Genomic DNA, 56432 nt, shown 5'->3' with positions numbered 1-56432 from the left:
CAGGCGCCACAGATCCTCGGGCGAGGCCACCCCGCCCGGATAGCGGCAGGCCATACCCACGATCACGATCGGATCGTCCGCCACGGCCGCCGTGCCGCTCTGCACGAGCTGCATGTCGGCTTCGGTGCCGAGGAGTTCGTCCAGGATGAAGCCGACCAGGACCTCGACGGTCGGGTAGTCGAACACCATCGTGGCGGGCAGGCGCAGTCCGGTGACCGTGTTCAGGCGGTTGCGCAGTTCGACCGAGGTGAGCGAGTCGAAGCCGAGGTCCCGGAAGGCGCGCGTGGGGTGGACGGCCGTGGCGTCGGCGTGGCCGAGCACCAGGGCGACCTGGCCGCGGACGAGGTCCACGAGCACTTCCCGGCGTTCGACCGCGTCCAGGGCGGCCAGCCGGTCGCGCAGACCGGTCGCCGTCGCCGAGCCCGCGACCGCCGCACGACGCGAGCGGCCCCGGATCAACGAACGGAGCAGCGGCGGCACATCGCCCTGACCGCGCAGGGCGGGCAGGTCGAGCCGGACGGGTACGAGCGCGGCGTCATCGGTGGACAGGGCGGCATCGAAGAGGGTCAGACCCTGCTCGACGGCGAGCGGGGGCACTCCGGAGGCCTCGAGCCGCTTGAGCTCCGCGTCGGAGAGTGTGCCGGTCATGCCGCCGGTGCCGGTCTGCTCCCAGGGGCCCCAGGCCAGCGACAGACCCGGCAGGCCGGCCGCACGACGGTGCTCCATCAGGGCGTCCAAGAAGGCGTTGCCCGCCGCGTAGTTGGCCTGACCCGCATTGCCGAAGACACCGGCGACCGACGAGAACACCACGAACGCGTCCAGATCCAGACCACGCGTCGCCTCATGCAGATTCCACGCCGCGTCCACCTTCGGACGCAGCACGGCGGACAGCCGCTCCGCAGTAAGAGATGCGACCATGCCGTCGTCCAGCACACCCGCCGAATGCACCACCGCCGACACCGGATGCGCGGCCACCAACTCGGCCACCGCCCCACGATCCGTCACATCACACGCCACCACCGTCGCCCGCGCACCCGACTCCGCCAACTCCGCCACCAGCTCGGCCGCACCCACGGCCTCACCACCACGACGACTGACCAGAACCAGCTCACGCACACCATGCACGGCCACCAGATGACGCGCCAGCACCGCACCCAGACCACCAGTACCACCCGTCACCAACACCGCACCCTCCCCACCGAACACCCGAACGGCCTCGGCAGTGGAAGCGGGACGACGGACCAGACGGGCGGCACGGAGCTCGTCGTCCTGGAGGCGGAGCTGAGGTTCGTCGCCCAGGAGGGCGGCGAGCGGGAGCGGACGGGTGGTCTCGGGGTCGAGGTCGATCAGACCGAAGCAGCCCGGGTTCTCGGACTGGGCGGAGCGCACCAGGCCCCAGACCGCGGCGGCGGCCGGGTCGTGGCCGGTGGTCGCGCCCCGGGTCACGAAGACGAATCTCGTGGCGGAGTGACGCTCGTCCTCCAGGCGGGTCCGCACCAGCTCCAGCACGTGCCGGGTGAGGGCATGGGTGACGGCCGGGGTGTCGGCCCCCGCCTCGTGCTCTTGGGCGGCGACGGGCAGCAGCACCAGTTCGGGCAACTCGGCGTCGTCCGTCAGGGAGGCGCGCCGGCCGATCTCGGTGCCGGCCGCCCGCAGGCTCTCGACGAGCCCGAAGGGATCCTCGCCGACGATCTCCGCCGTCGGCTCCGCGGTCGCGGCCGGGGTGGCCTCGGTCCCCGTGACCGGGGTCCAGTCGAGGCGGAACAGGGAGTCGCGGACGAGTGCCGCGGCGGAGCTGAGCGCCTCCGCGGACACGGCGCGCATGGTGAGCGCCCGGACGGCGGCCACGGGGGCGCCGGTGGTGTCGGCGACGGCCAGCGTCAACGTGCCGTCGGTGTCGCGGCCGAGCCGGACGCGGACGGAGGAGGCGCCGGAGGCGAGCAGCGAGACGCCGTTCCAGGAGAACGGCACGCTGCCGGTCGTGCCGTCACCGGCCGGGGCCGCGAGCCAGGCGGCGTGCAGGCCGGCGTCGAGCAGTGCCGGGTGGAGGCCGAAGCTCTCGGCTTCCTTCTGTGTGCCGTCCGGCAGCGCGATCTCCGCGAACACCTCGTCGCCGCGGCGCCAGGCGGCCCGCAGACCCTGGAAGGCGGGACCGTAGGCGAAGCCGTCGGCCTCGCGCGCCTCGTAGAAGCCGGTCAGGTCGACGGGCTCGGCGTCCACCGGCGGCCACACCGTGGCGTCGAACGGCGCGGCGGCCGTCGGGAGCCCGGTGGCGAGGACACCGGTGGCGTGCTGGGTCCAGGGGGCGTCGGTGGACTGCTCCGGGCGTGAGTGGACCGTGACGGTACGGCGTCCGGCGGCGTCCGCGACGCCCATCCGCACCTGAGTGCGGACCCCGCCCTGCGCGGAGAGGACCAGCGGGGCGGCCAGGGTCAGTTCCACGACGTGGTCGCAGCCGACCTCGTCGCCCGCGCGGACCGCCATCTCCAGCAGGGCCGTGCCCGGCAGCAGGACGGTGCCGTGGACGGCGTGGTCGGCCAGCCACGGGTGCGAGTGCAGTGACAGGCGCCCGGTGAAGACCAGGTCCTCGCCCTCGGCGAGTTCGACGACCGCGTTGAGCAGCGGGTGGGCTGCCGAGCTGATGCCGACGGAGTTGACGTCCGTGGCGTCGCGCTTGCCGGCGGGCCAGAAGGGCCGGTGCTGGAAGGCGTAGGTCGGCAGTTCGAGGGCGCGGGCGCCGGTGAGGGCCAGGAACCCGGCCCAGTCGACGCGGGTGCCGGTGGCGTGCAGCCGCCCGAGGGCGGCCAGGGCCGTGCGCTCCTCGGCCGCGTTCTTGCGCAGCAGCGGGACGGTGACGGTGTCGTCGCCGGTCAGCGACTCCTGGGCCATCGCGGACAGGACCCCGTCCGGACCCAGCTCCAGGAACGTGGTCACACCCTGCTCCTCGAGCGTGGCCACCCCGTCGGCGAAGCGGACCGCCTCACGGACGTGGCGCACCCAGTACTCGGGCGAGCACAGCTCCTCGGCCGCGGCCAGGGAACCCGTCAGGTTCGACACCACCGGAATCACCGGCGCCGCGAACGCCAACTCCTCGGCCACCGCCCGGAACTCGTCCAGCATCGGATCCATCAACGGCGAGTGGAACGCGTGCGACACCCGCAGCCGGGTGGTCTTGCGGCCCTCCGCCTCGAACCGCGCGGCCAGCTCCAGTACGGCACCCTCGACGCCCGACACCACTACGGACGTCGGTCCGTTGAGTGCGGCGATCGACACCTGGTCGGTGAGGTACGGGGTGACCTCGTCCTCGGTGGCCTGGACGGCGGCCATCGCGCCACCGGCCGGCAACGCCTGCATCAGACGACCACGAGCCGCCACCAAGCGGGCCGCGTCCTCCAGCGAGAACACCCCGGCCACATGCGCGGCAGCGATCTCACCGATCGAGTGACCAGCCACGAAGTCCGGCGTGACTCCGAAGGACTCCACCAGCCGGTAGAGGGCGACTTCGACAGCGAACAGCGCGGGCTGGGTCCACCCGGTCTCATTCAGCAGACCGGCGTCCTCACCCCACATCACCTCCCGCAGCGAACCACCCAACTCACCATCCAGAACGGCGAGAACGGCATCCAAGGCCTCGGCGAACACCGGGAACCGGCCATACACCTCACGACCCATCCCCAACCGCTGCGAACCCTGACCCGTGAACAGTGCCGCACAACGGCCCGACGTGGGGCTGCCGGTGGCGACGGAGGGGTGGGGCTCGCCGGACACGAGGGCGGCCAGGGCGTGCACCGCCTCCTCGTGCTCGGTGGCCAGCACCACGCCACGGTGGGCGAACAGGGAACGCTGGGTCACGAGGGAAAGTGCCACGTCGGCGGGGCGCAGTCCGGGCGTCAGACGGACGTGCGTGAGCAGGCGGGCGGCCTGGTCGCGCAGCGCCTCAGGCGACTTGCCGGACAGCACCCACGGCACCACCGCGGGCTCGACCACGTCCGCCTCCGGCACCGCAGCGGCAACCACCGTGCCCTGAACCACCCTTGCCGGCTGTTCCAGGATCACGTGGGCGTTGGTACCGCTGATACCGAAGGAGGAGACACCGGCGCGGCGCACCCGGTCCGTCTCGGGCCACTCCGTCTGCTCGGTGAGCAGCTCGACGGCACCGGCACTCCAGTCGACGTGCGAGGACGGCTCGGTGATGTTGAGGGTGCGGGGCAGTACACCGTGGCGCATCGCCATGATCATCTTGATGACACCGGCGGCACCGGCCGCGGCCTGCGTGTGCCCCAGGTTGGACTTCACGGAGCCGAGCAGCAGGGGACGGTCCTCCGGGCGGTTCTGGCCGTAGGTGGCGATCAGGGCCTGGGCCTCGATCGGGTCACCCAGCGTCGTACCCGTTCCGTGCGCCTCGACGACGTCCACGTCGCCGGTCGAGAGTCCACCGCTGGCAAGCGCCTGGCGGATCACCCGCTGCTGGGACGGACCGTTGGGAGCCGTCAGGCCGTTGGAGGCACCGTCCTGGTTGACGGCGGAACCACGAACCACGGCGAGAACACGGTGGCCGTTGCGGATCGCGTCGGACTGGCGCTCCAGCAGGAGCATGCCCACGCCCTCGGACCAGCCGACACCGTCCGCCGAGTCCGAGAACGCCTTGCACCGGCCGTCGGGCGACAGACCCCGCTGGCGGGAGAACTCGACGAAGGCGGTGGGCGTCGACATGACGGTCACGCCGCCGGCCAGGGCGAGCGAGCACTCGCCCGACCGCAGGGCCTGGGCGGCCCAGTGCAGGGCGACCAGGGAGGACGAGCAGGCGGTGTCGACCGTGACGGCCGGACCCTCGAAGCCGAAGGTGTACGACACACGGCCGGAGGCCACGCTGCCCGCGCTGCCCTGGCCCTGGAAGCCCTCGAACTCCTTGCCGCTCAACAGGCTGCCGTAGTCGTGGTACATGACGCCGGCGAACACACCGGTCGTGCTGCCGCGCAGGCTCTGCGGGTCGATACCGGCTCGCTCAATGGCCTCCCAGGAGGTCTCCAGCAGCAGACGCTGCTGCGAGTCCGTCGCCAGCGCCTCACGCGGGCTCATCCCGAAGAAGTCGGCGTCGAACTCCGCGGCGTCGTGCAGGAATCCGCCGGAGCGGGTGTACGAGGTGCCGGTGTGGGCCGGGTCAGGGTCGTACAGGGAGTCGACGTCCCAGCCGCGGTTGGCCGGGAAGTCGGAGATGGCATCCGTGCCCTCGCTGACCAGGCGCCACAGATCCTCGGGTGAGGCGACGTCACCGGGGAAGCGGCAGGCCATGCCGACGATCACGATCGGGTCGTCCTCCGTCGACGGCAACAGCGTGACGGGGGTCAGTGTCTCGGCCTCGGCGCCGAACAACTCGGTGAGCAGATGGTCGGCGAGCACGGACAGCGTGGGATGGTCGAAAATCGCCGTGGCCGACAGGCGCAGACCCGTGGCAGTGCGCAGGCGGTTGCGGAGTTCGACCGCGGTGAGGGAGTCGAAGCCGAGGTCACGGAAGGCACGGTCGGCGTCGATATCGGATCCGGCGGCATGGCCGAGAACCAGTGCGGCACTCGCACGGACCAGGTCGAGCAGGACCTCGTGGCGCTGCTCGCGGTCGAGCCGGGCGAGTCGCTGGACGAGTCCGGCGTCGGCGCCGTCGGCAGCCCCGGTCGCGGCGGCGCGGCGCACGGGGGTACGGATCAGTCCGCGCAGAAGAGCCGGGATCTCCGACCGACCCCGGAAGGCGGCGAGGTCCATGCGGCTGGTGACGAGAGTGGCCTCACCGGTGGTGAGGGCCGCATCGAAGAGGGCAAGGCCCTGCTCGATGGTGATGAGCGGCATTCCGGACTCGGCGGCCCGGCGGACATCACGCTCGTCGAGCCCGGCCGTCATGCCCGCACCCTGCTGCCAGGGACCCCAGGCGAGGGAAGTGGCGGGCAGGCCGAGGGTCTGGCGGTGAGCGGCGAGAGCATCCAAGAAGGCGTTGCCGGTCGCGTAGTTGGCCTGGCCCGCGCCGCCGAACACACCAGCAACCGACGAGAAGACCACGAACGCGTCCAGATCCAGGTGACGCGTCGCCTCGTGCAGGTTCCAGGCGCCGTCCACCTTGGGCCGCAGCACGAAGTCGAGACGGTCGGGGGTGAGAGAGGCGAAGATGCCGTCGTCGAGAACACCGGCCGTGTGCACTACCGCAGCAAGCGGGTGCTCCGCCGGAATCTCCGCGACCAGCGCGTCCACCGCATCCCGGTCGGCGACATCACACGCCGCCACCGAGACCTCGGCACCCAGCCCCTCCAGCTCCGCCACCAACTCGCCAGCGCCTGCGGCAGCCAGACCGGAACGGCTGGTCAGCAGCAGACGCCGCACCCCCCGCTCGGCCACCAGATGACGGGCCACCAGACCACCCAGACCACCCGTACCGCCCGTCACCAGCACCGTCCCCTCCGACGACCAGGCAACCTGGGCGGCGGAGTCGGCGGCGGCACGGGTCAGACGAGCGACATGAGCACGACCACCACGCAGCGCGAGCTGCGGCTCGTCCAGGGCGAGGGCACGGGTGAGAACGGAGTCGGAGACACCGTCGGCGTCGAGGTCGACCAACCCGAAGGCACCCGGGTTCTCCGTCTGCGCGGAACGGACCAGACCCAACACCGCAGCAGCGGCAAGGTCGGTCACCGGGGCGTCGTCAGTGACGACGGCACCGCGAGTGACGAGGACCAGACGGGAACCACTGAACCGGTCCTCCGCCAACCACTCCTGAAGAAGACCCAACGCCGCGGCGGCCCGGCTGCGCACGGAGCCCGGCGTGTCATCAACATCGGCACCGGCCGTCAGCGGAACCAGTACAACACCGGGAACGGGCGCATCGGCCGCCAGTAGATCGGCGAGGGTCGCATACCGGACAGCGTCAACGCCCACGGCATCAGCGAGGTCGTCCGTGTCCGGACCCAGCAGGGCAACACCCGCGGAACCGGTGCCCTCCGGCAGCGGGACCGGCGTCCACTCCAGCCGGAACAACGCATCACGCAGGTGTCCGGCGTCGCTGGACACCTGGTGGGCGTCGACCGGGCGCGCGAGCAACCGGTCGATGGAGACCACGGGCCGGCCGGCGGGGTCGACGGCGGTCACGGACATCCCGTTCGCACCCGCCGGGGCGAGGCGGACACGCAGCGCGGTGGCGCCGGAGGCGTGCAGGCTGACGCCCTCCCACGAGAACGGAAGACCACCGTCATCATCGGTGAGCAACGCCGGGTGCAGGGCCGCGTCGAGCAGTGCGGGATGCACGGCGAAACCGGCCGCGTCCTCGGTGCCCTCCTCGGGCAGCGAGACCTCGGCATACAGGGCCTCACCGGCCCTCCAGGCCGCCGTAAGGCCCTGGAAGAGCGGACCGTAGACGAAGCCACGAGCGGCGAAACGCTCGTAGCAGCCCTCAGCGTCAACGGTCTCCGCACCGACAGGCGGCCACACACTGCTGTCGAAGCCGGCTTCGGCAGCGCTGCCGCCTGTCGCCAACGTGCCAGTGACGTGCAGCGTCCAGGCACCGTCCGTAGCTTCCTCAGGGCGCGAGTGCACGGTGACAGAGCGCCGACCACCATCATCGGCGCCACTCACACGGACCTGGAGCAGGACTGCGCCGTCCTGCGGAAGCACCAGCGGCGCGGCAAGGGTGAGTTCCTCGACCCGATCGCAGCCGACTTCGTCACCCGCGCGGATCGCGAGATCCAGGAAAGCGGTGCCCGGCAGCAGGACGGTGCCCATGACGGCGTGGTCGGCGAGCCAGGGGTGCGACTGAAGAGAAAGACGACCGGTGAAGAGCACGCCTTCGCCCTCAGCGAGTTCCACCGAGCCGTTGAGCAGCGGGTGTCCGGCGTAGGTGAGGCTGACGACCGCGGCGGCGGAGTGCGTGCCGCTGGGCCAGTAGGTGGTGTGCTGGAACGCGTAGGTCGGCAGGTCGACGCGGGTGGCGCCGGTGCCGGCGAAGAATGCGTTCCAGTCGAGCCGCAGGCCCGCCGTGTGCAGGGCGGCGAGGGCGGTCAGGGCAGCGGCCTCCTCGTCGCGGTTCTTCCGCAGGACCGGGACGGTGACGGTGTCGTCGCCGGTCAGCGACTCCTGGGCCATCGCGGAGAGGACTCCGTCCGGACCCAGCTCCAGGAAGGTGGTCACCCCTTGCTCTTCGAGCGTGGCCACGCCGTCGGCGAAGCGGACCGCCTCACGGACGTGGCGCACCCAGTACTCGGGCGAGCACAGCTCCTCGGCCGCGGCCAGGGAACCCGTCAGGTTCGACACCACCGGAATCACCGGGGCGGCGTACGACAACTCCTCGGCCACCGCCCGGAACTCGTCCAGCATCGGATCCATCAACGGCGAGTGGAACGCGTGCGACACCCGCAGCATCGTCGCCTTGCGGCCCTCCGGCTCGAACCGCGCCGCGACCTCCAGCACGGCACCTTCCTCACCCGAAACGACCACCGACGTAGGCCCGTTGACGGCAGCGACCGACACCTGGTCGGTGAGGTACGGGATGACCTCGTCCTCGGTGGCCTGGACGGCGACCATCGCGCCACCGGCCGGCAGCGCCTGCATCAGACGACCACGGGCAGCCACCATGCGAGCGGCGTCCTCCAGCGAGAACACCCCAGCCACGTGCGCGGCAGCGATCTCACCGATCGAGTGACCAGCCACGAAGTCCGGCCTCACACCCCACGACTCCACCAGCCGATAAAGCGCCACCTCAACGGCGAACAGAGCGGGCTGAGTCCACCCCGTCTCATGCAGCAGACCGGCGTCCTCACCCCACATCACCTCCCGCAGCGAACCACCCAACTCACCATCCAGGAAAGCCAGTACGGCATCCAGAGCCTCAGCGAACACCGGGAACCGGCCATACAGCTCACGGCCCATCCCCAGCCGCTGCGAACCCTGACCCGAGAACAGCACCGCACGGCGTCCGGTGCGGGTACGACCGGTGACGGCAGCGGAATCCGCCTCGCCGTCGGCGAGGGCGGTCAGGGCGCGGAGGGCGTCCTCCCGGCCGGTGGCCAGGACGACGGCGCGGTGGTCGAACGCGGAACGGCTGGTCGCCAGCGAGTAGCCGAGGTCGAGCGGGCGCAGCGCCCTGCGCTCGCGGACCGTGTCGAGGAGGCGGGCGGCCTGGTCGCGCAGCGCGTCGGGCGACTTGCCGGAGAGGACCAGCGGGACGACAGCGGGTTCGCCGCCGCCGGCACCGGTCGTTTCCGGTGCCGGTGCGGCGACCGGCTGTTCCAGGATGACGTGGGCGTTGGTACCGCTGATACCGAAGGAGGAGACACCGGCGCGGCGCACTCGGTCCGTCTCGGGCCACTCCGTCTGCTCGGTGAGCAGCTCGACGGTGCCTTCGGTCCAGTCGACGTGGGACGACGGGGCGTCCACGTGCAGGGTGCGCGGCAGCACGCCGTGGCGCATCGCCATGACCATCTTGATGACACCGGCGACACCGGCCGCGGCCTGCGTGTGTCCGATGTTGGACTTCAGCGAGCCGAGCCACAGGGGCTGCTCGTCGGTGCGGTTCTGGCCGTAGGTGGCGAGCAGGGCCTGGGCCTCGATCGGGTCACCCAGCGTCGTACCCGTTCCGTGCGCCTCGACGACGTCCACGTCGCCGGTCGAGAGTCCACCGCTGGCGAGGGCCTGGCGGATCACCCGCTGCTGGGACGGACCGTTGGGAGCCGTCAGGCCGTTGGAGGCACCGTCCTGGTTGACGGCGGAGCCGCGGACGACCGCGAGGATCTCGTGACCGTTGCGCATCGCGTCGGACTGGCGCTCCAGCAGGAGCATGCCGACGCCCTCGGACCAGCCGACACCGTCCGCCGACTCGGCGAACGCCTTGGAGCGGCCGTCGGGAGCGAGACCCCGCTGGCGGGAGAACTCGATGAACGTGCTGGGCGTCGACATGACGGTCACACCGCCGGCCAGGGCGAGCGAGCACTCGCCCGACCGCAGGGCCTGGGCGGCCCAGTGCAGGGCGACCAGGGAGGACGAGCAGGCGGTGTCGACCGTGACGGCCGGACCCTCGAAGCCGAAGGTGTACGACACACGGCCGGAGGCCACGCTGCCCGCGCTGCCCTGGCCCTGGAAGCCCTCGAACTCCTTGCCGCTCAACAGGCTGCCGTAGTCGTGGTACATGACGCCGGCGAAGACGCCGGTGCGGCTGTCACGGAGGCTGTGCGGGTCGATACCGGCCCGCTCGATGGCCTCCCAGGAGGTTTCCAGCAGCAGACGCTGCTGGGAGTCCGTCGCCAGCGCCTCACGCGGGCTCATCCCGAAGAAGCCGGGGTCGAAGTCGCCCGCGTCGTGCAGGAATCCGCCGGAGCGGGTGTACGAGGTGCCGGTGTGCTCGGGGTCCGGGTGGTACAGGTTCTCCACGTTCCAGCCGCGGTTGGCCGGGAAGTCGGAGATGGCGTCGGTGCCCTCGCTGACCAGGCGCCACAGATCCTCGGGCGAGGCGACCTCGCCCGGGAAGCGGCAGGCCATGCCGACGATCACGATCGGGTCGTCCTCCGTCGACGGCAACAGCGTGACGGGGGTCAGTGTCTCGGCCTCGGCGCCGAACAACTCGGTGTGCAGGTGGTCGGCCAGCGCGGACAGCGTGGGATGGTCGAAGACCATGGTGGCCGACAGGCGCAGACCCGTGGCAGTGCGCAGACGGTTGCGGAGTTCGACCGCGGTGAGGGAGTCGAAGCCGAGGTCACGGAAGGCACGGTCGGCGTCGATATCGGATCCGGCGGCATGGCCGAGAACCAGCGCGGCGCTCGCACGGACCAGGTCGAGCAGGACCTCGTGGCGCTGCTCGCGGTCGAGCCGGGCGAGTCGCTGGACGAGTCCGGCGTCGGCGCCCTCGGCAGCCCCGGTCGCGGCGGCGCGGCGCACGGGGGTACGGATCAGTCCGCGCAGAAGAGCCGGGATCTCCGACCGACCCCGGAAGGCGGCGAGGTCCATGCGGCTGGTGACGAGAGCGGCCTCACCGGTGGTGAGGGCCGCATCGAAGAGGGCAAGGCCCTGCTCGATGGTGATGAGCGGCATTCCGGACTCGGCGGCCCGGCGGACATCACGCTCATCGAGCCCGGCCGTCATGCCCGCACCCTGCTGCCAGGGACCCCAGGCGAGGGAAGTGGCGGGCAGACCGAGGGTCTGGCGGTGAGCGGCGAAAGCATCCAAGAAGGCGTTGCCGGCCGCGTAGTTGGCCTGGCCCGCACCACCGAACACACCAGCAACCGACGAGAAGACCACGAACGCGTCCAGATCCAGGTGACGCGTCGCCTCATGCAGGTTCCAGGCGCCGTCCACCTTGGGCCGCAGCACGGTGGCAAGCCGCTCGCCGGTCAGCGAGCCGAGCACACCGTCATCGAGAACACCCGCCGTGTGCACGACCGCCGTGAGCGGGTGCTCCGCGACCAGCGCGTCCACCGCATCCCGGTCGGCGACATCACACGCCGCCACCGAGACCTCGGCACCCAGCCCCTCCAGCTCCGCCACCAACTCGCCAGCGCCTGCGGCAGCCAGACCGGAACGGCTGGTCAGCAGCAGACGCCGCACCCCCCGCTCCGTGACAAGGTGACGGGCCACCAGACCACCCAGACCACCCGTTCCACCCGTCACCAGCACCGTTCCCTCCGACGACCACACGGCCTCGGCAGCGGGATCGGCGGCGGCACGGGTCAGACGAGCGACAAGAGCACGACCGCCACGCAGCGCGAGCTGCGGCTCGTCCAGGGCCAGCGCGCGCTCAAGGACGGAGTCAGAGGCACCGTCGAGGTCGACCAACCCGAAGGCACCCGGGTTCTCGGTCTGCGCGGAGCGGACCAGACCCAGCACCGCAGCGGCAGTAAGGTCAGTCGCCGGGGCGTCGTCAGTGGCGACGGCACCGCGAGTGACGAGGACCAGACGGGAACCACTGAACCGGTCCTCCGCCAACCACTCCTGAAGAAGACCCAACGCCGCGGCGGCCCGGCTGTGCACGGAGCCCGGCGTGTCATCAACATCGGCACCGGCCGTCAGCGGAACCAGTACCGCACCGGGTACCGGCACATCGGCCGCGAGCAGGTCGGCGAGGGTCGCATACCGGACAGCGCCGTCGCCGAGGGCTTCGGCCAGGTCGTCGGTGTCCGGGCCGAGCAGGGCGAGGCTCGCAGAGCCCGTGCCCTCCGGCAGCGGAAGCGGAGTCCACTCCAGCCGGAAGAGCGCGTCGCGCAGGTGTCCGGCGTCGTTCGTCAGCCGGCCGGCGTCGACCGGGCGGGCGAGCAGCCGGGCGACGGAGACCACGGGCCGGCCGGCCGGGTCCACCGCGGTCACGGACAGCGCGTTCTCACCCACCGGAGCAAGACGCACGCGCAGCGCCGTCGCACCCGAAGCATCCAGGCTGACGCCCTCCCACGAGAACGGAAGACCACCGTCGTCGTCGGTGAGCAACGCCGGGTGCAGGGCGGCGTCGAGCAGTGCGGGATGCACGGCGAAACCGGCCGCGTCCTCGGTGCCCTCCTCGGGCAGCGAGACCTCGGCATACAGGGCCTCACCGGCCCTCCAGGCCGCCGTAAGGCCCTGGAAGAGCGGACCGTAGGCGAAGCCATGAGCGGCGAAACGCTCGTAGCAGCCCTCAGCGTCAACGGTCTCCGCACCGACAGGCGGCCACACACTGCTGTCGAAGCCGGTGCCTGCGGGGGCGGCGTCGGACAGGGTGCCCGAGGCATGCAGCGTCCAGACGCCATCGGTGGCGTCCCCGGGACGGGCGTGCACCGTGATGGCGCGCCGCCCACCATCATCAGCACCGCCCACACGAACCTGGATCAGCACGGCGCCGTCCTGCGGAAGCACCAGCGGCGCAGCGAGGGTGAGTTCCTCGACCCGACCGCAGCCGACCTCGTCACCCGCACGGATCGCGAGGTCGACAAAGGCGGTGCCGGGCAGCAGGACAGTGCCCGTCACGGCGTGGTCGGCCAGCCACGGGTGGGACTGAAGCGACAGACGGCCCGTGAGCAACACGCCCTCCCCGCCGGGGAGTTCCACAGCGGCGCCGAGCAGCGGGTGGGAGGCGGAGCCGAGTCCGGCGGCGCGCATGTCGTGCGGGTGCGCCGCTCGGGCCGCGGGCCAGAACCAGCGGTGCTGGAAGGCGTAGGTCGGCAGGGCGACGCGGGCGGCCCCGCCGCCGGTGAACGCGGACGTCCAGTCGGCGTCGACGCCGTGGACGTGCAGCCGGCACAGGGCGGTGACGAGGGACTGCTCCTCGTCCCGGTCCTTGCGCAGCAACGGCACGGTGACGGCGTCCTCGGCGGCGGACTGCTGTGCCATGGCGGACAGCACACCGTCGGGGCCGAGTTCGACGAAGGTGGTGACGCCGTGCTCGACGAGGGTGCCGACGCAGTCGGCGAACCGTACGGCCTCGCGGACGTGACGCACCCAGTAGTCCGCCGAGCACAGCTCCTCGGCCGTGGCGAGAGCACCGGTCAGGTTCGACACCACCGGAATCACCGGCGCCGCGAACGCCAACTCCTCGGCCACGGCCCGGAACTCGTCGAGCATCGGGGTCATGAGCGGCGAGTGGAAGGCGTGGCTGACCCGCAGCCGGCTGGTGCGCCGTCCCCGCTCGGTGAAGTGCCCGGCGACCGCGAGTGCGGCGTCCTCGGTGCCGGAGACGACCACGGACGACGGTCCGTTGACGGCGGCGATGGAGACGTCGTCGGTGAGGAGCGGAAGGACCTCGTCCTCGGTGGCCTCGACGGCGATCATGGCGCCGCCCTCGGGCAGCGCCTGCATGAGGGCCGCGCGGGCGGCGACGAGACGGCAGGCGTCCTCCAGGGTGAGCACACCGGCGACGTGCGCGGCGGCCATCTCGCCGATGGAGTGGCCGGCCACGAAGTCCGGCCTCACGCCCCAGGACTCCACCAGCCGGTAGAGCGCGACCTCGACCGCGAACAGGGCGGGCTGGGTCCATCCGGTCTCATTCAGCAGACCGGCGTCCTCACCCCACATCACCTCCCGCAGCGAACCGTCCAACTCGCCGTCCAGGACGGCGAGTACGGCGTCCAGGGCCTCGGCGAACACGGGAACCCTGCCGTACAGCTCACGGCCCATGCCGAGGCGCTGGGAGCCTTGTCCGGAGAACAGGAACGCGGTGCGTCCGCCGCGGGCGGTGCCGGTCAGCAGTGCGCTGTCGTCGGTCCCGGCGGCGAGGGCCGCGAGGGCGCGGAGCGCCTCGGTGCGGTCGGCGCCGAGGACGACGGCGCGGTGGTCGAAGACGGAGCGGCTGGTGAGCAGCGAGTACGCGATGTCGGCCGGGCGGGTCTCGGGGTGGTCCTCGACATGGGCGAGCAGCCGGGCGGCCTGGTCGCGCAGGGCCTCGGGGGTCTTCGCGGACAGCGGCCAGGGGGCGGCCGGGAGTTCCTCGGCGGGGCCGCGCGGGGCTGCCGGGGCGGGGGTGGCGGCCGGCTGCTCGATGATGACGTGGGCGTTGGTGCCGCTGATGCCGAAGGAGGAGACAGCGGCGCGACGCACCCGGTCCGTCTCGGGCCACTCCGTCTGCTCGGTGAGCAGTTCGACGGCACCGGCGTCCCAGTCGACGTATGAGGACGGGGCGTCCACGTGCAGGGTCCGCGGGAGCACACCGTGCCGCATCGCCATGATCATCTTGATGACACCGGCGACGCCCGCGGCGGCCTGGGTGTGGCCGATGTTGGACTTCACGGAGCCGAGCCACAGGGGGCGCTCCGGGTCGCGGTCGCGGCCGTAGGTGGCGATGAGGGCCTGGGCCTCGATGGGGTCGCCCAGGGTGGTGCCGGTGCCGTGCGCCTCGACGACGTCGACGTCCTCGGGGGACAGTCCGCCGCTGGCGAGGGCCTGGCGGATGACGCGCTGCTGGGACGGGCCGTTCGGGGCGGTCAGGCCGTTGGAGGCGCCGTCCTGGTTGACGGCGGAGCCGCGCAGCACGGCGAGGATCTCGTGGCCGTTGCGGATCGCGTCGGACCGGCGCTCCAGGACGAGCATGCCGACGCCCTCGGACCAGGCGACGCCGTCGGCGGCCTCGGCGAACGCCTTGGAGCGGCCGTCTGCGGCGAGGCCGCGCTGGCGGGAGAAGTCGACGAAGGTGCTGGGCGTCGACATGACGGTGACGCCGCCGGCCAGGGCGAGCGTGCACTCCCCCGTGCGCAGTGCCTGGGCGGCGAGGTGCATGCCGACGAGGGAGGAGGAGCAGGCGGTGTCGACGGTGACGGCGGGGCCCTCCAGGCCCAGGGTGTACGAGACACGGCCGGAGGCGACGCTGGGGGCGCTGCCGTTGCCGCGGAAGGCCTCGTACTCGTCGCCGGTGAGGATGGTGCCGTAGTCGTTGTACATGACGCCGGCGAAGACGCCGGTGCGGCTGCCGCGCAGGCTGAGCGGGTCGATGCCGGCCCGCTCGACGGCCTCCCAGGACAGCTCGAGCAGCAGGCGCTGCTGGGAGTCGGTGGAAAGTGCCTCGCGCGGGCTCATGCCGAAGAAGTCGGCGTCGAAGGAACCGGCGTCGTGCAGGAACCCGCCGGCGCGCACATAGGTGTGTCCGGGGCGGTCGGGGTCCGGGTCGTAGAGGTTGTCGACGTCCCAGCCGCGGTTGACGGGGAACGGGCCGGTGGCGTCGGCGCCCTCGCCGACCAGGCGCCACAGGTCCTCGGGAGAGGTGACGCCGCCCGGGTAGCGGCAGGCCATGCCGACGATGACGATCGGGTCGTCGGTGGTGGCCGGGAGGGCGTCGGCGGGGGTGGGCAGGGGGGTGTCGTCGCCGGTGCCGAGGAGTTCGTCGCTCAGGTGGTCGGCGAGCGCGTTCGGGGTCGGGTAGTCGAACACCATGGTCGCGGGCAGCCGCAGTCCGGTGGCGGCGTTGAGTCCGTTGCGCAGTTCGACCGCGGTCAGCGAGTCGAAGCCGAGGTCCTGGAACTGGCGGGCGGCTTCCACCTGGTCGGCGTCGGCGTGGCCGAGGACCTGGGCGATCTGGGTGCGGACCAGGCCGACCAGGGTCTCGCGGCGGGCGGCGGCGTCCAGGCCGGCCAGTCGCTGGGCGAGGCTGTCGGCGGTCACCGACACCTGGGCGGCGGCGCGGCGCACGGTGGCGCGGATCAGACCGCGCAGCAGCGGCGCGACCTCACCCTGGGTACGCAGCACGGCCAGGTCGAGGCGGACCGGCAGGAGGGCGGGCCCGCCGGTGGCGAGGGCCGCGTCAAAGAGGGCGAGGCCCTGCTCGACGGTGAGCGGCGGCATGCCGGAGCGGGCGATGCGGTCGACGTCGATGTCGGACAGCGTGCTGGTCATGCCGACGCTCTGGGTCCAGGGGCCCCAGGCGAGGGAGGTGGCGGGCAGTCCGAGGGCCTTGCGGTGGACGGCGAGCGCGTCGAGGAAGGCGTTGCCGGCCGCGTAGTTGCCCTGTCCGGGGCTGCCGAGGGTGGCGGCGACGGACGAGAAGAGCACGAACGCGTCGAGGTCCAGGTCCCGGGTGAGCTCGTGCAGGTGCCAGGCGGCGTCGGCCTTGGGCCGCAGCACGGTGTCGAGGCGCTCGGGGGTGAGGGAGCCGATGACACCGTCGTCGACCACACCGGCGGTGTGCACGACGGCGCTCAGCGGGTGCGCGGCGGGCACCCGGGCGAGGAGGGCGGCGAGCGCCTCCCGGTCGGTGACGTCGCACGCGGCGACGTCGACCGAGGCGCCGTGTCCGGTGAGTTCGTCGACGAGGGCGCGGGCGCCGTCGGCGTTTGGGCCGCGGCGGCTGGCGAGCAGCAGGTGGCGGACGCCGTGTTCGGTGACGAGGTGGCGGGCGAGGACGCCGCCGAGTCCGCCGGTGCCGCCGGTGATCAGGACGGTGCCGTCCGGGTTCCAGTCGGCGGGGGTGCCGGGCGCGGGCACCCGGGTCAGCCGGGCGGTGAGGACGTCGGAGCCGCGTACGGCGAGGTCGGGTTCGTCGTACGCGGCGGCCAGGGCCGCCACCAGGGCCTCGGGGGCGGCGGGGGTGGCGAGGTCGAGGAGCGCGAGGCGGCCGGGGTTCTCGGTGCGGGCGGTGCGGATCAGACCGGCGGCCGCGGCGGCCGCGAGGTCGCGGCCCTCAGTGGCGTCGCGGGTGACGAGGACGAGCCGGGCGTCGGCGAACCGGTCCTCCGTCAGCCAGTGCTGGGCCAGGCCGAGTACGGCCGCGGTGGTGGTGTGGGCGGCGTCGGCGGCCGGGGTGTCCTGCTCGCCGGGCAGGGCGGTGAGCACGGTCTCGGGCACCGGAGCGGTGTCCGCGGCCAGGGCGGCCAGGTCGATGTGGGTGGTGACGTGGACGCCGGTGGCGCGCAGCGCGTCGGCGAGGCCGGCCGGGTCGGCGCCGACGAGGGCGACAGTATCGGGAAGCTGCCCGGGCAGGTTCCGCAGCGGGGTCCACTCGACCTGGAAGAGGGAGTCGCGGTGGACGGCCCCCGCGGTGCCGGGGGTGTCCTTGGGGACGGCGCGGGAGACCAGGGAGTCCACGGACAGGACGGTGCCGCCCGCGGTGTCGTACACGGCGATGGAGACGGTGTCCTCGCCCACGGAGGTGATCCGGGCGCGGACGGTGGTGGCGCCGGAGGCGGCGAGGTGCACGCCCTGCCAGGCGAACGGCAGCCCGCCCTGGCTGATGGCGCCGAGGTCGGTGTAGGCGGCGGAGTGCTGGGCGGCGTCCAGGAGCGCGGGGTGCAGGCCGAAGTCGGCGGGGTCGGTGCCGGCGTTCTCGGGGACGGCGACCTCGGCGAACACGTCGGTGCCGCGGCGCCAGGCGGCGCGCAGGCCACGGAAGGCGGGCCCGTAGTCGAAGCCGAGGCCGGCCAGGCGCTCGTAGCAGCCGTCGAGGTCGACCCGCTCGGCTCCGGCGGGCGGCCAGACGGTGGCGTCGAAGGCGGCGTCGGGGGCGCCGGCCCCGGTGGTGAGGACGCCGGTGGCGTGCTGCGACCAGGGCAGGTCGAAGCCGTCCTCGACCCGGGAGAAGATGCCGAGCGGGCGGCGGCCCGCGGGGTCGGGGGCACCCACCCGTACCTGGAGCTGGACGGCGCCGCGCTCGGGGAGCACCAGCGGGGCGGCGAGGGTGAGTTCCTCGACGCGGTCGCAGCCGGCGTCGTCGCCGGCGCGGATGGCGAGTTCGACGAAGGCGGTGCCGGGCAGCAGGGCACGGCCCTGGACACCGTGGTCGGCGAGCCAGGGGTGGGAGTGGACGGAGAGCCGACTGGTGAACAGGAACCCTTCGTCGTCGGCGAGTTCGACGGCCGCGCCGAGCAACGGGTGGTCGGCGGAGCCGAGTCCGGCGGCGGTGACGTCCTGGGTGGAGCGGCCCGCGGACGGCCAGAACCGCTGGTTCTGGAAGGGGTAGGTGGGCAGGTCGGCGCGCCCGGCACCGGTGGTGTCGAAGAGGCGGGCCCAGCGGACGGTGAGGCCGCGGACGTGCACCCGGGCGAGTCCGGTGAGGGCGGACTCCTCCTCGGGGCGGTCCTTGCGCAGCAGCGGGACGGCGGTGGTGCCCTCGGGCAGCGACTCCTGCGCCATCGCGGACAGCACGCCGTCGGGGCCGACTTCGAGAAGGGTGGTGACGCCGCGGGCGGCGAGGGTGGTGACGCCGTCGGCGAAGCGGACGGCCTCGCGGACGTGGCGGACCCAGTAGTCGGCGGTGCACAGGTCGGCGGGGTCGGCGATGGCGCCGGTCAGGTTGGAGACGACCGGGATGCGGGGCTCGTGGTAGGTGAGGCCCTGGGCGACGCGGCGGAACTCCTCCAGCATCGGGTCCATGAGCGGCGAGTGGAAGGCGTGGCTGACCCGCAGCCGGGTGGTCTTGCGGTCCTGCGCCTCGAAGTGCGCGGCGATCGCGGCGACTTCGTCCTCGGCACCGGCGACCACCACCGACGACGGCCCGTTGACCGCGGCAATCGAGACCCGCTCCGTGAGGTGCGGGACGACCTCCTCCTCGGTGGCCCGCACCGCGAGCATCGCACCGCCCCGCGGCAACTCCTGCATCAGGCGGGCGCGGGCAGCGACCAGTTGGCAGGCGTCCTCCAGCGACAGCACCCCGGCGACATGGGCGGCGGCGATCTCGCCGATGGAGTGGCCACCGACGTAGTCGGGAGTGACGCCCAGGGAGGAGACGAGGCGGTAGAGGGCCACCTCGACGGCGAACAGCGCGGGCTGGGTCCAGCCGGTCTCGCTCAGGAGGCCGGCGTCGGAGCCCCAGACGACCTCGCGCAACGGGCGGTCGGTGTGGCGGTCGAGGAGGGCGGCGATCTCGTCGAAGGCCTCGGCGAACACCGGGAAGCGGGCGTGCAGTTCACGGCCCATGCCGAGGCGCTGGGAGCCCTGGCCGGAGAACAGGACGGCCGAGGCGCCGTCGTCGACCGAGCCGTGGGCGATCTCGGTGGCGCCGGCGGCGTCGGTGCCGGCGCAGAGCAGGACGGCACGGTGCTCGAAGGTGGCGCGTCCGTCGGCGAGCGCGAAGCCGATGTCGAGCGGGTCGGCGCCCGGGTGGCCCGCGAGGTGGGCGGCGAGGCGCTCGCGCTGGGCGTCGAGCGCGGCGGCGGTACGGCCGGACAGGGTCCACGGGACGAGCGCGGGGCGGACGGCGGGGTCCGGGGCGGGGCGCTCGGGCGCGGCGGGGGCCTGTTCGAGGATGAGGTGGGCGTTGGTGCCGCTGATGCCGAAGGAGGACACACCGGCCCGGCGGGCGCGGCCGGTCTCGGGCCAGTCGACGGCGCGGTCGAGGAGTTCGACCGCGCCCGCGGTCCAGTCGACGTTGCCGGTCGGCCGGTCGGAGTGGAGGCTTTGCGGCAGGACGCCGTGCTGGATCGCCATGATCATCTTGATCACGCCGGCGGCGCCGGAGGCGGCCTGGGCGTGACCGATGTTCGACTTGACGGAGCCGAGCCACAGCGGCCGTTCGCGGTCCTGGCCGTAGGTGGCGAGCAGCGCCTGGGCCTCGATCGGGTCGCCGAGGGTGGTGCCGGTGCCGTGCGCCTCGACCGCGTCGACGTCCGCGGCGGTCAGGTGCGCGCTGTCCAGGGCGGCGCGGATGACGCGCTGCTGGGACGGGCCGTTGGGGGCGGTGAGGCCGTTGGAGGCGCCGTCCTGGTTGATGGCGGAGCCGCGCAGCACGGCGAGGACCGTGCGGTCCTCGCGCTGGGCGTCGGACAGCCGCATCAGGACGAACAGGCCGGCGCCCTCGGCCCAGCCGGTGCCGTCGGCGTCGTCGGAGAACGGCTTGCAGCGGCCGTCGGCGGCCAGTCCGCTCTGTGAGGTGAACGCGATGAACGGGTGGGGCGTCGCCATGACGGACGCGCCGCCCGCCAGAGCGATGGAGCATTCGCCGCCCCTCAGTGCCTGGACGGCCAGGTGCAGGGAGACCAGCGACGAGGAGCAGCCGGTGTCGACGGTGACCGCCGGGCCCTCGGCGCCCAGGAAGTAGGAGAGCCGGCCGGAGATCACGCTGGCGGCGTGACCGGTGGTGGAGTACACCTCGGCGTCCTCGTCGGACGCCTTGATGACCTCCGCGTAGTCCTGGCCCGTGGTGCCCATGAACACGCCCGTGCGGCTGCCGCGCAGCGTGGAGGGGTCGATGCCGGCCCGCTCCAGGGCCTCCCAGGCGATCTCCAGGAGGATGCGCTGCTGCGGGTCCATGGCGACGGCCTCGCGGGGCGAGATGCCGAAGAAGCCGGGGTCGAAGCCGGCGGCGTCCCGCAGGAAGCCGCCGACCTGGGCGAGGCTGCTGCCCTCGCCGCCGCCCGCCAGCCGGTCCAGGTCCCAGCCGCGGTCGGTCGGGAACGGGCCGATGACGTCGCGGCCCTGGGCGACGAGCTCCCACAGGTCCTCGGGGGAGGCGACGCCGCCGGGGAAGCGGCAGCCGATGCCGACGACGGCGATCGGCTCCGCCGCCGAGGCGACCAGCTGCTCGTTCTGCTTGCGCAGCCGCTCGATCTCCTTCAGGGACGACCGCAGCGCCTCGACGTACTTGTTGGGGGACGTGCTCATCGTGTTCCAGCTCTCTTTCAGTTCGCCGAGTTCTGGGCGGCCAGCCGCAGCAGCTCTTCGGCGTCCATGTCGTCGAGGGAGTCCGCCGTGTCGTCCGTGGCGGGGGCGCTGTCCTCAACGTCGTCGGACTCGGCGAGTTTCAGCACCATGTCGAGGAGGCCCGCCTTGCGCAGCCGTCCGATCGGGACGGTGGCCAGGGCCTCGCGGATGCGGGCGTCGGGGTCGTCGGCGCGGCCGGTGTCCGCGTCATCGGGTGCGGTGCCGTAGAGCAGCGAACCGATGTGCTGGGCGAGGGCCGCGGGGGTCGGGTAGTCGAAGACCAGGGCGGCCGGCAGGGGCAGCCCGAGGGCGGAGCGGAGCCGGTTGCGCAGTTCGACGGCGGTGACGGAGTCGAAGCCGACGTCGCGGAAGGCGCGGGAGGCGGGCACCGCGTCGGGGCTGTCGTGGCCGAGGGTCGCGGACGCCTCGGCGCGGACGGCTTCGACGAGGGCCCGGCCGCGTTCGGCGGTGGGCAGCCCGTCCAGGCGGGCGCGCAGCGGCGGTACGGCCGTGTCGGCGCCGCCGTCGGCCGGGCCCTCGTCGCTGAGGGCCGAGACGGCCTCCGGAACGGTGCTCAGCAGGGCGCTGGGGCGGTTCGCGGTGAAGGCGGGCGCGAACAGCTCCCAGTCCATCAGGGTGACGGCGAGCGCGGTGTCGTCGTCCTGAAGCATCCGGTCGAGCGCGCCCAGCGCGTGGGCCGGTTCCATGGCCAGGACGCCCTGGCGGACGAGCCGGTCGTGGACCTCGGGGTCGGTCGCCATGCCGACCTCGCCCCAGGTGCCCCAGGCGACCGACGAGGCGGTCAGACCGAGGGACCTGCGGTGCTCGGCGAGGGCGTCGAGGTAGGCGTTGGCGGCGGCGTAGCCGGGCTGGCCGCCGCTGCCCCAGACCGCGGCGCCGGACGAGAACAGAACGAACGCGTCCAGGTCGAGGTCGGCGGTCAGCTCGTGCAGGTGCCGGGCGGCGGTCAGCTTGGCGCGCATCAGCGCGTCGAGCTGGTCGAGCGTCAGGTCGGCGACCGGGGCGTCGCCGTGGGCGACACCGGCGGAGTGGAAGAGGGCGGTGAGCGGCGCGTCCTCGGGCAGGCCGGCCAGGAGCGCGGCGAGCGCGTCCCGGTCGGCGGCGTCGCACGCGGCGATGGTCACCCGGGCGCCCAGCTGCTCCAGTTCGGCGCGGAGTTCGGCCGCTCCCGGGGCGTCGGCGCCGCGCCGGCTGGTCAGCACCAGGTGTGCGGCGCCCTGTTCGGCGAGACGGCGGGCGACCCGGCCGCCGATGCCACCGGTGCCGCCGGTGACGAGGACGGAGCCGCGGACCGGCGGGCGCTTCCCCGAGCCGGGTACGGCCGGGGCGGCGTGGGCGAGGCGGCGGGCGAGGACGCCGGAGCCGCGGATCGCGAGCTGGTCCTCGCCGCCCGCGTCGGCGAGCAGTCCGGTGAGCCGGGCGGCGGCCCGGGTGTCGAGCGTCTCCGGCAGGTCGACGAGACCGCCCCACCGGTCGGGGTGTTCGAGGCCGATGACACGGCCCAGGCCCCACAACGCGCCCTGCTCGGGGCTGCTGAGGACGTCGCCGCGGCCGGCGGCGACACCGCCCCGGGTCAGGCACCACAGGGGCGCGGTGAGCCCCGCGTCGCCGAGGGCCTGGACGAGGGCGAGGGTCTGGGCGAGGCCCAGGGGCACGGATCCGAAGTCGGTGTGGAGTGCCTCGGCGGCGGCGAGCAGCGAGACCACGGCATGGAACTCGCCCTCGTCCTCGTCGAGTTGAGCGAGCTGCGCGGCCCAGGCGGCGCGGTCGGTGCCCTTGGCCTCGAAGAGGACGGTGTCCGGGCCGAGCGCGTCGAGGACGGAGGCGACCCAGGGGGCGCCCGCGTGGTCCGGCGAGATCACCGCAAGCAGCCGCCCGGCGGGCCGGGCCGTGCCGGGTTCGGCGGCGCGGTTCCACTCGACGTGGTAGCGCAGGGCGTCCACGCGGGAGCGGGTGAGGGAGCGGGTGCGCCAGGCGGACAGCGCGGGCAGTACGTCGCCGAGCCGGGCGGCGCCGTCGTCGGCGGGGAGGCCGAGTTCACCGGCGAGCGCGGCGAGGTCCTGGTGCTCGACCAGTTCCCAGAAGGCGGCGTCGGAGGCGTCGGCGGTGCCCGAGGCGGCGGCGGCCTTCGGCTCGGGCCAGAAGTCCTGCCGCTGGAAAGGGTAGGTCGGCAGGTCGACCGGCGCGTACGCGGGGCGGTCGAGGACGGTGGTCCAGTCGACGGCGATGCCGTGGGTGTGCGCCTCGGCGAGCGAGGTGAGGAACCGGCGGCGGTCGCCGTCGTCGCGGCGCAGCGTGCCGAGGACGGCACCGGTTTCGGCCACCTCCGGCTGAAGACTCTCCTGCGTCTCCTGGATCGGGGCGGCCAGCACCGGGTGCGGGCTGATCTCCACGAACACCCGGTGACCGGCGGCGATGAGGGCGCGGGTGGCGTCCTCCATCAGCACCGTCCGCCGCAGGTTGGTGTACCAGTAGGAGCCGTCGAAGGCCGCCTCGTCGAGCCGGGCGCCGGTGACGGTCGAGTAGAACGGCACCTCGGGGGTGCGGGGGCTGACGGGGGCCAGGACGCGGGCGAGTTCGTCGCGCACGGCCTCGACGTGCCGGCCGTGCGAGGCGTAGTCCACGGACACCCTGCGGGCGCGTACGTTCTGCTCGCGGCAGGTTCCGAGGAGTTCGTCGAGGGCGTCGGCGTCGCCGGAGACGATCACCGAGGAGGGGCCGTTGACGGCGGCGATGGACAGCGCCTCGCCCCAGGGTCCGAGGAGTTCGGTGACGCGTTCGGCGGGCGCGGAGACGGACATCATGCCGCCGAGCCCGGACAGCTGGGGCAGGGCCTGGCTGCGCAGCGCCACGACGAGGGCGGCGTCCTCGAGGCTGAGCGCCCCGGCGACGCAGGCGGCGGCGATCTCGCCCTGCGAGTGGCCGACCACGGCGGCCGGTTCCACGCCGTGCGCCCGCCACAGCGCGGTGAGCGCGACCATCATCGAGAACAGGGCGGGCTGGACCACGTCCACGCGCTCCATCAGCTCCGGGTCGCCCTCGCCGGACAGCACCTCGTGCAGGGACCAGTCGGTGTACGGGGCGAGCGCCGCGGCGCAGTCGTCGACGGCGGTGCGGAACACCTCGGAGGTGGCGAGGAGTTCCCGGCCCATCCCCCACCACTGGGAGCCCTGGCCCGGGTAGACGAAGACGGGTCCCGTGGAGTCCGGTCCTGCGGTGCCGGTGACGACGCCGGGGGCGGACGCGGAGGACACCACGGCTTCCAGGCCGCGGGCGAAGTCCTCGGGCCGGCTGCCGAGGACGACGGCGCGGTGGTCGAAGGCGGTCCGGGTGGTGGCCAGGGCGTGTCCGACGCGGGCGGGCGTGGCGGTGGCGCCGGCCGTCGCGGTCAGCAGCCGGGACGCCTGCTCGCGCAGCGCCCGCGCGGACTTGGCGGACAGCGGCCAGGGGACGAGCGGGGCGTCCTCGGGGTCCTCGGCCGGCTCCTCGACGGACTCCTCGGCGGGCGGGGCCTGCTCCAGGAGGAGGTGGGCGTTGGTGCCGCTGATGCCGAAGGAGGAGACACCGGCCCGGCGGGGGCGGTCCTCGGCGGCGGGCCAGGCGGTGCGCTCGCGCAGCAGGGTGACGGCGCCGGAGGTCCAGTCGACGTGGCTGGAGGGCTCGTCGACGTGCAGGGTGCCGGGCAGTTCGCCGGCCTGCATGGCCATCACCATCTTGATGACGCCGGCGACGCCCGCGGCGGCCTGGGTGTGGCCGATGTTGGACTTCACCGAGCCCAGCAGCAGCGGCGCTCCGCCGTCGCGGCCCTGGCCGTACGTGGCGAGCAGGGCGCCGGCCTCGATGGGGTCGCCGAGCTTGGTGCCGGTGCCGTGCGCCTCGACCACGTCGATGTCGTCGGTGCCGAGTCCGGCGTTGGCGAGGGCCTGGCGGATGACGCGCTGCTGGGAGACGCCGTTGGGGGCGGTCAGGCCGTTGGAGGCGCCGTCCTGGTTGATGGCGGAGCCGCGGACGACGGCGAGGACCCGGTGGCCGTGGCGGCGGGCGTCGGAGAGCTTCTCCAGCAGGACGACGCCGACGCCCTCGGCGAGGGTCATGCCGTCGGCGGCCTCCGCGAACGGCTTGCAGCGGCCGTTCTTGGCCAGCGCCCGCTGCCGGCTGAAGCCGACGAACGCGTGCGGGGTGGCCATGACGGCGGCGCCGCCGGCCAGGGCGAGGCTGCTCTCGCCGCTGCGCAGGGACTGGCAGGCCAGGTGCATCGCGACCAGGGAGGAGGAGCAGGCGGTGTCGACGGTGACCGCCGGGCCTTCGAGTCCGAGCAGGTAGGAGACACGGCCGGACAGCACACTGGCCGCGGTGCCGGTCATCATGTGCACCTCGGTGCCCTCGGTGCCGTTCTGGACGCTGCTGGAGTAGTCCTGGTAGCTGGCGCCGAAGAAGGTGCCGGTGGCGCTGGAGCGCAGCGACTCGGGGTCGATGCCGGCCCGCTCCAGGACCTCCCAGGAGGTTTCGAGGAGCAGCCGCTGCTGCGGGTCCATCGACAGGGCCTCGCGGGGCGAGATGCCGAAGAACCCGGGGTCGAAGCCGGCCGCCTCGTGCAGGAACCCGCCGTGCACGGAGTAGGTGCGGCCCTGCCGGTCGGGGTCGGGGTCGTAGAGGCCGTGGGCGTCCCAGCCGCGTCCGGCGGGGAACTCGGAGATGGCGTCGGCGCCGTCGAGGGCGAGCCGCAGCAGCTCCTCCGGGGTGCTCGCGCCGCCGGGGAAGCGGCAGCTCATGCCGACGATGACGATCGGGTCGTCGTCGGCGCCGGCGACCGCGGCGGCGGGCCGGTCGCCGGCCGTGCCGGTGGTGCCGAGCGCGGTGGACTTGAGGAAGGTGGCGAGCGCGACCGCGTTCGGGTGGTCGAAGACCATGGTGGACGGCAGGGTGAGCCCGGTCGCGGCGACGAGGCGGTTGCGCAGGTCGACGGCGGTCACCGAGTCGAAGCCGATGTCGCGGAAGGCGCGGCGCTCCGGGACGGTGTCGGCGGAGGCGTGGCCGAGGACGGCGGAGGTCTCCTCGCGGACCAGGGCGAGCGCGATCCGGTCCTGCTCGGCGGCGGACACACCCTGGAGGCGGGCGGCCAGGCCGCTGGTGGCGGTGGCCGTCGCGGCGGGCGCGGCCCGGTCGGCCAGCAGCCGCGCGACCTCGGGGATCCGGTCGAACAGATGCGAGGGGCGTCCCGCGGTGAAGACGTCGTGGTACGTGCCCCAGTCGATGTCCATGAGGCCGATGACGGTCTCGTCGTCCTCCATGACGCGCTGGAGGGCGGTCAGCGCCAGCTCCGGGTCGAGGTACTCCAGGCCGCTGCGGCGGATCTGGTGGGGGTCGGCCAGCTCGCGTTCGAGGTCGTCGGGCCACTTGCCCCAGTGGATGGAGGTGGCGCGGGCGCCGCGGGCGCGGCGCTGTTCGGCGAGCGCGGACAGGTAGGCGTTGCCCGCCACGTACGCGGCGTGCACGCCGCTGCCCCACATGCCGGCGGTGGAGGAGTAGAGGACGAAGTCGTCCAGCTCCTCGTCGTCGAGGAGTTCGTCGAGGATCCGGGCGCCGGTGACCTTGGCGTGCACGACCTCGGCGAACGCGTCGACGGTGGTGTCGGCGAGGGCGGACAGTTCGATGACGGCGGCGGTGTGCACGACCGTGCGGACGGTGCGGCCCTCGGCGTTCAGGCCGTCGAGGAGGGCGGCGACCGCGTCGCGGTCGGTGATGTCGCAGGCCGCGAACTGCGTCTCGGTGCCCGCCGCTTCGAGTTCGGCGGCGAGTTCGGCCGCGCCGGGGGCGTCGGCGCCGCGACGGCTGAGCAGTACGAGGTGCTCGGCGCCGTGGGCGGACAGGTGCCGGGCGAGTCCGGGGGCGAGGGTGCCGGAGCCGCCGGTGACGAGGGTGGTGCCGCGCGGTGTCCAGGAGCGGGTCCTGCGGCGGGTGTCGCCGCTCGCGCGGATGACGCGGCGGGCGAGGACGCCGGCGGGCCGGATGGCGAGCTGGTCGTCGTCGCCGAGCGCGCCGGCGAGAGCGGCGGCGAGCCGCTGGGCGGTGCGGGTGTCGAGGATGCCGGGCAGGTCGATGACGCCGCCCCAGCGGTGGGGGTGTTCGACGGCGACGGTCCAGCCGAGACCGGCGACCTGGCTCTGCAGCGGCCGGGTGACGGGGTCGGACGGGCCGGTGGAGAAGGCGCCTCGGGTCAGGAACCACAGCGGGGCGCGGACGCCGGCCTCGCCGAGGGCCTGCGCCAGCGACACGGACAGCGCGAGTCCGAGGGTCAGTCCGGCGTGGCGGGCGGAGTCCTGTTCGGCGTCGGCGAGGACGGAGACGATGCCAGTGAGGCCGTCGGTGTCGGTCAGACGCTCACGCAGGACGGCGGGGTCGGTGCAGGTCTCGTCGAGGACGAGACGGCGCACCTGGGCGCCGCCCGCTTCCAGCGCCTCGGCGACGTCGGTGTCGTCGACGCCGTCGGTGGTGACCAGCAGCCAGGTGCCGTCGAGGGTGGCGCGGGGGACCCGGGCCAGCGGCTCCCAGGTGACCCGGTAGCGCCAGGAGTCGAGGGTGGAGCGCTCGCCGCGCGTGCGGCGCCAGGAGGCGAGGCCGGAGAGGATCGCGGCGACGGACTCCTCGTCCGTGCCGAGCGCTTCGGTGAGGGCGGAGACGTCCGCCTGCTCGACGGCCGCCCAGAACTCGGCGTCCATCGGTGCGGTGGCCGAACGGTCCACGACGGCACGGCTGATCCAGTAGCGCTCGTGCTGGAAGGCGTAGGTGGGCAGGTCGACACGGGAGGCACCGGTCCCCTCGAACAGGGCGGCCCAGTCGACGTCGACGCCGCGGACGCACACCTCGGCGGCGGACAGCAGGAAGCGGTCCAGACCGCCGTTGTCGCGGCGCAGGGTGCCGGAGGCCACGCCCACCACGCCGGCGTCGTCGATCATGTCCTGGACGGACATCGACAGCACGGGGTGGGAGCTGACCTCGATGAAGGCGCGGTGCTCGGCGGCGAGCAGACCGCGCACGGCGTCGGCGAACAGGACCCGGCCGCGCAGGCTGCGGTACCAGTAACCGGCATCCATGACGGTGGTGTCGAGCCAGTCGCCGGTGACCGTGGAGAGCAGCGGGATCTCGGACGCGACCGGCGCGACCTCCGCCAGCAACTCCAGGATCTCGTCGTGCAGGTCCTCGACGTGGTGGGAGTGCGAGGCGTAGTCCACGGGGACGCGGCGCACGCGCACGTCCTCGGCGGTGAGCAGGTCGGACAGCTCGTCCAGGACGCCGGGTTCGCCGGAGACCACGCAGGAACGGGGGCCGTTCTCGGCGGCGACGGACACCCGCCCCCCGAACGCCTCCAAACGGGCCTCCACATCGGCGACCGGCAGCGCCACCGACATCATCCCGCCCCGGCCCGCGAGACTGCGCCCGATGGCCTGGCTCCGCAGCGCCACCACCCGGGCACCGTCACGCAGCGACAACGCACCGGACACCACGGCAGCGGCGATCTCACCCTGCGAGTGACCCACCACCGCGTCCGGCTCCACACCCTGCGCACGCCACACCGCCGCCAGCGACACCATCACCGCGAACGACGCCGGCTGGACCACATCCACGCGCTCCAGCGTCGGCGCGCCCGCCACGCCCCGCAGCACGTCGATCAGGTTCCAGTCGGTGAACTCGGCGAGCGCGGCGGCACACTCGGCGATCCGCTCCGCGAACACCGGCGACTCGTCCAGGAGTTGCGCACCCATGCCCACCCACTGCGAGCCCTGACCGGGGAACACGAAGACCGTGCGGCCCTCGACGTCGGCGGCGCCCTCGACGAGTCCGCTCCAGGACTGGCCCTCGGCCAGCGCGCGGCTGCCGGCGAGCAGGTCGTCGCGGCCGGCCGCGACGACGACGGCCCGGCGCTCCAGCAGGGCCCGGGAGGAGAGCAGGCTGTGGCCGACGTCCTGGGGACGTGGCTCGGTGTCGGCGTCGAGGCGGGTGACGAGGGCGGCGGCCTGGTCGCGGAGCGCCTGCTCGGATTGGGCGGAGAGCAGCCACGGCAGCGCGCCCGGCACGACGGCCGGCCGCTGCGGGGTGTCCTCGGCCCCGGCGTCCTCGGCGGGCACGGGGGCCTGTTCCAGTACGGCGTGGGCGTTGGTGCCGCTGATGCCGAACGAGGACACGGCGGCCCGGCGCGGACGGCCGGTCTCCGGCCAGACGGTGGCCTCGCCCAGGAGGCGGACATGCCCCGACTCCCAGTCGACGTGGGTGGAGGGTGACGCGGCGTGCAGGGTCCGGGGCAGCACGCCGTGACGCAGCGCCATGACCATCTTGATGACGCCCGCGACACCCGCGGCGGCCTGGGTGTGGCCGATGTTGGACTTCAGCGAGCCCAGCCACAGGGGCTGTTCGGGGCCGTGCTCCTGGCCGTAGGTGGCGAGCAGGGCCTGGGCCTCGATGGGGTCGCCGAGGCGGGTGCCGGTGCCGTGCGCCTCGACGGCGTCGACGTCGGCGCCGGTGAGGCCGCAGTTGCCCAGGGCCTGGCGGATGACCTGTTCCTGGGCGCGGCCGTTGGGGGCGGTCAGGCCGTTGGAGGCGCCGTCCTGGTTGACGGCGGAGCCGCGCAGCACGGCGAGCACGGGGTGGCCGTTGCGGACGGCGTCGGAGAGCCGTTCGACGACGAGGACACCGACGCCCTCGCCCCAGCCGGTGCCGTCGGCCTCGTCGGAGAACGCCTTGCAGCGGCCGTCGGGGGCCAGGCCGCCCTGGGCGCTGAACTCCACGAAGACGGACGGCTCGGCGAGGATGGTGACGCCGCCGACGACGGCGAGCGAGGACTCCCCGCTGCGCAGCGACCGGGCCGCCATGTGCAGGGCGACGAGGGAGGAGGAGCACGCGGTGTCGACGGTGACCGCCGGGCCCTCCAGACCGTAGACGTAGGAGAGACGGCCGGACAGCACGCTGGCGGCGGTGCCGGTCAGGGCGTGACCGTGGAGTTCGGCGGCGGTGTCCGCGGAGGGGGCGCCCCAGTGGTAGGAGCCCACGAACACGCCGGTCGAGCTGCCGCGCAGGGAGGTGGGGGCGATACCGGCCCGCTCCAGGGCCTCCCAGGAGACTTCGAGCAGCAGGCGCTGCTGCGGGTCCATGGCGGTCGCCTCACGCGGCGATATGCCGAAGAACCCGGCGTCGAAGTCGGTGGCCTCGTAGAGGAATCCGCCTTCGTGTGTGGAACTGCTTCCCTCACCGTTTCCGGTGAGCGCCTCGATGTCCCAGCCGCGGTCGGCGGGAAATCCGGAAATGGCGTCCCCGCCGGATTCCACGAGTTCCCACAGGGATTCCGGCGAGCTCACTCCGCCGGGCAGCCGGCAGCTCATTCCGACGATCGCGACGGGCTCGTTGTCGCGGGATTCCAACTCGCCTATACGGCGGCGGGCGCGTCGCAGATCGTTGGTGACCCGGCGAAGGTAGTCGACAACTTTTTCCTGCTGGTTCTGCTGGGGTTCCGGCATCGAGTCCGTCCTCGTCATCGGGTCGCGAACGAAAGCTGGGAATCCGCTATGTGGTTTCGAACTCTTCATCGATGATGTCGAGCAGCCTGTCGACCGACACCGAGCCGATGTCCTCGTCGGAGAAGTCCTCCCGCGGGGCGGAGTTCCGGCGGAGCGAGGCGACGAGTGCGTCCAGGCGGTCGGCGACGGCCCGGCGTTCGGGGTCGTCGTCCGGCAGGGTCCGTACGACGGCCTCGAACCTGGTGAGTTCGTCGTCGCACGATCCCTGCGGCGGGGAGCCGGACGCGACGAGGAGTTCCCCGATGCGCCGGGCGGCGCGTTCGGGGGTGGGGAAGTTGAAGACGAGGGTGGCCGGCAGCCGCAGTCCGGTCAGCGCGGTGAGGCGGTCGCCGAGTTCCACGCCGGCCAGCGAGTCGAAGCCCAGTTCCTTGAACACCGCGCGGGGTCCGACCGCGTCCGGGCCCAGATGGCCGAGGACCGCCGCCGCCTGGGTCCGCACCAGGCCGATGAGCCGGCGTTCGCGCTCGGCCGGTGCCAGGGCCGCCATCTCGGCCGCGAAGGTGTCGGGCGCCGGGGCGGCGGACGGCTCGGCGGGGGCGGCGCCGGGTACGGCGGCGACGGGCCGGGTGGGGCGCGGGGCCGCGGTGTTCTGGATCCGGGTGCGTGTGGGCGGCCTGGGGGCGGTGCGCTCCTGCTCGGTGAGCTGCCGTACGACGACGGCGTCGGCGGTGAGCACCGGGGCGCCGGTGACGTCGGCGGCGGTCAGGGTCAGGGCGCCGTCGTCGGCGGAGCCGATCCGCACCCGCAGGGCGGTGGCGCCGACGGCGTGCAGCCGGACCCCGCGCCAGGCGACGGGGAGCGTGCCGGTCGTGGTGAGGGCGGCGTGCCGGACGGCGTCGAGGAGCGCGGGGTGCACCCCGTAGGCGTCGGGGCCGTCGGTGGTGCCGGCCGGGAGTTCGACCTCGGCGAGGACCGCCCCGTCGTGGTGCCAGGCGGCGCGCAGGCCGCGGAAGGCGGGTCCGAGGTCGAGGCCGTCGTCGACGAGCCGCTCGTAGTGGTCGTCGAGGTCGAGGGGTTCGGCGCCCGGCGGGGGCCAGGCGGTCGCGAAGGAGGTGTCGGGGGCCGCGGCGGTGCCGGGCGCGGTGCCGAGGAGGCCGCCGGCCCGCTGGGTCCAGGGCTCGGTGGGAGTGCTGCCCGGCCGGGAGTGGACGGTGACGGTGCGCCGGCCGGCCTCGTCGGCGGAGCCGACCCGGACCTGGAGGTTCAGGGTGTCACCGCTGTGCAGGACGGGCGCCTCGACCAGGGCGAGTTCGTGCAGGACGTCGCATCCGGTGTCGTCGCCCGCGCGGACGGCGAGTTCCACGAACACCGCGGCGGGCAGCAGGACGCGTCCGGCGACGGCGTGGTCGGCGAGCCAGGGGTGGGTGGCGACGGAGAGCGTCGCGACGGACACCGTGCCGCCGTCGGCGAGTTCGACGGCCGGGCCGAGCATCGGGTGGCCGCCGCCCGCGGGGACGATGGCGCCGGGCCGGGCCGGGGCGGGCCAGTGCCGGGCGCGCTGGAAGGCGTACGTCGGCAGGTCGGTGCGGCGGGCTCCGGTGCCGGTGTAGAGGGCGGACCAGTCGACGGGCACGCCGAGGACGTAGAGCCGGCCGAGCGCGGCGGTGAGGGCCGTCTCCTCGGGCTGGTCCTTGCGGAGGGTGGGGACGGCGTCGACCGGGGTGTCCGGGCCGAGGACGGTGCGGGCGAGGGCGGTGAGGACGCTGCCGGGTCCCAGCTCGATCAGCAGGTCGGTGCCGTGCTCACGCAGGGCCGTCACGCCGTCGGCGAAGCGGACGGTGCCGCGTACGTGCCGTACCCAGTACTCGGGGGTGGCGATCTCGGCACCGGCCAGTTCACCGGTGAGGTTGGACATGACCGGCAGCGTCGGCTCGTGGAAGGTGAGCTGGGCGACGACGTCCCGGAAGGCGTCGAGCATCGGCTCCATGAGCGGGGAGTGGAAGGCGTGCGAGACCGCGAGGCGGCTGGTGCGGCGGCCCTGGGCGGCGAAGTGGGCGGCGACCCGCTCCACGGCGTCCTCGGTGCCGGAGACGACGACCGCGGTGGGGCCGTTGACGGCGGCGAGCGAGACGTCGCCGCCGAGCAGCGGGAGGACCTCGTCCTCGGCCGCCTCGACGGCGGACATGGCGCCGCCGGCGGGCAGCGCCTGCATCAGGGTGGCGCGGGCGGCGACCAGCCGGCAGGCGTCCGCCAGCGACAGCGCCCCGGCGACGTGCGCGGCGGTGATCTCGCCGACGGAGTGGCCGCCGACGGCGTCGGGGCGCAGTCCGAAGGACTCGGCGAGCCGGTAGAGGGCGACCTCGAAGGCGAACAGCGCGGGCTGGGTCCACCCGGTGCGGTCGAGTTCGGCGGGGTCCTCGCCCCACATCACGGACCGCACCGGACGCTCCATCTCGGGGTCCAGGGCGGCCAGGACGGTCTCCAGGGCCTCGGCGAACACCGGGAAGCGGGCAGCGAGTTCACGGCCCATGCCGAGCCGCTGGGAGCCCTGTCCCGAGAACAGGACGGCGGTGCTACGGGGGGCGGCCTCACCACGGGCGCGCTCCACGACGCCGTCGCCGGACGGCGTGAGGACCGCGCGGTGGCGCAGCGCGGCCCGGCCGGTGGCCAGGGAGTGGCCGACGTCCAGCGGGTCGAGACCGGGGTGGTCCCGGACGAAGGAGGTGAGGCGGTCGATCTGGGCGTCGAGGGCCTCCGGAGAGGCCCCGGACACCGGCCACGCGACGGCGTCGGCCGCGGGCACGAGGGCGGTGGGGGCGGCGAGTTGAGCGGCGGGCTCGGCGGCCGAGGCGCCGGGGCGGTCGACGGACCCGGCGTCAACGGCGACGACGGCGGAGGTGCCGGCGGGCTTCCCTGCGGGGGCAGCGCGCCGCGCGACGGAGTCGATGGCCGAGGTCGCGGGCCGCTCGGCGGCCGAGGCCGCGCCTCGGCGGGCAGGCTCGGCGGCGGAGACGCCGGAACGGTCGGCGAACCCGGCGTCAACGGCGACGACGGCGGAGGTGCCGGCGGGCTCCCCGGCGGGGGCAGCGCGCCGCTCGGCGGGCTCGGCGGCCGAGGCGGTTCGGCGACCGACGGGCCCGGCGGGGACAGCGGTGGCGGGCTCGGTCGCCGGTGCTTCCTCCACGATGACGTGTGCGTTCGTGCCGCTGATGCCGAAGGAGGAGACGGCGGCCCGGCGCGGGCGGCCGGTGCCGGGCCAGGGCAGGGCCTCGGTGAGGAGTTCGACGGCGCCGGCCGGCCAGTCGACGTGCCGGGTGGGGGCGGAGACGTTCAGGGTCCGCGGCATCAGGCCGTGGCGCATCGCCTGGACGGCCTTGATGAGTCCGCCGATGCCGGCGGCGGCCTGCGCGTGCCCGATGTTCGACTTCAGGGAGCCGAGGCGCAGCGGCTGTCCGCCGTCGCGGTCCTGGCCGTAGGTGGCGATCAGGGCCCGGGCCTCGACGGGGTCGCCGAGCCGGGTGCCGGTGCCGTGGGCCTCGACGAGGTCGATGTCGGCGGGATCGAGTCCGGCGTCGGCGAGGGCCTCGCGGACGACGCGTTCCTGGGCCGGTCCGCTGGGGGCGGTGAGGCCGCCGGAGGCGCCGTCCTGGTTGACGGCGGTGCCGCGCAGCACGGCGAGCACCCGGTGCCCGGCGGCGCGGGCGGTGGACAGGCGCTCCAGCACGACCATGCCGGCGCCCTCCGCCCAGGTGGTGCCGTCGGCGTCGTCGGAGAAGACCTTGCAGCGGCCGTCGGCGGCGAGTCCGCCCTGCCGGGTGTAGGCGATGAACCCGACCGGCGTGGACATCACGGTGACGCCGCCGGCCAGGGCGGTGGCGCACTCCCCCGACCGCAGCGAGCGCAGCGCGTAGTGGAGGGCGACCAGGGACGAGGAGGACGCCGTGTCGAGGGTGACGGCGGGTCCTTCGAGGCCGAGGAAGTAGGCGAGCCGCCCGGAGGCGATGCTCGGCGACAGGCCGGTGAGGGCGTGTCCGGTGAGGTCCTCGGAGGAGGTGTTGGTGACGGCCGCGTAGTCCTGGCCGTTGGTGCCGACGAAGACGCCGGTGCGGGTGCCCCGCAGGGTGTGGGGGTCGATGCCGGCGTGTTCCAGGGCCTCCCAGGAGGTCTCCAGGACGAGCCGCTGCTGCGGGTCGGTGGAGACGGCCTCGCGGGGCGACATCCCGAAGAAGCCGGCGTCGAAGTCGGCGGCCGCGGCGAGGAATCCGCCTCGGTGGGTCACGCTGTGGCCGGGCCCGTCACCGGTCAGGGCGGCCAGGTCCCAGCCGCGGTCGCCGGGGAACGGCCCGGTGGCGTCGCGGCCGGCACGGACCAGTTCCCACAGGTCCTCGGGTCCCTCGACGCCGCCCGGAAAGCGGCAGGCCATTCCGACGACCACCACCGGGTCCTCGTCGGCTCCGATCGTCATGCCTCGCTCACCCCTGCGGAAAAGTCGGTCCTGTGGCCACCTCTGCCTGCCGGATCGTAGGGGCGCGAAGGCTGTACTTTTCCCTAAGGAATCTCTCCGTTCGGCGCCTGACCGTGCCCGAACGGCACCGAAAACCCCCGCTCTCGGGCGAAGACTAGGGATTCCCCGGACCCTGGCGTGAGACGAAGTCAGCGGCACGCTTCTCCCGAGCGGCACGGTGCGCCGCGCGGCGGGGTCGGCGGTGTCCTGTGACGGCGTGCGCGACAGGCGGCGGCGTCGGCGAATGCGGTCATCCGGCGACATTCGGTGGGTGGACGCGAGGCGTGCGGGCCCGCGCGGTCCGCCACTTTCCGAAGGGTGTTGTCCATGGGCGCGCACAGGCGGCCGATCCTGTTCGTCAGTTATGCCGAAAGCGGTCTTCTCAATCCGCTGCTCGTACTGGCCGAGGAATTGTCCCGGCGCGGTGTGGAGGATCTGTGGTTCGCCACGGACGAGAAGGGGCGGGACCAGATCGAGTCGTCGTCGGTGGGCAGTTCGCTGCGGTTCGCCTCGCTCGGCGACACCGTGTCGCAGATGTCGGCGGTCACCTGGGACGACGACACCTATGCCGAGGTGACGCAGCGGTCCCGTTTCAAGGCGCACCGCGCGGTGATCCGGCACTCCTTCGCGCCTGAGACCCGGGTGGAGAAGTACCGGGCGCTGGAGAAGGTCGTCGAGGAGGTCCAGCCCGCCCTGATGGTGATCGAGAGCATGTGCCAGTTCGGGTACGAGCTGGCGATCACCAAGAAGATCCCGTTCGTGCTCGGGGTGCCGTTCCTGCCGAGCAACGTGCTGACCTCGCACGTGCCGTTCGCCAAGTCGTACACGCCGTCCGGGTTCCCGGTGCCGCACTCGGGCCTGCCCGGAAGCATGACGATCGCCCAGCGCGTGGAGAACGAGCTGTTCCGGGTGCGCACGCTCGGGATGTTCATGTCGAAGGAGATGCGCGAGGTCGTCGAGGAGGACAACCGCATCCGCGGCGAGCTGGGCATCTCTCCCGAGGCGCGGCAGATGATGGCGCGCATCGACCACGCCGAGCAGGTGCTGTGCTACTCGGTGCCCGAACTGGACTACCCGTTCCCGATGCACGAGAAGGTGCGGCTGGTGGGCACGCTGGTGCCGCCGCTGCCGCAGGCGCCGGACGATGACGGGCTGTCGGACTGGCTGACGGAGCAGAAGTCCGTGGTCTTCATGGGCTTCGGCACCATCACCCGGCTCACCCGGGAGCAGGTCGCCTCGCTGGTCGAGGTGGCCCGCCGGCTGGAGGGCGAGGGCCACCAGGTGCTGTGGAAGCTGCCGCGCGAGCAGCAGCACCTGCTGCCCCCGGCCGGGGAACTGCCCGCGAACCTGCGGATCGAGAGCTGGGTTCCCTCGCAGCTGGACGTGCTGGCCCACCCGAACGTCAAGGTGTTCTTCACGCACGCCGGCGGCAACGGCTACCACGAGGGCCTGTACTTCGGAAAGCCGCTGGTGGTACGGCCGTTGTGGGTGGACTGCGACGACCAGGCCGTGCGCGGCCAGGACTTCGGCGTGAGCCTGACCGTCGACCGCCCCGAGACCGTGGACACGGACGACGTCCTCGACAAGATCACCCGCGTGCTCGACGAGCCGTCCTTCACCGAACGCGCCGAGTACTACGCCGGGTTGCTGAAGGCCGCGGGCGGTCGTACCGCCGCCGCGGACCTGCTGCTCGGCCTCCCCGTCCTGGCAAACGACTGACCGAGGAATTCGAGGAAGTCAAGGATGTCCTATACGTATCCGGTCTCCATGCCGTGGCTGAAGGGCCGCGAGCTCGAGTATGTGACGGAGGCCGTCGGCGGCGGCTGGATCTCGTCGCAGGGCCCCTACGTCCGGCGGTTCGAGGAGGCGTTCGCCGCCTACAACGACATGCCGCACGGTGTCGCCTGTTCCTCGGGCACCACCGCGCTGACGCTGGCGCTGCGGGCGCTGGGCGTCGGCCCCGGCGACGAGGTGATCGTCCCGGAGTTCACGATGATCGCCTCCGCGTGGGCCGTCACCTACACGGGGGCGACCCCGGTGTTCGTGGACTGCGGCGACGACCTGAACATCGACGTCTCCCGCATCGAGGAGAAGATCACCCCGCGCACCAAGGTGATCATGCCGGTGCACATCTACGGCCGGCAGTGCGACATGGACGCCATCATGAACCTGGCGTACGAGTACAACCTGCGGGTCGTCGAGGACTCGGCCGAGGCGCACGGGGTGCGGCCGGTGGGCGACATCGCCTGCTTCTCGCTGTTCGCCAACAAGATCATCACGGCGGGTGAGGGCGGGGTGTGCCTGACCCGGGACGCCCATCTGGCCGAGCAGATGGCGCATCTGCGGGCGATGGCGTTCACCAAGGACCACAGCTTCCTGCACAAGAAGCTGGCCTACAACTACCGCATGACGAACATGCAGGCCGCGGTGGCGCTCGCGCAGACCGAGCAGCTGGACACCATCCTCGCGACCCGCCGCGACATCGAGAAGCGCTACGACGAAGCGCTGCGGGACGTGCCCGGCATCACGCTGATGCCGGCCCGCGACGTGCTGTGGATGTACGACCTGCGGGCCGAGCGGAGCGAGGAGCTGCGCGCGTACCTGGCCGACCAGGGCGTCGAGACCCGGGTGTTCTTCAAGCCGATGAGCCGCCAGCCGGGATACTACGACGCCGACTGGCCGTCGCTGAACGCCTCCCGGCTCGGCGAGGACGGGTTCTACCTGCCCACGCACACCGGACTGACCGCGCAGGAGCAGGAGTTCATCACCGACCGGATTCGCGACTTCTACGGAGCCACGTGATGACCGCCGACGCCGAGACGACGACCTTCGCTCCGGGCTGCCCGGTCGCCTTCCCGCTGCGGCGGCCGGGACGTCCGTTCCCGCCGCCGGAGTACGCCGACTACCGGGCGGGCGAGGGCCTGGTGCGCTCCGAACTGCCCGCCAGCGGCCCGGTGTGGCTGGTGACGCGGCACGAGGACGTGCGGGCCGTGCTGACGGACTCCCGGATCAGCGCGGACCCCTCCCGTCCCGGCTTCCCGAGGGCGCGACGCACCGGCGGCGCCCCCTCGCAGTCGGAGGTCCCGGGCTGGTTCGTGGCGCTGGATCCCCCGGAGCACGACCGGTTCCGCAAGACGCTGATCCCGGAGTTCACCGTGCGCAAGGTGCGGGAGCTGCGTCCGGCGATCCAGCAGATCGTGGACGAGCGGATCGACGCGATGCTCGCCGCGGGCAACTCGGCCGATCTGATCGCGGACTTCGCGCTGTCCGTGCCGTCGCTGGTCATCTCCGACCTGCTCGGGGTGCCCAAGGCGGACCGGGACTTCTTCGAGGCGAAGACGAGGGTTCTGGTGACCCTCAGCTCCACCGACGAGGAACGCGACGCGGCCTCCAAGGCGCTGCTGCGTTATCTGAACCGGCTCATCCAGATCAAGGACCGCCGCCCCGGCGAGGACCTGATCAGCCGGCTGATCCAGGCCGGCACCATGTCCCGGCAGGAGCTGTCCGGGGTGTCGATGCTCCTGCTCATCGCGGGGCACGAGACCACGGCGAACAACATCGGCCTGGGCGTCGTCCAGTTGCTGACCAACCCGCAGTGGATCGGCGACGACCGCATCGTGGAGGAGATGCTGCGCTACTACTCGGTCGCCGACCTGGTGTCCTTCCGGGTGGCGGTGGAGGACGTGGAGATCGGCGGACAGCTGGTCCGGGCCGGTGAGGGCATCGTGCCGCTGATCGCCGCGGCCAACCACGACGGTTCGGTCTTCGACAAGCCCGAGGAGTTCAACCCGGAGCGTTCCGCGCGCTCGCACGTGGCGTTCGGCTACGGCGTCCACCAGTGCCTCGGGCAGAACCTGGTGCGGGTGGAGATGGAGATCGCCTACCGGACCCTGTTCGAGCGCATCCCGACCCTCGAACTGGCCGTGCCGGTCGAAGAGTTGTCCCTGAAGTACGACGGCGTGCTGTTCGGTCTGCACGAGCTGCCCGTCACCTGGAGCTGAGCGACGGGCCGGCCGCCGCGGCGGTCGGCCCGGTGGAACGACCCTGGAGGAATTGATGGTGCGCGTCAACGTGGACATCGATCGCTGCGTCGGTGCCGGACAGTGCGTGCTGACCGTGTCGGACGTGTTCGACCAGGACGACGACGGCCTGGTGACCGTCCTCGTACAGCCGTCGGACCCGGCCACGCTGGACGCGGTCCGGGAGGCGGCGGTGGTCTGCCCCTCGATGGCGATCACGGTCGTGGAGGACTAGAGCCCCGCGTACGGAAGAGAAGGAAAAGGCGGCGGCCCCCACTCGTCAGGCAGTGGGGGCCGCCGCCGTTCTCGGGGAGGGCGGGGGAGTCACCAGGTGACGGGGAGTTCGGTGAGGCCGCCGTTGAGCTGGCCGGACGTCACCTGGAGCTCCTCCACGGGGCGGGCCAGCTTCAGACCGGGCAGCCGGGTGAACAGCTGCGTGTAGGCGGTCTTCAGCATCATCCGGGCCAGCGGGGCTCCGATGCAGTGCCACATGCCGTGCCCGAACGTCAGGTGCTCGTTGGGCGAGCGGCGGATGTCGAAGAGGTCCGCGTCGTCGAAGACCGCCTCGTCGAAGTTGACCAGCGTGAAGTCGAGCAGCACCAGGTCACCGGTGCGGATGGTGACGTCGGCGATCTCGATGTCGTCGGTGGCGTAGCGCGGCAGCGCGGCGCCCGAGCCGCCGGCCTTCGCGGCCCGCAGGATCTCCTCGACGCCGCTCCTCATCAGCTTCTCGTCGGCGAGTGCCTCCCGCAGCTGGTCCGGGTACTGCGTGAACAGCACGACGCCCAGGTCGACATGGGTGGCGACGCTGTCGAGGCCGGCGAAGAGCAGGCTCGCGGCGATGGGGCCGATGCGCTCGTCCTCCGGGACCGTCTCGCACAGCCGGGAGATCACGTCGTCGCCGGGTTCGGCCCGCTTGCGGCCGGCCAGGTCGGTCAGCAGCCCGAACAGCTTCGCCTGGCTCCTGGCAACGCTCTCCGCGTCGTTCAGCGTGGCCATCTCGCCCAGCACCGCGAGGAGTTGGCCCTGCTCCTGCAGCGGGATGCCGATCAGGGCGCACAGCACGGTCAGCGAGTACGGCAGCGAGAAGGTGCCCCGCAGATCGGCGGGGCGCTCCTGGGCGGCGAAGCCGTTCAGGATCTGCTCCGCGATCCCCTCCACCATGGGCATCATGTTGAGCACCCGGCGGGCGGAGAACTGCGGGGTGAGCAGGGTGCGCAGCTCCGCGTGCGCGGCGCGGGCCGCCTCGACGTCGTCCATGATGAGCAGGTCCATCAAGGGGCTCTTGACGTAGCGGGGCGCGTTGGCCGGGTCGGCGTGCGCACGGGCCAGGCGCTCGTCGTGCAGCAGCTGCTTCAGCTCGGCGTGCCGGGTCACCAGCCAGCCCTCGTCGCCGGCCGGGGTGCGGATCTTGGTGACGGGAGCACGCATCTGGAGCTCGCGCAGCAGCGGGCTGAGGCGGAGCACCGAGGGCGCGGCGTCCTCGAGAGAGGGCGGCGGGGTGGGGTTGAGCATGGGACTGCTACTCCTTGGGGCAGTGGTGGTGTGCGCGGGTCCCCGGCTGGGGTCTTTCGTTTGGATCAGGCCGGATCAGGGAGCCCGGCATGATCCAAACGAGAGGCCCTGGGACCGCTGTCGCATCCGGGGCGACGCCGTGGGAGAGCGCGGCGCCCCGGATGCGGTGGGGGGACAGGGAGGACCCGGCCGGGGTGGCGTGCACCGACCGGACCCGGCTCAGTCCTCGCCGGCCGGAAGTCCGGCGAGCCAGTTCTCGATGGCCTCGGCGGTCAGTGCCGAGTGCTCCATGGCCAGGGACAGATGGTCGGCCTCGATGTCCTGTACCGCGTCGGCCGGCACCGCGGAGGTGTCGAGCTTGAAGCCGTTGTTGGCCTGCGTGGCGCGCAGGAGCAGGGTGGGGGCGGTCGTGGCGGGTGCGTCGATGTCCGTCATCAGCATGAACCAGTGCGCCATCGCGGACATCCGGGCGCTGTTGAGCGTCACGGACGGCGAGTCGATGTCGGCCAGGTAGAAGCGGGTCGTCTGGTCGAGGTTGTTTCCTTCCGAGGGGTCGTACCGGATGGACGCCGTGTCGAGCAGGACGACCGCCTCCGGCTTCACGCCCCAGGTGTCCTCCAGGACCCCGGCCGCGAGGTAGGCGAGGGAGCCGCCGGTGGAGTGGCCGACCATCACGAACGGTTCGCCGTCGCTCGCCATCAGGACGCTCTCGGCGACGATCCGGGCCGCCGCGTCACTGGTGGCGGGCAGCAGCTCGCTGGGGGCGAACCCCATCAGCGGCAGCGCCGACACATGGCGCCTGCCGCGGAAGTGGGCGGCGATGCGGGCGTACTGGTGGACACCGCCGGTGGCGCCGGGCGCGCTGACGAAGATCAGCCGCGGGGTGCCGGGGCCGGTGGCCAGGGTGACGGCCTCGGACAGCTCCTCCAAGTCCGCGGGCGTCTCGAAGGTGGGCCGGGTGTTGGCGACGGCCTTCAGCATCCGCATGGCCTCGACGAGCTTGCCGCCGCGCACCGCGTTGTGGAACAGGCCGACCAGCGTGTCGTCGGGGTGCACCGTGGTGCCGGCGACGGCGGTGCCGGACGCCGGGCCGGAGGCGGACAGGTCGCCCAGTTCCTCGTTGAGGTGGCGGGCCAGCTTCACCGGCGTCTTGCTGTCGAAGACCACCGACGTCGGCAGGCGCAGCCCGAGGAGTTCGCCGAGCTGGTTGCGCAGGCTGACCGAGACCAGCGAGTCGAAGCCCAGCTCCAGGAAGCCGCGCTCGGGGTCGACGGCGGCGGGGTCGGCGTGGCCGAGCAGGCCCGCGGTGAAGCCGACGACCAGCTCGGTGAGCAGCTTCTCCCGGCCTACGGTGTCGAGTGTGCGCAGCCCGTCGAGCACGGTCTTGGGCGAGCGGTCCGCGGCGGCGGTGCGCCGGGTGCGCGGCACCAGGTCGCGCCAGAGGGCGGGCAGCGACTGCTGGACCTGGAGTCCGGCGACGTTGATCCGGGTGGGCACGACCACCGGCTCGGGGCGGGTGAGGGCGGCGTCGAACAGGGCGAGGCCGTCCTCGATGCTCATCGGCGGGGTGCCGCCGCGGTCCATCCGCCCCAGATCGGTGTCGCTGATCTGGCTGGTCATGCCGCTGCCGCGGCCCCAGGGGCCCCAGGCGAGGGACACTGCGGGCAGACCGGCCGCCACGCGCTGCTGGGCGAGTGCGTCGAGGCACGCGTTGGCGGCGGCGTAGTTGGCCTGGCCGGGGCCGCCGATGACGCCGGAGATCGAGGAGTACAGCACGAACGCGGCGAGGTCCTGGCCGAGGGTCGCCTCGTGCAGGTGCAGGGCCGCGTCGGCCTTGGGGCGCAGCACACCGGCCAGTTGTTCCGGGGTGAGCGAGCCGATCAGGGCGTCGTCCAGGACACCCGCGGTGTGCACGACGGCGGTCAGCGGGTGCTCGGCCGGCACCGACGCGACGAGCGCGTCGACCGCGTCGCGGTCGCCGACGTCGCAGGCGGAGACGGTCACCTGGGCCCCCAGGCCGGTCAGCTCGGCGACCAGTTCGGCCGCGCCGGGCGCCTGCGGGCCGCGCCGGCTCGCCAACAGCAGGTGCCGGGCGCCCCGGGCGGTGACCAGGTGCCGGGCGAGCACTGCTCCGAGGCCGCCGGTGCCGCCGGTGATCAGGACGGTGCCGTCCGGGTTCCAGCCGGGGGCGGCGGGGCCGTCGTCGGCCGTGCGCGGCAGCCGGGCGAGCCGGGCGGCGCGCACCTGGTAGTCGCGGACCGCGAGTTGCTGCTCGTCGAGTGTCAGCACGTCGGGCAGTACGCCGGCGGACAGGAACGTGTCGTCGAGGTCGACGAGCAGCAGGCTCCCGGGGTTCTCGGTCTGCGCGGAGCGCACCAGGCCCCAGACGGCCGCGCCGGCCGGGTCGAGGACGTCCTCGTCGTCGAGGGCGACGGCGCGGCGGGTGACGAAGACGAGGCGGGTGCCCGCGAGCCGCGGCTCGGACAGCCACTCCTGGAGGTATCCGAGGACCCGGGTGGTGAGGGCGCGCACCCCGTCCGCTCCGGAGTCCTTCTCCCCCGCGAGCGGGATCAGGAACACGTCGGGCGCGACACCGCTGTCGCCGATGGCGCCGCCCAGCGACTCCGCGTACGCGGTGACGGTCTCGTCGGCGCGGTGCATGGCGTAGCCGAGGTCGAGTTCGTCGGAGCCGACGACGGCCCAGCGGGTGCCGGTGGCGCGGGCGGAGGCCTTGACGGGTGCCCACTTCAGCGCGAACAGGTCGCCCCGGCCGGTGGCGGCCGGGTTCCCGGCGGCGCCGTCCGGGGTGCCCAGGCGCACGGTCTCGGCGGTCAGGACGAGGTTGCCCGCGGGGTCGACGGCGGTGAGAGCGACGGTGTCGGGCCCGGTGGTGCTCAGCCGTACGCGCAGCGCGGTGGCGCCGGTGGCGTGCAGCGTGAGCCCGTCGAAGCCGGCCGGCTCGCCCGCCGTGGCGCCGTCGAGGGCGGCGGCGCGCAGGGCGGTGGACAGCAGCGCGGGGTGGAGTCCGAAGCCGCTGTCGGGGCCCGCGGGCAGCTCGGCCTCGGCGAACACCTCGCCCTCGTGCCGCCACACCCCGGTCAGGCCGCTGAAGAGCGGACCGAGGGTGCGCCCGTCGGACTCCAGCTCCGTGAGCGGGACCTGGCGGGTGTCGGCGGGCGGCCACTGGACGAGCTCCGCGGCGGTGTCCTCGGCGCCCTCGTCCGGGGAGAGAACACCGCGGGCGTACGTGGTCCAGGGGGCGTCGTCCGAGGTCGCCGGGCGGGCGTGCACGGAGAGCGGCCGGTGTCCTGAGGCGTCCGCGGGACCGACCCGCACCTGGAGCAGGACCGCGTCGCGGTCGCCGAGGATCAGCGGGGCGAGCAGGTCGAGCCGGTCCAGGCGCGGGGTGCCGTTCTCGTCGCCCGCGCGGACCGCGATCTCCACGAGGGCCGTGCCGGGGACGGTGATCCGGCCGTCGACGCGGTGCTCGGCGAGCCAGGGGTGGGTCAGCGGCGAGAGGCGTCCGGTGAGGACGGACTCGTCGGCGTCGGCGAGGGCGACGGTGGCGCCGAGCAGCGGATGCGTGGCGGCGCCGAGGCCCAGTCCGGCGGGGTCGCCGGAGCGGGCGCGCACGCTGGGCCAGTACCGGCCGCGCTGGAAGGCGTACGTCGGCAGGTCCACGGGGGCCGGACGCCCGGGGAGGGTGCCCTCGAACACGGCGTCCCAGTCGGCCCCGTTGCCCCGGGTCCACAGGGTGCCGAGCGCGCCGAGCACGGCGGCCTCCTCCGGCTGGTCCTTGCGCAGCGCGGGTACGGCGGTGACGTCGGTGACGTCGATGGACTGCGTGTTCTCGCCGACGAGCGCGGACAGCACGCCGTCCGGGCCGAGTTCGAGGAAGGTCCGTGCGCCCTCGTCGACGAGGGTGCGCACGGCGTCGGCGAAGCGGACGGCCTGGCGGGCGTGGCACACCCAGTAGTGCGGCGTGGCGAGTTCCTCGGCGGTGACGACGTCGCCGGTGAGGGTGGAGACGACGGGGACCGACGGCTCGCCGAAGGTGAGCTCGGCGACGACGTCCCGGAACGCGTCGAGCATCGGGTCGACGAGGGGCGAGTGGAAGGCGTGGCTCACGGAGAGCCGCGTGGTGCGTCGGCCCTGCTCCCGGAAGTGGTCGGCGACGGCGAGGACGGCGTCCTCGGCGCCGGAGACCAGCACGGACTCGGGGCCGTTGACCGCGGCGAGCGAGACCCGCTCGTCCAGCAGCGGCCGCACCTCGGTCTCGGTGGCGCGCAGCGCGACCATGGCTCCGCCGGCCGGCAGGTCCCGCATCAGGCCGGCACGGGCGGCGACCAGCGTGCAGGCGTCCTCCAGGGACAGCGCGCCGGCCACGTGCACGGCGGCGATCTCTCCGACGGAGTGTCCGGCGAGGTGGCCGGGGCGCAGGCCCCAGGAGGCGAACAGGCGGTAGAGGGCGACCTCGACGGCGAACAGGGCGGGCTGGGTGTGGCCGGTGTCGTCGAGGGCCGCGGGGTCCTCGCCCCAGATGACGTCGCGCAGCGAGTGGCCGAGGCGCTCGTCGAGGAGGGCGAGGGTCTCGTCCAGGGCGGCGGCGAACACCGGGAAGCGGGCGTGGAGTTCACGGCCCATGCCGAGGCGCTGGGCGCCCTGCCCGGAGAACAGGACGGCGAGGCCGCGGCGGTCGCCGGACGGGACGGTGCCGCGGGCGGCCTCGGTGAGCCCGCCGTCCGCGGCGACGAGCAGCGCCCGGTGTTCGAAGGGGGTGCGAGTGCCGGCCAGCGCGTGGCCGACGGCGACGGGGTCGGCGCCGGACGCGGCGAGCGGCCGTACCCGCTCCAGCTGGGCGTCGAGGGCGGCGGCGGTACGGGCCGACACGGGCCACGGGACGGCGCGCGGGACGACCGGCGCGGGCCGCTGCTCGGCGTCGGTGTCCTCCTCGACCGCGGGGGCCTCTTCGAGGATGACGTGGGCGTTGGTGCCGCTGATGCCGAAGGACGACACACCGGCCCGGCGCACCTGCTCGCCCTCGGGCCAGGGGGTGGCCTCGGTGAGCAGGCTGACGTGGCCGGCGTCCCAGTCGACGTGCGTGGAGGGCGCGTCGACGTGCAGGGTGCGGGGCAGCAGCCCGTGCCGCAGGGCCAGGACCATCTTGATGACGCCCGCGGCGCCGGCGGCGGCCTGGGTGTGGCCGATGTTGGACTTCACGGTGCCGAGGCGCAGCGGGCGGCTCGCGTCGCGGTCCTGGCCGTAGGTGGCGAGCAGGGCCTGTGCCTCGATGGGGTCGCCGAGGGTGGTGCCGGTGCCGTGCGCCTCGACGGCGTCGACGTCGGCGGGCGAGAGCCCGGCGGAGGCGAGCGCGTCGCGGATGACGCGCTGCTGGGCGGGCCCGTTGGGGGCGCTGAGGCCGTTGGAGGCGCCGTCCTGGTTCACGGCGGAGCCGCGCAGCACGGCGAGCACCGGGTGGCCCTTGCGCCGGGCCTCGGAGAGCCGCTCGACGAGGATCATGCCGACGCCCTCGGACCAGCCGGTGCCGTCGGCGGAGTCGGCGAACGCCTTGCAGCGGCCGTCCGCGGCGAGGCCGCCCTGGAGGCTGAAGCCGACGAAGCTGGACGAGGTGGTCATGACGGTGACGCCGCCGGCCAGCGCGAGGTCGGCCTCGCCGGAGCGTACGGACTGGGCGGCCAGGTGCAGGGCGACCAGGGCCGAGGAGCACGCGCTGTCGAGCGTGACGGCGGGCCCCTCGAAGCCGAGCGCGAAGGACAGCCGGCCGGACATCACGCTGGCGGCCAGGCCGTTGCCCGCGTAGCCGCCCATGTCGTCGTCGGAGGCGAGGACGAGGTGGGCGTAGTCCTGCGAGTTGGTGCCGACGAAGACACCGGTGCGGCTGCCGCGCAGGCTGCCGGGGGCGATCCCGGCACGTTCCACGGCCTCCCAGGCGGTTTCGAGGAGCAGCCGCTGCTGCGGGTCCATGGCCAGCGCCTCGCGGGGCGAGATGTCGAAGAAGCCCGGGTCGAAGTCGGCCACGTCGTGCAGGAATCCTCCCTTCTGCGTGCTGCTGCGGCCCTCTCCGTCACCGGCCAGCGTCTCCAGGTCCCAGCCGCGGTCGGCCGGGAACCCGCCGATGGCGTCACGGCCGTCGGCCAGCATCTCCCAGAGGTCCTCCGGGGATCGCACACCGCCCGGGAAGCGGCAGGCCATGCCGACGATCGCCACGGGCTCGTGGCGGCCCGCCTCGGCTTCCTGGAGGCGTCTGCGGGTCTGGTGGAGATCCGCCGTGACCCACTTCAGGTAATCGACGAGCTTTCTTTCGTCCGGCATCGTCCGTGAACCTTCCTCAAAATGTTTCGCGCGTAGTCGGGGTGGGCCCAGGTCAGGAGTTCGACGACCGGCCGAGTTCGTTGTCGATGAAGGCGAAGATCTCCTCGGCGCTCGCCGCCTCGATCCGTTCGCCGACGGCCGGCCCGTCCCCGTCCGGGCCGGTGCCGTCCCAGGCGGCCAGCAGCCGCTGGAGCCGGCCGGCGACCCCGCGGCGGGTGGCCTCGTCCATGCCGTCGGCGGACAGTTCCGCCTCCAGCCGGTCGAGCGTCGCCAGCGGAGAAGCGGCGGTGCCGCTCCGGTCCCCGCCCGCCAGGGAGCCGGCCAGGTGCCGGGCGACGGCGGTGGGCGTCGGGTGGTCGAAGACGAGCGTGGACGGCAGCCGCACGCCGGTGGCCGCGGAGAGCCGGGTGCGCAGTTCGACCGCCATCAGCGAGTCGAAGCCCAGCCGGCTGAAGTCCCGGTCGGCGGGGACCGCGTCGGCACCGGAGTGACCGAGCACCCCGGCGGTCTCCTGGCGGACCAGGCCGACGAGGGTCTCGTGCCGCTGCTCGGCGCCGAGACCGGCCAGCCGGCGGGCGAGCCCGTCGGCACCGGCCGTGGCCGCCGCGCGGCGCCGGGCGCGGACCAGGGAGCGCAGCACCGCGGGGACGTCGCCGGCCTCGGGGGCGGCGGCGGACCGGGAGACCCGGATCGCCACGGCGAGTGCCTCGTCCTGGCCGTTCGCCGCGTCGAACAGGTCGAGGCCCTGGCGTTCGGTGAGCGGCGGCATCCCGGAGCGCTCCATGCGCTCGATGCCGGCGTCGGTGAGCGTGCCGGTCATGCCGGCGCCCTGGCCCCACGGTCCCCAGGCCAGCGACAGGGCGGGCAGGCCCTGGGCCGCGCGGTGCGCGGCGAGCGCGTCGAGGAACGTGTTGGCGGCGGCGTAGTTGCCCTGTCCGGGGCCTCCGGTGACGCCGGCCACGGAGGAGTACAGGACGAATCCGGCGAGCGGCAGGGCCCGGGTCGCCTCGTGCAGATGCCAGGCGGCGTCCGCCTTGGGCCGCAGCACGGTGTCGAGCCGGTCGGCGGTGAGCGAGCCGATCGTGGCGTCGTCGAGGACGCCCGCCGTGTGCACGACCGCGGTCAGCGGGTGCTCGGGCGGCAGCCCGGCGAGCAGCGCGTCGACGGCGGACCGGTCGGAGACGTCGCAGGCCCGTACGGTGACCTCGGCGCCCAGCGCGGAGAGTTCCTCGCTCAGGGCGGTGGCGCCGGGTGCGTCGGGACCGCGGCGGCCGGCCAGCAGCAGGTGCTTGATGCCGTGGCCGGTGACGAGGTGGCGGGCGAGTACGGCGCCGAGGCCGCCGGTGCCGCCGGTGATCAGTACGGTGCCGTCGCGGTCCCAGGCACGGACCTGGTCGGCGGCCGGGGCGGGCGTGGACTCGGCGCGGGTGAGGCGGGCGACGGTGAGCGCGCCGCCCCGGACGGCGGCCTGGGTCTCGCCCGCGTCGAACAGGGCGGGCAGCGAGGCCAGGACGGCGGCGTCGGTCGTGTCGGCGCCGTCGGCCGGGTCGAGGTCCAGGAGCAGGAAACTGCCCGGGTTCTCGGACTGGGCGGAGCGGACCAGTCCCCAGACGGCCGCCGCCGCCAGGTCGGTCACGTCCTCCTGGCGGGCCGCGACGGCGCCGCGGGTGACGATCGCGAGGCGGGAGTCCGCGGTGCGGGTGTCGGAGGTCCAGCGGCGCAGCAGGTCGAGCACCGGCACGGTGGCGGCGCGGACCGCGGCGGGCACGTCGTCCCCGGCGGCGGGGTCGCCCTCGACCGGCAGCAGCGTCAGCGACGGCAGGGGTGCCCCGCTGTCCAGCAGTTCGGTGAGCGAGTGCGCACGGGTGACGAGGACGCCGTCCGCCGCGGTGAGCGCGGTGTCCAGTCCGGGCAGCCCGTCGCCGAGCACCGTCCACGGTCCGCGGTCGCCGGAGCGCGGGGCCGGGGAGGGCGCGACCCAGTCCAGGGTGAGCAGCGCGGCGTCGTCCGTGGCGGGGGCGTCGGTGCCGGGTTCGGCGGCGGTGGCGCCCAGGGTGAGCGAGGCCACCGAGAGCACGGGGCCGCCCTGCGGGTCGGTCGCCTCCAGCGCCCAGGTGTCGTCGCCGGTGGCGGTGAGCCGCACCCGCAGCAGGACCGGGTGCGCGGCGTGCAGGACGAGCCCGTCCCAGGCGACGGCGTCGGGGATGTCGTCTCCGTCTCCGTCTCCGTCGAGGAGGGCGGCGGCCCGGACCGCGGTGTCCAGGAGCGCCGGGTGCAGGGCGAACGCCTGCTCGGTCGGGCTCTGTTCGGTGATCTCGACCTCGGCGAAGACGTCCCCGCCGCGCCGCCAGGCGGCGCGCAGCACGGCCGCGTTGGTGGGTTCGGGCAGGTCGTCGACCGGGGTGGCGTCCGCGGGCGGCCATGCGCTGTCGGCGGTGGCGGGGGCGGCGGGCGCGTCGGTGAGCGTGGCGGTGGCCCGCTCGACCCATGGGGCGCCGTCGCCGTCCGCGCGGGTGTGCACGGTGAGGGTGCGCCGGCCGGTCCCGTCGGGGGCGCCCACCAGGACCTGGAGGCGCTGGGGGCGGTTCCCGGTGAGCGTCAGGGGCGCGCCGACGGTGAGGTTCTCGACCGTGGTGCGGTCGCAGGCCTCGGCGGCGTGCAGCGCGAGTTCGGCGAGGACCGCCGTGGGCAGGGTGGTGGTGCCGTCGCTTGCGCGGCCGGTGAGCCAGGGCTGTGCGGCGGCGGACAGGCGTCCGCTGAGCAGCGTCTCGTCCGAGCCCGCTACCGCCGTGGCGGCGGTGAGCAGCGGGTGCCCTCCGGCGTCCAGGCCCAGTCCGCCCGCGTCGCCTGGGGCGGCGGTGGTGTCGGGCCAGAAGCGGGTGCCCTGGAAGGCGTACGTGGGCAGCGGCACCCGGCGGGCGCCGGTATCGGCGAAGAGGGCGCTCCAGTCGGCGTCCAGGCCGGCGGTGTGCAGCCGGGCCAGGGCGGTGAGGACGGACGCGGTCTCGTCGCGGTCCTTGCGCAGCGCCGGCACGACGACGGTTCCGGTGTCGGGCAGGGAGGCGGCGGCGAGCGCGGAGAGCACTCCGTCGGGACCGACCTCCAGGAAGGCGGTGACACCCCGGTCCGCGAGCGCGCGCACGCCGTCGGCGAACCGCACGGCCTCGCGGACATGACGCACCCAGTAGTCGGCACGGGTGTGTACGCCCGCGAAGGCGACCTCGCCGGTCAGGTTGGACACGACCGGGATGCGCGGCTCGTGGTAGGTGAGGCTCTCGGCGACGGTGCGGAAGTCCTCCAGCATGGGGTCCATCAGCGACGAGTGGAACGCGTGGCTGACGCGCAGGCGGGTGGTGCGGCGGCCGTCCGACTCCAGGAGGGCGACGAGCTGGTCGACAGCGTCCTCGGGGCCGGAGACGACGACGGAGGTGGGGCCGTTGACGGCGGCGACGGCGACGCCGTCGTCGAGCAGCGGCAGCACCTCGTCCTCGGTGGCCTCGACGGCGGCCATGGCGCCGCCCTCGGGCAGCGCGTCCATGAGCCGGGCGCGTGCGGCGACGAGTCGGCAGGCGTCCTCCAGCGAGAACACCCCGGCGACATGCGCGGCCGTGATCTCACCGATGGAGTGGCCGGCGACGAAGTCCGGGGTGACACCCCAGGACTCCACCAGACGGAACAGGGCGACCTCGACCGCGAACAGCGCGGGCTGGGTGCAGCGGGTGCGGTTGAGCTGTTCCGGGTCGTCGCCCCACATGATCTCCCGCAGGGAGAAGCCGAGTTCGGTCTGGAGCAGGTCCAGCACGGTGTCCAGAGACTTGGCGAACACCGGGAACCGGGCGTGCAGTTCACGGCCCATGCCGAGGCGCTGGGCGCCCTGGCCGGAGAACAGGAACGCAGGTGTACGTGCGGCGCCGGCCTCGGCGCGTGCGGCCTCGGTGACGCCGTCGGGGCCCGCCAGCAGGACGGCCCGGTGCTCGAAGGAGGACCGGCTCGTCACGAGGGACAGGCCGATGTCGGCGCGGGAGGCCTCCGGATGTGCGGCGGCATGGGCGCGCAGCCGCTCCAGTTGGGCGTCGAGCGCCTGCTCGGAGCGGGCCGAGACGACCCACGGGGTGACGGCGGGGGTCGCGGTGTCCTCGGCGGGGCGCTCGTCCGCGGCGGGCTCGGGGGCGTCTTCGAGGATGACGTGGGCGTTGGTGCCGCTGATGCCGAACGACGACACACCGGCCCGACGCGCCCGTCCCGTCTCCGGCCACGCGGTCTCCTCGGTGAGCAGCCGGACGGCGCCGAGGGACCAGTCGACGTGCGAGGACGGCTCGGTGACGTGCAGGGTGCGCGGGAGCGTGCCGTTGCTCATCGCCATGACCATCTTGACGAGTCCGGCGGCACCGGCCGCGGACTGGGTGTGGCCGATGTTGGACTTCACCGAGCCGAGCAGCAGCGGCTGCTGCGGGTCACGGTCGGAGCCGTAGGTGGCGAGCAGCGCCTGCGCCTCGATCGGGTCCCCGAGCGGGGTGCCGGTGCCGTGCGCCTCGACGGCGTCGACGTCGCCGGGCCGCAGGCCCGCGTTGGCCAACGCCTGCCGGATCACCCGCTGCTGGGAAGGGCCGTTGGGGGCCGTGAGGCCGTTGGAGGCGCCGTCCTGGTTGACGGCGGTCCCGCGCACGACGGCCAGCACCCGGTGTCCGGCGCGGCGGGCGTCGGAGAGGCGCTCAAGGACGAGCACCGCCGCGCCCTCGGACCAGCCCGTGCCGTCGGCGGAGTCGGAGAACGCCTTGCAGCGGCCGTCCTGGGCAAGGCCGCCCATCTTGGAGAATCCGGCGAAGTTGGCGGGGGTGGTCATGACGGTGACACCACCGACCAGCGCCATGGTGCACTCCCCCGCCCTCAGTGCCTGGGCGGCAAGGTGCAGGGAGACCAGCGAGGAGGAGCAGGCGGTGTCGACGGAGAGGGCGGGGCCCTCCAGGCCGAGCGTGTAGGCGAGGCGTCCCGAGACGACGCTGACGGCGAGGCCGGTGGTGGCGTGGCTGGCGATGTCGTCACGGGAGCGCATGACCAGACCGGAGTAGTCCTGGCCGCTGACGCCCATGAAGACACCGGTACGGGATCCGCGCAGGGCGGTCGGGTCCAGTCCGGCGCGCTCCACGGCTTCCCAGGTCACTTCGAGCAGGATGCGCTGCTGCGGGTCCATGGCCAGGGCCTCGCGCGGCGCGATGCCGAAGAAGTCGGCGTCGAAGTCGGCGATGTCGCTCAGGAATCCGCCCTGCCCGGAAAGGTCGCCCAGCTCGCCGCCGATCGTCGACGACTCCCACTGACGGTCGGCGGGGAAGCCGGTGATGGCGTCGGTGCCGGAGGCCACGAGGTCCCACAGTTCCTCGGGCGATCCGACACCGCCCGGGAAGCGGCAGCCCATGCCGACGATGACCACGGGGTCGTCGTCGGACGCGGCGGCAGCAGTCCGATGGGCGGTGAAGGCCTCCGCGGCGTCGGCGCCGAGCAGTTCGTCCAGGAGGTACTCGGCGAGCTGCTGGGGTGTCGGGTAGTCGAAGACGAGCGTGGCGGTCAGGGTGAGGCCGGAGGCCTTGCCGAGGCGGTTGCGCAGCTCGATCGCGGTGAGCGAGTCGAAGCCGAGGCCGCGGAACTCGCGGCGGGCGTCCACGGCGTCGGCGGAGCCGTGCCCGAGGACGGTGGCGGCCTCGGCACGCACCAGGTCGACCAGGAACGGCAGGCGCTGCTCCTCGGGCAGAACGGCGAGACGCTCGGCGAGTCCGGCGCGGGCGACCGCGGCGGTGCCGGCCCGTGCCCGGCGTCCGCCGGTACGGACCAGTCCGCGCAGGATCGCGGGGACGCTCATGCCGGGGGGCAGCGAGCCGCCACCGCCCAGGCCCAGCGGCACGACGAGCGGTTCGTCGGCGAGGGTGGCGGCGTCGTACAGGGCCAGGCCCCGCTCGACGGACAGCAGCGGCATGCCGCTGTTGTCGTTGATGCGGCGCATGTCCTCGTCGCTCAGTCCGCTCGTCATGCCGCTGCCCTGCTCCCAGGCGTTCCAGGCGAGGGAGGTGGCGGGCAGGCCGAGGGCCTGGCGGTGGGCGGCGAGGGCGTCCAGGAAGGTGTTGCCCGCCGCGTAGTTGGCCTGCCCCGGGCTGCCGAAGACGCCGGAGGTCGAGGAGTACAGGACGAAGGCGGCCAGGTCGAGGTCACGGGTGAGGTCGTGCAGGTGCCAGGCGGCGTCGACCTTCGGCCGCAACACGGTGTCCAGGCGGTCGGCGGTGAGGGAGGCGAGGATGCCGTCGTCGAGGACACCCGCCGTGTGCACCACCGCGGTCAGCGGGTGCTCGGCCGGGACGGAGGCGAGCAGCGCGGCGAGAGCGTCACGGTCGGCGACGTCACAGGCGGCGACCCTGGCCTCGGCACCCAGGTCGGTCAGCGCCTCGACGAGGTCTGAGGCACCGGGGGCGTCAAGTCCGCGACGGCTGGTCAGCAGCAGGTGCTTGACACCGTGCTCGGCGACCAGATGGCGGGCCAGTTCGGAGGCGAGACCGCCGGTGCCACCGGTGACCAGGACGGTGCCCTCGGGCTCCAGGGGCCGGGGCATGGTCAGCACGATCTTGCCGATGTGCTTGGCCATGCTCATGAAGCGGAAGGCCTCACGAGAGCGACGGACGTCCCAGGCACGGACCGGCAGCGGGGACAGCACGTCCTGCTCGAAGAGGCCGACCAGGTCGAGCAGCATCTGCTGGATGTGGTCGGAGTCGACCATGCCCAGGTCGAAGAACCGGTAGGTGATGCCGTCCGAGGCGGAGTCGGCGTCCCGGATATCGGTCTTGCCCATCTCCAGGAACCGGCCGCCCGTGCCGAGCAGCCGCATCGACGCGTCGACGAACTCGCCGGCCAGGGCGTTCAGGACCACATCGAGGCCCTTGTCCCCCGCGACCTCGGCGAACGCCGCCTCGAAGTCGAGGGTGCGCGAGGAGGCGATGTGGTCGTCGGCGACCCCGAGGGAGCGCAGCACATCCCACTTGCCCTCGCCGGCCGTCGCGAAGACCTCCGCACCGAGGTGACGGGCGATCTGGATCGCCGCCATCCCGACACCACCGGCACCGGCGTGGATCAGGACCTTCTCGCCCGCCTTCAGCCCGGCGAGATCCTTCAGCGCGTAGTAGGCGGTGAGGAACACCAGGGGCACGGACGACGCGGTCTCCCAGGACCAGTCGTCGGGAACGCGGGTCAGCAGTCGCTCATCGGCAGCGCCCGACGGACCGAACCCGCCGAACACCATGCCCATGACCCGGTCGCCGGGGGCCAGTTCGGTGACGTCCGGACCGACCTCGGTCACGACACCGGCGGCTTCGGAGCCGAACAATCCCGCCTCACCGGGGTACATGCCGAGAGCGTTGAGCACGTCGCGGAAGTTCAGGCCCGCGGCACGGATCCCGATGCGCACCTGCCGGCCGACCAGCGGCTCCAGGGCCTCCGGATGCGGCAGCAGGGCGAGACCGTCGAGGCTGCCCTTGACGCGGCTGCCCAACCGCCACGGCGTCCCGGCCGGCGGAACGAGGGACGTGCCGGACTCCAGCCGGGCGAGCCGACCGACACGAACGGTGCCCTCACGGACCTGCGCCTGCGGCTCCTCCGCGTCGAACAGCCCCGCCAGCAGCGGCAGTCGGGCCATGGACTCAGCCGTGTCATCGACATCGGCCAGCAGCAGCCGGCCCGGATTCTCGGACTGGGCGGAACGCACCAGACCCCACACGGGGGCAGCGGCCAGATCGAGCGGACCGCGCTCGCCGTCAGCGACGGCGTTCCGGGTGACCACGACGAGCCGGGAGGAGGCGAAAGCGGACTCGGCCAGCCACTCCTGCACCAGAGCCAGCACCTGACGGGCCAACTGGTGGGCGTCTTCCGGTCGTTGGTCGAGGCCGCCCCGGACCGTCACCGCGACCATGTCGGGTACGGCCCCGCTCCGGGCAGCCAACTCCCCAAGCGTCGCAGCCGGAGCATGCACGCCCGCGACCGCCTCGGGGTCCGCGGCGAGCACAGCCGTCAGACCGAAGGGGTCATCACCGAGCACGGCCCAGGTGGCGGGAGCGGCCGGGGCGGCGACCGTACGGGGAGTCCAGTCGATGCGGAGCAGGGAGTTGGCGTCGTCACGGCGCGGCTCGGCACCGGCTTCCGGGCCCGCGGCACGCAGCGTCAACGACTCCACGGAGACGACGGGTTGGCCGCCCGGGTCGACCGCCGCGATCTGCACCGCGTCCTCACCGCACGAGGCGATCCGCACCCGCAGGGTGCTCGCCCCGTCCGCGTGCAGGGACACGCCCTCCCAGGCGAACGGCAGCAGACTGCGGTCGTCGCCCTCGGCGGACAGGAAGACCGTGCTGTGCAGGGCGGCGTCGAAGAGCGCCGGGTGCAGGCCGAAAGCACCGGCGTCCTCGACCGAGTCGGGCAGTGCGACCTCGGCGTAGACCGTGTCGTCCTGGCGCCAGACGGCACGCAGTCCACGGAAGACCGGACCGTACTCCAAACCGTCGGCGGCATAGCGCTCGAACATGCCGTCGATGTCGATCGCCTCGGCGTCGCGTGGCGGCCACACGGTGGTGTCGAAGCCGATGACCTGCTCACCTGACCCGACGCGGCCGGTGGCGTGCTGGGTCCACTCCGCGTCCTGGTCCTCACCGGGCCGGGTGAAGAACCGCAGTTCGCGCGAGCCGTCCTCGTCGGCGGCGCCGACGGAGATCTGCACCTGCACAGCACCCGTGGCGGGGAGCACCAGCGGCGCGGCGATCATCAACTCTTCGACCCGGTCGCAGCCGGCCTGGTCGGCGGCGCGCACGGCCAGCTCCAGGAAGCCGGTACCGGGGAAGAAGATCATGCCGCCGACGACGTGGTCGGCCAGCCACGGATGGGCGGCGGCCGACAGGGAGCCGGTCAGCAGGAGTTCGCCGGAACCGGCCACCGACATGGCGGCGCCGAGCAGCGGGTGGTCGGCCGAGGCCAGACCGAGACCGGAGGCGTCCAGGGCGGCAGGGGCCGCCTTGGGCCAGTAACGCTCGTGCTGGAAGGCGTAGGTGGGCAGATCCGCGATGCGGGCGCCGGTGCCGGACAGGGGGGCCGACCAGTCGACGTCGACACCGGCGACATGCAGCCGGGCGACGCCGCTGAGGACGGACACGGTCTCGTCGCGGTCCTTGCGCAGCGCCGGCACGACGACGGTTCCGGTGTCGGGCAGGGAGGCGGCGGCGAGCGCGGAGAGCACTCCGTCGGGACCGATCTCCAGGAAGGCGGTGACACCCCGGTCCGCGAGCGCGCGGACGCCGTCGGCGAACCGCACGGCCTCGCGGACATGACGCACCCAGTAGTCCGGGTCGGTCAACTGCCCGTCCGCGGCTACGGCGCCGGTGAGGTTGGAGACGACCGGGATCCGCGGCTCGTCGTACGAGAGCGTCTCCGCGACGGCCCGGAACTCCTCCAGCATCGGGTCCATCAGCG

8 protein-coding genes and 2 pseudogenes are annotated in these 56432 nt (G+C 73.5%); 4 read left to right on the top strand and 6 right to left on the bottom strand.

Annotated elements, in window-relative coordinates:
* The 3 genes and pseudogenes from ACIQMV_RS37210 to ACIQMV_RS37200 all read right to left on the bottom strand — a co-directional run.
* On the bottom strand, positions 1-21003 hold a 21003-nt coding region (locus ACIQMV_RS37210), incomplete at its 3' end, for an SDR family NAD(P)-dependent oxidoreductase (protein ID WP_402597509.1).
* A 17-nt stretch (positions 21004-21020) separates the two neighbouring features.
* Positions 21021-30572 carry a type I polyketide synthase gene (locus tag ACIQMV_RS37205; RefSeq protein WP_402597508.1) on the bottom strand — a complete coding sequence of 3184 codons (9552 nt, stop codon included), beginning with the start codon at positions 30570-30572 and terminating at the stop codon, positions 21021-21023.
* A gap of 46 nt (positions 30573-30618) precedes the next feature.
* Positions 30619-35022: pseudogene (locus ACIQMV_RS37200) on the bottom strand (beta-ketoacyl synthase N-terminal-like domain-containing protein); the annotation flags it as partial.
* A gap of 381 nt (positions 35023-35403) precedes the next feature.
* On the opposite strand from ACIQMV_RS37200, the gene ACIQMV_RS37195 reads away from it, so the two are divergent.
* Genes ACIQMV_RS37195 through ACIQMV_RS37180 form a run of 4 tightly spaced genes read left to right on the top strand, consistent with a single transcriptional unit; the run spans position 35404 to position 39330 of the window.
* Entirely contained in the window at positions 35404-36795 is a 1392-nt protein-coding gene (locus tag ACIQMV_RS37195; protein WP_402597507.1) for a glycosyltransferase, read from the top strand.
* A 24-nt stretch (positions 36796-36819) separates the two neighbouring features.
* Entirely contained in the window at positions 36820-37878 is a 1059-nt protein-coding gene (locus ACIQMV_RS37190) for a DegT/DnrJ/EryC1/StrS family aminotransferase (protein ID WP_402597506.1), read from the top strand.
* Positions 37878-39077: a cytochrome P450 gene (locus ACIQMV_RS37185; RefSeq protein ID WP_402597504.1), complete on the top strand. Its 1200-nt coding sequence runs from the start codon at positions 37878-37880 to the stop codon at positions 39075-39077. The genes ACIQMV_RS37190 and ACIQMV_RS37185 overlap by 1 nt, the downstream gene beginning before the upstream one ends.
* Positions 39078-39132: 55 nt before the next feature.
* Entirely contained in the window at positions 39133-39330 is a 198-nt protein-coding gene (locus ACIQMV_RS37180) for a ferredoxin (protein ID WP_141356597.1), read from the top strand.
* 89 nt (positions 39331-39419) lie between these two features.
* Here the strand turns inward: ACIQMV_RS37180 and ACIQMV_RS37175 are convergent, their stop codons facing one another.
* From ACIQMV_RS37175 to ACIQMV_RS37165, 3 genes and pseudogenes are all read right to left on the bottom strand, one after another.
* Positions 39420-40610 (bottom strand): cytochrome P450, encoded by a 1191-nt coding sequence (locus ACIQMV_RS37175; RefSeq protein WP_402597503.1) that lies wholly within the window; start codon positions 40608-40610, stop codon positions 39420-39422.
* A 219-nt stretch (positions 40611-40829) separates the two neighbouring features.
* Positions 40830-46943 (bottom strand): annotated as a pseudogene (locus ACIQMV_RS37170) (type I polyketide synthase); the annotation flags it as partial.
* A gap of 52 nt (positions 46944-46995) precedes the next feature.
* The coding region (locus ACIQMV_RS37165; protein WP_402597502.1) for an SDR family NAD(P)-dependent oxidoreductase at positions 46996-56432 on the bottom strand (9437 nt) is incomplete at its 5' end.

It is taken from the genome of Streptomyces sp. NPDC091412 (assembly GCF_044756885.1).
Lineage (GTDB): Bacteria > Actinomycetota > Actinomycetes > Streptomycetales > Streptomycetaceae > Streptomyces.
Note: the sequence above shows the minus strand (reverse complement) of the source record. Positions and strands in the feature narration are given on the sequence as shown.

Coding starts and splice junctions, on each gene's coding strand:
- ACIQMV_RS37205 (WP_402597508.1), bottom strand. CDS start 30,572: ATGCCGGAACCCCAGCAGAACCAGCAGGAAAAAGTTGTCGACTACCTT.
- ACIQMV_RS37195 (WP_402597507.1), top strand. CDS start 35,404: ATGGGCGCGCACAGGCGGCCGATCCTGTTCGTCAGTTATGCCGAAAGC.
- ACIQMV_RS37190 (WP_402597506.1), top strand. CDS start 36,820: ATGTCCTATACGTATCCGGTCTCCATGCCGTGGCTGAAGGGCCGCGAG.
- ACIQMV_RS37185 (WP_402597504.1), top strand. CDS start 37,878: ATGACCGCCGACGCCGAGACGACGACCTTCGCTCCGGGCTGCCCGGTC.
- ACIQMV_RS37180 (WP_141356597.1), top strand. CDS start 39,133: ATGGTGCGCGTCAACGTGGACATCGATCGCTGCGTCGGTGCCGGACAG.
- ACIQMV_RS37175 (WP_402597503.1), bottom strand. CDS start 40,610: ATGCTCAACCCCACCCCGCCGCCCTCTCTCGAGGACGCCGCGCCCTCG.